The organism is Pseudoduganella sp. GW821-FHT12E03 (assembly GCF_058807115.1).
In genome coordinates this window covers 1-57671 of the sequence record NZ_JBXAQJ010000004.1, presented here as the reverse complement: position 1 = coordinate 57671, position 57671 = coordinate 1, and the positions used below count along the sequence as shown (strand labels likewise).

Annotated in this window: 46 protein-coding genes, 1 rRNA gene and 1 pseudogene (1 of these 48 running past the window's edge); 18 read left to right on the top strand and 30 right to left on the bottom strand. The window is 59.2% G+C overall.

Annotated features, from left to right (window positions below; all coding sequences use genetic code 11):
• From AC1RRC_RS11290 to AC1RRC_RS11280, 3 genes are all read left to right on the top strand, one after another.
• Positions 1-806, top strand: partial view of a phospholipase D-like domain-containing protein gene (locus tag AC1RRC_RS11290; protein ID WP_493055563.1) — the final stretch only. It extends 1135 nt beyond the left edge of the window; 806 of the gene's 1941 nt are visible here — the last part of the coding sequence; the start codon falls outside the window, past its left edge; it ends in the stop codon at positions 804-806.
• A gap of 179 nt (positions 807-985) precedes the next feature.
• Positions 986-1828, top strand: a complete 843-nt coding sequence (locus AC1RRC_RS11285; protein ID WP_493055562.1) for an SEL1-like repeat protein — start codon at positions 986-988, stop codon at positions 1826-1828.
• A gap of 32 nt (positions 1829-1860) precedes the next feature.
• On the top strand, positions 1861-2139 hold the full coding sequence (locus AC1RRC_RS11280; protein WP_493055561.1) for a PAAR domain-containing protein: 279 nt from the start codon (positions 1861-1863) through the stop codon (positions 2137-2139).
• A gap of 1 nt (position 2140) precedes the next feature.
• On the opposite strand, the gene AC1RRC_RS11275 is transcribed toward AC1RRC_RS11280, so the two are convergent.
• The gene (locus AC1RRC_RS11275; RefSeq protein ID WP_493055560.1) at positions 2141-4999 is read right to left on the bottom strand and encodes a UvrD-helicase domain-containing protein; all 2859 of its coding nucleotides are present in this window, start codon (positions 4997-4999) and stop codon (positions 2141-2143) included.
• A 94-nt stretch (positions 5000-5093) separates the two neighbouring features.
• On the opposite strand from AC1RRC_RS11275, the gene AC1RRC_RS11270 reads away from it, so the two are divergent.
• Positions 5094-6155, top strand: a complete 1062-nt coding sequence (locus AC1RRC_RS11270; protein WP_493055559.1) for a sensor histidine kinase — start codon at positions 5094-5096, stop codon at positions 6153-6155.
• Positions 6152-7033, top strand: coding sequence for a LytR/AlgR family response regulator transcription factor (locus AC1RRC_RS11265; protein ID WP_493055558.1), 882 nt, complete (start codon positions 6152-6154; stop codon positions 7031-7033). The genes AC1RRC_RS11270 and AC1RRC_RS11265 overlap by 4 nt, the downstream gene beginning before the upstream one ends.
• Before the next feature lie 192 nt (positions 7034-7225).
• Here the strand turns inward: AC1RRC_RS11265 and AC1RRC_RS11260 are convergent, their stop codons facing one another.
• From AC1RRC_RS11260 to AC1RRC_RS11235, 6 genes are all read right to left on the bottom strand, one after another.
• On the bottom strand, positions 7226-11071 hold the full coding sequence (locus AC1RRC_RS11260) for an ABC transporter permease/M1 family aminopeptidase (RefSeq protein WP_493055557.1): 3846 nt from the start codon (positions 11069-11071) through the stop codon (positions 7226-7228).
• Positions 11072-11081: 10 nt separating this feature from the next.
• Positions 11082-11951, bottom strand: a complete 870-nt coding sequence (locus AC1RRC_RS11255; protein WP_493055556.1) for an ABC transporter ATP-binding protein — start codon at positions 11949-11951, stop codon at positions 11082-11084.
• Positions 11952-12117: 166 nt separating this feature from the next.
• Positions 12118-12447, bottom strand: a complete 330-nt coding sequence (locus AC1RRC_RS11250; RefSeq protein WP_493055555.1) for a helix-turn-helix domain-containing protein — start codon at positions 12445-12447, stop codon at positions 12118-12120.
• A gap of 66 nt (positions 12448-12513) precedes the next feature.
• Positions 12514-13767: a type II toxin-antitoxin system HipA family toxin gene (locus AC1RRC_RS11245; protein WP_493055554.1), complete on the bottom strand. Its 1254-nt coding sequence runs from the start codon at positions 13765-13767 to the stop codon at positions 12514-12516.
• Positions 13754-14098, bottom strand: coding sequence for a helix-turn-helix transcriptional regulator (locus AC1RRC_RS11240; RefSeq protein WP_493055553.1), 345 nt, complete (start codon positions 14096-14098; stop codon positions 13754-13756). The genes AC1RRC_RS11245 and AC1RRC_RS11240 overlap by 14 nt, the downstream gene beginning before the upstream one ends.
• A gap of 156 nt (positions 14099-14254) precedes the next feature.
• Entirely contained in the window at positions 14255-15337 is a 1083-nt protein-coding gene (locus tag AC1RRC_RS11235; protein ID WP_493055552.1) for an SMP-30/gluconolactonase/LRE family protein, read from the bottom strand.
• 144 nt (positions 15338-15481) lie between these two features.
• Between AC1RRC_RS11235 and AC1RRC_RS11230 the strand changes: the two genes are divergently transcribed.
• Entirely contained in the window at positions 15482-16219 is a 738-nt protein-coding gene (locus AC1RRC_RS11230) for a GIY-YIG nuclease family protein (protein WP_493055551.1), read from the top strand.
• Positions 16220-16241: 22 nt separating this feature from the next.
• Here the strand turns inward: AC1RRC_RS11230 and AC1RRC_RS11225 are convergent, their stop codons facing one another.
• Positions 16242-17441 (bottom strand): DNA cytosine methyltransferase, encoded by a 1200-nt coding sequence (locus AC1RRC_RS11225; RefSeq protein ID WP_493055550.1) that lies wholly within the window; start codon positions 17439-17441, stop codon positions 16242-16244.
• 289 nt (positions 17442-17730) lie between these two features.
• On the opposite strand from AC1RRC_RS11225, the gene AC1RRC_RS11220 reads away from it, so the two are divergent.
• The 3 genes from AC1RRC_RS11220 (at position 17731) to AC1RRC_RS11210 (ending at position 22798) form a co-directional block, all read left to right on the top strand.
• On the top strand, positions 17731-18174 hold the full coding sequence (locus AC1RRC_RS11220; protein ID WP_493055549.1) for a very short patch repair endonuclease: 444 nt from the start codon (positions 17731-17733) through the stop codon (positions 18172-18174).
• Positions 18175-18255: 81 nt separating this feature from the next.
• On the top strand, positions 18256-22122 hold the full coding sequence (locus tag AC1RRC_RS11215) for a DUF3427 domain-containing protein (RefSeq protein ID WP_493055548.1): 3867 nt from the start codon (positions 18256-18258) through the stop codon (positions 22120-22122).
• A gap of 244 nt (positions 22123-22366) precedes the next feature.
• Positions 22367-22798 carry a very short patch repair endonuclease gene (locus AC1RRC_RS11210; RefSeq protein WP_493055547.1) on the top strand — a complete coding sequence of 144 codons (432 nt, stop codon included), beginning with the start codon at positions 22367-22369 and terminating at the stop codon, positions 22796-22798.
• A 19-nt stretch (positions 22799-22817) separates the two neighbouring features.
• On the opposite strand, the gene AC1RRC_RS11205 is transcribed toward AC1RRC_RS11210, so the two are convergent.
• The 7 genes from AC1RRC_RS11205 to dnaA all read right to left on the bottom strand — a co-directional run bounded on the left by AC1RRC_RS11205 (position 22818) and on the right by dnaA (position 33949).
• Positions 22818-23795 (bottom strand): O-methyltransferase, encoded by a 978-nt coding sequence (locus tag AC1RRC_RS11205; protein ID WP_493055546.1) that lies wholly within the window; start codon positions 23793-23795, stop codon positions 22818-22820.
• Positions 23792-25183 carry an ATP-binding protein gene (locus AC1RRC_RS11200; protein ID WP_493055545.1) on the bottom strand — a complete coding sequence of 464 codons (1392 nt, stop codon included), beginning with the start codon at positions 25181-25183 and terminating at the stop codon, positions 23792-23794. Before AC1RRC_RS11200 ends, AC1RRC_RS11205 begins: the two co-directional genes overlap by 4 nt.
• A gap of 128 nt (positions 25184-25311) precedes the next feature.
• A complete protein-coding gene (locus AC1RRC_RS11195) occupies positions 25312-26430 on the bottom strand; it encodes a DNA cytosine methyltransferase (RefSeq protein WP_493055544.1) in 1119 nt (372 codons plus the stop codon).
• Positions 26431-26793: 363 nt separating this feature from the next.
• Complete coding sequence (locus AC1RRC_RS11190; RefSeq protein ID WP_493055543.1) at positions 26794-28410, bottom strand: TonB C-terminal domain-containing protein; 1617 nt, start codon at positions 28408-28410, stop codon at positions 26794-26796.
• Positions 28411-28618: 208 nt separating this feature from the next.
• Positions 28619-31123: a DNA topoisomerase (ATP-hydrolyzing) subunit B gene (gene gyrB, locus AC1RRC_RS11185; RefSeq protein ID WP_493055542.1), complete on the bottom strand. Its 2505-nt coding sequence runs from the start codon at positions 31121-31123 to the stop codon at positions 28619-28621.
• 150 nt (positions 31124-31273) lie between these two features.
• Positions 31274-32380 carry a DNA polymerase III subunit beta gene (gene dnaN, locus AC1RRC_RS11180; RefSeq protein WP_493055541.1) on the bottom strand — a complete coding sequence of 369 codons (1107 nt, stop codon included), beginning with the start codon at positions 32378-32380 and terminating at the stop codon, positions 31274-31276.
• A 159-nt stretch (positions 32381-32539) separates the two neighbouring features.
• Positions 32540-33949, bottom strand: coding sequence for a chromosomal replication initiator protein DnaA (gene dnaA, locus AC1RRC_RS11175; protein WP_493055540.1), 1410 nt, complete (start codon positions 33947-33949; stop codon positions 32540-32542).
• 419 nt (positions 33950-34368) lie between these two features.
• On the opposite strand from dnaA, the gene rpmH reads away from it, so the two are divergent.
• The 5 genes and pseudogenes from rpmH to mnmE all read left to right on the top strand — a co-directional run bounded on the left by rpmH (position 34369) and on the right by mnmE (position 38461).
• Complete coding sequence (gene rpmH, locus AC1RRC_RS11170; RefSeq protein ID WP_078035393.1) at positions 34369-34506, top strand: 50S ribosomal protein L34; 138 nt, start codon at positions 34369-34371, stop codon at positions 34504-34506.
• A 24-nt stretch (positions 34507-34530) separates the two neighbouring features.
• A pseudogene (gene rnpA / locus AC1RRC_RS11165) lies at positions 34531-34860 on the top strand (ribonuclease P protein component); the annotation flags it as partial.
• Positions 34861-35024: 164 nt separating this feature from the next.
• Positions 35025-35273, top strand: coding sequence for a membrane protein insertion efficiency factor YidD (yidD, locus tag AC1RRC_RS11160; protein ID WP_493055539.1), 249 nt, complete (start codon positions 35025-35027; stop codon positions 35271-35273).
• A gap of 11 nt (positions 35274-35284) precedes the next feature.
• Positions 35285-36967 carry a membrane protein insertase YidC gene (yidC, locus tag AC1RRC_RS11155; protein WP_493055538.1) on the top strand — a complete coding sequence of 561 codons (1683 nt, stop codon included), beginning with the start codon at positions 35285-35287 and terminating at the stop codon, positions 36965-36967.
• Positions 36968-37081: 114 nt separating this feature from the next.
• A complete protein-coding gene (gene mnmE / locus AC1RRC_RS11150) occupies positions 37082-38461 on the top strand; it encodes a tRNA uridine-5-carboxymethylaminomethyl(34) synthesis GTPase MnmE (protein ID WP_493055537.1) in 1380 nt (459 codons plus the stop codon).
• Between the two features lie 53 nt (positions 38462-38514).
• On the opposite strand, the gene AC1RRC_RS11145 is transcribed toward mnmE, so the two are convergent.
• From AC1RRC_RS11145 to AC1RRC_RS11135, 3 genes are read right to left on the bottom strand one after another with little or no spacing between them, the layout of a single operon-like run.
• Complete coding sequence (locus AC1RRC_RS11145) at positions 38515-38646, bottom strand: DUF2474 domain-containing protein (protein ID WP_493055989.1); 132 nt, start codon at positions 38644-38646, stop codon at positions 38515-38517.
• A 5-nt stretch (positions 38647-38651) separates the two neighbouring features.
• Positions 38652-39767, bottom strand: a complete 1116-nt coding sequence (locus AC1RRC_RS11140) for a cytochrome d ubiquinol oxidase subunit II (protein ID WP_493055536.1) — start codon at positions 39765-39767, stop codon at positions 38652-38654.
• A gap of 1 nt (position 39768) precedes the next feature.
• Positions 39769-41214, bottom strand: a complete 1446-nt coding sequence (locus AC1RRC_RS11135; RefSeq protein WP_493055535.1) for a cytochrome ubiquinol oxidase subunit I — start codon at positions 41212-41214, stop codon at positions 39769-39771.
• A gap of 295 nt (positions 41215-41509) precedes the next feature.
• Here AC1RRC_RS11135 and AC1RRC_RS11130 point away from each other — a divergent pair, with 295 nt between their 5' ends.
• Positions 41510-41740: a hypothetical protein gene (locus tag AC1RRC_RS11130; RefSeq protein ID WP_493055534.1), complete on the top strand. Its 231-nt coding sequence runs from the start codon at positions 41510-41512 to the stop codon at positions 41738-41740.
• A 14-nt stretch (positions 41741-41754) separates the two neighbouring features.
• Here AC1RRC_RS11130 and AC1RRC_RS11125 read toward each other — a convergent pair whose 3' ends face one another.
• Positions 41755-42375 (bottom strand): Hpt domain-containing protein, encoded by a 621-nt coding sequence (locus AC1RRC_RS11125; RefSeq protein ID WP_493055533.1) that lies wholly within the window; start codon positions 42373-42375, stop codon positions 41755-41757.
• Positions 42376-42448: 73 nt separating this feature from the next.
• On the bottom strand, positions 42449-43396 hold the full coding sequence (locus tag AC1RRC_RS11120) for a CAP domain-containing protein (RefSeq protein ID WP_493055532.1): 948 nt from the start codon (positions 43394-43396) through the stop codon (positions 42449-42451).
• A gap of 140 nt (positions 43397-43536) precedes the next feature.
• On the opposite strand from AC1RRC_RS11120, the gene pssA reads away from it, so the two are divergent.
• Positions 43537-44322, top strand: coding sequence for a CDP-diacylglycerol--serine O-phosphatidyltransferase (pssA, locus tag AC1RRC_RS11115; RefSeq protein ID WP_493055531.1), 786 nt, complete (start codon positions 43537-43539; stop codon positions 44320-44322).
• A 5-nt stretch (positions 44323-44327) separates the two neighbouring features.
• Here the strand turns inward: pssA and AC1RRC_RS11110 are convergent, their stop codons facing one another.
• Positions 44328-45254 (bottom strand): aldo/keto reductase, encoded by a 927-nt coding sequence (locus AC1RRC_RS11110; protein WP_493055530.1) that lies wholly within the window; start codon positions 45252-45254, stop codon positions 44328-44330.
• A 195-nt stretch (positions 45255-45449) separates the two neighbouring features.
• Here AC1RRC_RS11110 and AC1RRC_RS11105 point away from each other — a divergent pair, with 195 nt between their 5' ends.
• Complete coding sequence (locus AC1RRC_RS11105) at positions 45450-46808, top strand: EAL and HDOD domain-containing protein (protein ID WP_493055529.1); 1359 nt, start codon at positions 45450-45452, stop codon at positions 46806-46808.
• 1 nt (position 46809) lies between these two features.
• On the opposite strand, the gene AC1RRC_RS11100 is transcribed toward AC1RRC_RS11105, so the two are convergent.
• The 9 genes from AC1RRC_RS11100 to AC1RRC_RS11060 all read right to left on the bottom strand — a co-directional run bounded on the left by AC1RRC_RS11100 (position 46810) and on the right by AC1RRC_RS11060 (position 55736).
• Positions 46810-47958 carry a D-alanyl-D-alanine carboxypeptidase family protein gene (locus AC1RRC_RS11100; protein ID WP_493055528.1) on the bottom strand — a complete coding sequence of 383 codons (1149 nt, stop codon included), beginning with the start codon at positions 47956-47958 and terminating at the stop codon, positions 46810-46812.
• 50 nt (positions 47959-48008) lie between these two features.
• Positions 48009-48677: an alpha/beta hydrolase gene (locus tag AC1RRC_RS11095; protein WP_493055988.1), complete on the bottom strand. Its 669-nt coding sequence runs from the start codon at positions 48675-48677 to the stop codon at positions 48009-48011.
• A 16-nt stretch (positions 48678-48693) separates the two neighbouring features.
• Complete coding sequence (locus AC1RRC_RS11090; RefSeq protein ID WP_493055527.1) at positions 48694-49017, bottom strand: (2Fe-2S) ferredoxin domain-containing protein; 324 nt, start codon at positions 49015-49017, stop codon at positions 48694-48696.
• Positions 49018-49074: 57 nt separating this feature from the next.
• Positions 49075-50220, bottom strand: coding sequence for a VanZ family protein (locus AC1RRC_RS11085; protein WP_493055526.1), 1146 nt, complete (start codon positions 50218-50220; stop codon positions 49075-49077).
• Between the two features lie 12 nt (positions 50221-50232).
• The gene (locus tag AC1RRC_RS11080; RefSeq protein ID WP_493055525.1) at positions 50233-50835 is read right to left on the bottom strand and encodes an ABC-type transport auxiliary lipoprotein family protein; all 603 of its coding nucleotides are present in this window, start codon (positions 50833-50835) and stop codon (positions 50233-50235) included.
• A gap of 184 nt (positions 50836-51019) precedes the next feature.
• Positions 51020-51964 (bottom strand): MlaD family protein, encoded by a 945-nt coding sequence (locus AC1RRC_RS11075; protein WP_493055524.1) that lies wholly within the window; start codon positions 51962-51964, stop codon positions 51020-51022.
• 2 nt (positions 51965-51966) lie between these two features.
• Positions 51967-52836, bottom strand: coding sequence for an ABC transporter ATP-binding protein (locus tag AC1RRC_RS11070; RefSeq protein WP_493055523.1), 870 nt, complete (start codon positions 52834-52836; stop codon positions 51967-51969).
• Positions 52837-52844: 8 nt separating this feature from the next.
• Complete coding sequence (locus AC1RRC_RS11065; protein ID WP_493055522.1) at positions 52845-53957, bottom strand: MlaE family ABC transporter permease; 1113 nt, start codon at positions 53955-53957, stop codon at positions 52845-52847.
• A 297-nt stretch (positions 53958-54254) separates the two neighbouring features.
• Entirely contained in the window at positions 54255-55736 is a 1482-nt protein-coding gene (locus tag AC1RRC_RS11060; RefSeq protein ID WP_493055521.1) for a B12-binding domain-containing radical SAM protein, read from the bottom strand.
• 395 nt (positions 55737-56131) lie between these two features.
• On the opposite strand from AC1RRC_RS11060, the gene AC1RRC_RS11055 reads away from it, so the two are divergent.
• Positions 56132-57660 (top strand): 16S ribosomal RNA (locus AC1RRC_RS11055).
• The last annotated feature ends 11 nt before the right edge of the window (positions 57661-57671 follow it).

Genomic DNA, 57671 nt, shown 5'->3' with positions numbered 1-57671 from the left:
CGAAAGCGTTCGCGAGTGGGAATTTCCAGCATAGTATGCAATTGCTCAGGACGCAGCCACTGCATAAGGAAAAGACGATCAAGGAATGCTATGCGAACTTGACGCGATTAACGCACCACTACATGTTTATTCAGAATCAGTACGTTCAATATAAAGACTGGTCCGAGTATTTGATGGAGTGCATCAGGGAGAAGCGGCTTGTGGGATATAAGGCGCCGCTTTATTTCTTCATGCTGACCTCTACACCTGAGCGTGCTGGCATGGATTTGCCCACGTATGACGTGATTTACCGCATGGGATACAGCCAGGCGATGCCTGTCATTCATGTCTTGAACCAGAAGCGTTTTCAACAGGGGGTGATGGAGAAGCCGCTGACGCCGGAGGAGTTGTCGCGTAGTGGAATTAATGTGGTAGTGGGCTCCCTGTGGACATGTGCGCGTTCGGACAGGGCCAAGTTGCTGCCGTCGGAATATGAGGAGATCTACATCCATTCGAAGGTGGCGATTGTTGATGACTCTGCATTCACCGTCGGGTCGGCCAACCTCAACTTGCGCAGTCTGGCCATCGATAGCGAACTCAATGTCCTAAGCCAGGCCAAGGATGTTGCATACCAGCTGAGGTGTGAATTGTTCGCTCAGTGCACCGGCGATCCTGGACCATCGCAATTTGGTGATATGGACGATGCTTATATAACATGGACTGAGATGGCCAAACGTAATTTGGCGCGTAAAAATAATGGTGTCCCACTGGATGGTCAGCTGGTTGCGTTCTATGTGGACCGTAAACCAGGAGGACCGTTGGTATGACGTCTTCGGCCCCCTCCAAGCGACGGATAGTATGGGGAGTTTTTCTGTGCGCTTGTTTCATCGCAGTGGTTAGTCTTTTCAAATTGATCGAGTCCCACGCCATGCACAAAATGCCAAGCTACCTGACGCCATTTAATATAGCCGACCCGGCCCCGGTCTGTGCCCGGTGGCGCGACCAAATGCCCAAAACACGGGATCGCGAGGCTTATCGGACCTATATCGCTGCTCGTAAGCTATGGCGCGATAAAGGGGAGTGGGAGCTAAGCCGCGACGCATTGGTTGGGATTTTGACGGATGTGCAGGAGGCCGCGAAGAAAGGCGATTGGGGCGCCAAAGCATTGCTGGCGCATTTTTACCTCGAAGGTCTTGGCGGTACGCGTGCGAATAATGTCTTACCGATGAACAAAGAAAAAGCTGTCGAAATTGAGCGCGAGGCAGTGGCACATGGGCAGGCATGGGGATTTTATGACCTGGGTGTGGCTCACGAGTATGGCTATGGTGGCGTGGCGCAGGATAAGGAAATTGCCTGGGCTTATTATTTAAAAGCAGCAAAGCTGGGAAGCCCGGAGGCCCAACTGGCTTTAGCTGAGGCATACCAGCAGGCCGAGCGTTTGGAGAAAAGGAAATTAATGCTGGAGTGCGCTTATGCTCAAGGGAATGGTACCGCCGCCTATGAACTAGGTTTCTTGGCGGGAATTGAGAAGCGTCCGAAGGACGCATTACGGCACTATCAGGATGGCGTTAAATTTGGCAATAAAGATTGCGCAAGGGTGCTGTTTGTTGTGTTTCACGAAAAGTATTGGACGGAGTACCGCGAGGAGTTGTTGGAGCCCTTGGGACTGACAGCGGATCCTGCTCGCAGCGACCGTTATCGGGATATCAGCAAAGCGCTGGAGATTAATCCCGACCTCAGGTTCGGCCAATTGGATGCAGCGTTACCGCTGCCGCCGGCGCAACTACCCGAGTGGCACGGTATCGAAGCAGCGTTAACACCGGAACCGGAAGGCGCGCCTACGTATTGACTCGTTACAGCCTGGATCGAAGGAACCATCACATGTCCCTGAAAATTATCGTGGTCGGTGACGCCACCGATCATGGCGGCAAAGTCATCTCAGGCTCGCCCACGCGTGACATTGACGGCAAAGCCATCGCGCGCCTGGGTGATCAAGTCAGCTGTCCCCAGCTCTACCCCGGCGGCAAGCCCCACGGCGTCAACAAAATCACCACGGGTCACCATGCCGTGACGGTGGATGGCATCCCGGTGGCAGTACATGGCAGCACCACCGAATGCGGCTGCAAGTTGATCGGTCGTAGCCGCGCGGATGTGGGGTAACTCACTCCGCCTCCCCCCACTTCTCCTTATGATGCACAAACATCATCGCCTCCCCCGCCCCCGGCAACTCCGCCTCATTCAACAGCACATCAATATGCCCCTCCCAACTCGGCTCCGCCAGCTCCTTGACCAGCGCCAGGTTCAACACCGCGAACACGGAAACCCAGGCCTCGCCGTCCGGCCCGTGCCGCCGCACTGACAAGGAAGGATTGAACTGGTACAGCCCCGTGGTCACGCGCAGGAACAGGTGGCGGTTGTAGGCATAGTCGCGGTCGCGCTCATTGCGTGACAACACGCCGGAAACGTATGCGCGCTTCTTGCGCTCGGGCGCGGCCACCGCGTCCGGCAGTTTATCGAGTGCCGCCGCCAGCAGGCCGGCGTCGAAGGCGCCGTGGTCGTTGCCTTCCAGGTTGCCGAAGCACGCTTTGAACAGTACCCACATCAGCTGGAACAGCAGGTATTCGGACTGGTGGCGCTCGATGCGCACCAGGCGGCCGTCGGCCTGCACGTCGATGCAACTGGGCGCCACCAGCTGCCAGATGGCCGGCAGCGATTTCTCGGCATACGCGGGATCGCGCAGCGCCGTCATGAGGGCCCAGTGCAGCGCGTTGCGGCCCAGGTGGTCGATGGCTTCGACATCGGCGCCGCGCGCCAGCAGCGCTTCCACCAGCGGTACGTTGCCGGCGGCGGCGGCCGCCATCAGCGGCGTCAGGTTCATCGGCGTGCGGTGTTCGACGCCGTGCTTGTCGCACTGGCGCAGGATGTCTTTAAAGCTGAGCGCAAAGTATGGCAGGAAGTGGCGGCGCGCGGGGGCGATGCCGGCCTGCGCGAAATTGCCGGCCTGCGCGTAACCGGTGTCCTCATCCAGCGCGATGGCCAGCATCGGTTCGTCGTAGGCCAGCGCGTAGTCGTACAGCTGGCTTTTGAATTTGCTGCCGGGCGCCTTGTCGATGAAGACTTTCTGCAGCGTGTCGCGCAGGCGTGGCTCGTCGAACACGGGCCACGGCACCGGCGCGGTTTTCAGGATCATGCGTTCGATCGCGTCGGCCTGTTCCTGCTTGCCCTGCAAGGCCAGCTTGCGCGCTTCCTTTTGCCAATCCTCCAGGCTGGACGCCTGCGCTTCCACCCGCCCGCCGGCGCCGGTATCGGCTATCTCCAGCAACCGCAGCAACGGGTGCAGCACGTCCGATTCAATCAGGTAGACATTGCGGATCGCGCGCGTGAGCGCGACGTACAGCGCGTTCACATAAAACTTGTAGATCTCCAGCGATTTATCGGCCTTGTCTTTCGCGCGGCCATATTGCAGCTCGTCCGCCGCGAGGTCGGCGATGGTCACGCCATCGGCGATGTCGGCAAACGGGGCCCGGTTGTCGGAGACGAAGCGGAACAGCACGATGCTGTCGTATTCCAACCCCTTGGCTTCGTGCACCGAGAAAATCAGCGGCGTGTCGAACTGTTTTCTCGCCTCCTGCTTGTCCTCGTCGCGCAACACCAGCACCGCGAAGTGCGTGGAGCGGCGCGATTGCGTATTCAAATCGCGACGCACCTTGGCGCTGTCGGCCAGTAGCGCAACGGCGCCGTTGTCGCCGCCCACGGCGTCGACCAGAAAATTGCTTTCGCGGTCGATCGAGCCGAAGCGGCTGTGTTTAATCTTCAGCAGCGTGTTGGCGACGCGCGTGACTTGCGTGCCGTTCCTGAAATTCGCGCGCAGCACTTGCAACTGCTGCTTGTCCGCCAGCGCGGCATCGCGCCAGAACAGGGTTTTCACGCGGCTCCACGCAAAGAAATTCGGGTGCACGATCTGGTTCGAATCGCCGCACATCAGGAACTGGCCCGGCTTTTTCAACGTCTTTAACACCAGCGACAGCTGCACCATGGTGAAGTCCTGCACTTCATCGATGACGACGAAGTCGTAGCGGCCCGCCGCCTGCGGCAGGCGCTCGTGGGCGGCCAGGTTCAGGTCGAACAGGTCCGCCTCCTTCAGCCAGGCGCGATAGCGTTCGAACAAGTCGTACAGGGCGGTGCGTTCGCGCTCGGCGAAGATCGACTGGCGCTGGCCCAGTTGCAAATACTGTTCGCGCGACAGCACGCCTTCGGCATCGGCGGCGATGACGCCGCGGATTTCCTCGAAGGCCTGGTGCGCATCGATATCCTTGAACTGCTGCCGCACGCGCGCGAACCAGGCCGAGAAATCGCGCCAGGTGGCTTCGCGCCCTGTGGGCACGTGGATCGACTCGACGAATTCACGGTACGACAGGAACGTGCAAGCCTGGCCGTCCTTGTTAAAACCATCCGCGTAATACAGGTCGCGCGCCGATTGCGCGAGGTAGGCCGAGTGGGTCACGTACAGCACGTCGCCCTGCGCGTGCTTCATTTTTTCAAGGGTCAGCGCGGTCTTGCCGCTGCCGGCGCTGCCGACAATGATCAACGGCGCGGGCAACTGGTAAACCGCCTGCTGGGCGTCGTCAAACGAGATGGCCTTGTCGAGCCAGTGCACGCGGCGGTGCTGCGGGTGCAGGTAGCGCACCGCTTCCGCGCCGGCTTGCGCCTCGGCGGCCTCGATGTCCGGGATGCGGTCTTCATCGACCGCCACGCCGCGCAGGAAGCGCGATTTGTCATACGCGTGGTTTTCGATCACTTCCAGCAGCAATGCATAGACCTCGCCCTGGTAGCGCACGGTGGAAAACAGCAGCCGGTCCGCGTAATCGAGCTTGGCCCGGTAAAACTTGCCGTGCGAGAGATTGACGAGCTTTTTCACCTGCGCCGCGCGGAAGTCGTCGCGCCCGATGGCTTGCAGGACTTTGTCGTATTGCGGGTTGTTGCGGGGCGGGGTGAATTCGGCGTATTCCAGGATTTTCATGGTGCAGCTGCTGGGGGGCGACGTTAGCATCTTATGATAATCCAGCCTTGGGTGCTGTTACCATTCGGTTTTCCTCTCATTTGGAATCGACTGCGTGAACAATTTCAGGACTTCCGCCAACCGCGATTACTGGTTTTGCCAGCTGGTGGGCTGGGGCACGCTGGCGGTGTTCAGTGTCTTGTCGTCGTCGTTCGGCGACTGGCAAAGCGCCCTGCGCTTCGCCGTCGCCAAGCTGTTTTGCACCGCCACCGGCCTGGGACTGTCGCATCTGTGGCGCGGCCAGTTACGGCGGCGCGGCTGGCTGGTGCGACAGCGGGGCTTTCCGTTTGGCCGCATTGCCGCGGGATTGCTGCTGCTGGCCATGGTGCAGACCGGGTTCCTGCTGTTATCGGACTTGCTGTTCCGTGGCGGCGCCTTCTTTGAGGGCAGCACCGCCGAGCTGGCGTTCAATATCTTTTTACTGTTCCTGATCTGGTTCGCCGTGTTCGTGATCTGGACGCTGTGCTATGCCGTGGCATTGTCTCGGCGGCGCGCGACGCAAGCCGAACTGGAAAAGCTGCAGCTCGAAGTCAGCGTCAAGGAGGCGGAATTGCGCGCGCTGCAATCGCAGGTCAACCCGCATTTCTTCTTCAACAGCTTGAACAGCATCCGCGCCCTGGTGTACCAGGACGCCGATGCCGCCGCGCGCGCCATCAACCGGCTGGCCGGCATGATGCGCCACAGCCTGCAGGCCGGTCATGCCGACACCGTGCGGCTGGCTGATGAAATGGCCGCCGTGCGCGCCTATCTCGACATGGAGCAGTTGCGGTTCAGGGAGCGGCTGCAGTTTTCCGAGGAAGTCGGACCCGCGCTGGGCGATACGCTGTTGCCGCCGATGGTGCTGCAAACGCTGGTGGAAAATGCGGTGCGCTACGGCGTGGAGCGCGCCACCGGGCCGTGCCAGGTCAGGATTGCCGCTGAACGCACGGCACACGCCGTGCTGGTGCGCGTCGCCAACCAGGGCAAACTGGCCTTTGATAGCGACTCGACCCGGGTGGGCCTGGCCAATGCGCGCCAGCGTCTGGTGCTGCAATTTGGTCCCGCCGCCGCCTGCACACTGGAAGAATCCCCAGGCTGGGTCACCGCCACCATCACCTTGCCACAGGAACCCGCATGAAGGTTGCCATCATTGACGACGAACCCCTGGCGCGCGACGAATTGCGCCGCATGCTGCGCGTGCATGCCGATGTCCAGATCGTGGCGGAAGCCGCCAACGTGGCCGAGGGGCTGCAGGCGGTTGCAGGCGCGGCGCCCGACCTGATTTTCCTCGATATCCAGATGCCGGACGGCAGCGGCTTTGATTTATTGGCGGCGCTGGACGTGGCGCCTGCCGTGATTTTTACGACGGCCTATGACCGGTATGCGATCCGCGCGTTCGATGTCAATGCGCTGGACTATTTGTTGAAGCCGATCGAGGATGACCGGCTGGCGCAGGCGCTGCAGAAGGCGCTGCGTGGTATGGCGGGAGCGGCGGCTGTGCAGGCGGCGCCGGTGCCGGGGCGGGATCAGGCGCCGAAGCTGGTTCAGATCCATGGCGAGAAGTCGGCGCCGAGTCAGGACCAGGGCCAGGCATCGATCCGGGCGCCCGCGTCGGATTCGGCGCATGACCCGAAACCGGAGCCGAAGCAGACCCGGGACCAGGAACCGCTGCCGTCGCCGCCAGCCGTCGACGGCAAGGTGTTTATCCAGGACGGTGAGCGCTGCTGGTTCGTGGAACTGGAACGCATCATGCTGTTCGAATCGGAAGGCAATTACACCCGCGTCTATTTCGACCAGCACCGGCCGCTGATGCTGCGCTCCCTGGTGCAGCTGGAAGCGCGCCTCGATCCAGCCCGCTTCGTGCGCACCAGCCGCAGCCAGATCGTCAACATGCGTTTCGTGGAGGAGATGACGCCGTCACCGGCCGGCGGACTGGTATTGGTGCTGCAAAACGGCATGCGGGTGGCAATGTCGCGCCGGCGCAGCACGGCCTTTAAGCAAGGCTATAAGCTGTAAAGCAGCCAGGCCCCGCCAGATGCCAATTCACGTTGCGGCAATTCCGTAGGGCGGTTTTCGCGCAGCGAAAGCCGCCATGCATGCAGACCAGTGCTGCCGCCGCCAGTGGCCGCGCAAGCATGGCGGCTCGCAAGCGAACCACCCTACATTGAAGGGCCAACATGGCATGAACACCGCAGTGCCGGTCAAACGTCAACGAGCCATTGCCCCCAACTCCACCTTGCGCCGGTTATCCGCCACATTCCGGTCAATCAGCAACCCGTCAGGATCAAGCCCCGCCGCGCCAGGTTGTGCCTCCACCGTGACAGCCACGCTGGACACCCCACCCGCCAGCACATGCCGCCCCCGGTACAGCAAGCGGCCCTTGTCCGCGGCACCCTCGGCATACACGGCCACCTCCACCGGCTCGTCATAAGCCTGCGCCCGCTCCGTCCCCTTGCCATCGGCCGCCAGCTTGGCCAGGCTGACCTGCATGGTTACATCCCACTTGCCATCCTTGCGCTGCACCGCCCCCGCCGCCAGCACCCGGTTGTCATACACCACGATCCGTTCAAACAAATCCGTCACCAGTTGCTGCTTGTCGCGCGGGGTCTCCGCGCGGAGGTAGCCAAGCAAGTCGCGGCTGGTGACGTAAGGCGAGGTCTGGTAACGCTTGTCGTCGAGGAAGCGCTTGAGCGCCCGGTTGACCGCCGCTTCGCCGATTTCCTCTTTTAAGCGGTAAAACGCCAGGCTGCCTTTGCGGTACTGGACATAGACCTGTCCTTCAACGCGCATCAGCGGCTGTTCTTCCACCTGTTCCGCGCCGCGTCCGCGCAGGTATTCGTCGAGGTCCCAGCGCAGGATGCGGCGCACCTTGTCCGCGCCGAAGCGGTGTTCGGTCGCCATCAACGCGGCATATTCGGCCAGCGACTCCGTCACCATGGCGCTGCCCTGCACATTGGCGGCAATCGCCTGGTCGCCCCACCACTGGTGCGCCACTTCGTGCGCCGTGACGTAAAACACGTGGTCGACGTTGTCAGGATCGCGCAGGTCGTTGATAAAGCCCAGCGATTCCGAGAACGGGATCGTCATCGGGAAGCTGCGCGCATAGCTCTGGTACAGCGGCGTTTCCAGGATGCGCACTTCCTTGTGCGGATACGGCCCGAAGTGGGTGGTGTAGTACGCCAGCGCGGCCTGGGCGCCAGCAATCATGCTGTCGACGTTGTACGGGTGCTTGCGGTCGTAATACACGCGGATCGGCACGCCGTTCCACTCGGCCTGCTTGACTTCCCAGCGCGCCGACTGGAACGAGAAGAACGGCAGCGCGGGCTGTTCCAGCTTGTAGTGGAAGTAGCGGCGGCCGTCTGCTTCCCAGCTGCGCTGCAGCGTGCCGGGCGCCACTGCGGTCTGGCCGGCGCTGGTGGACACCGTCGCTTCGAAGTCCACCAGGTCGGCATGGATGCCGTACAGCTTCCAGAAGTTTTCCTGCTGTGCCGCGCGATCGTCCAGTTGCGGGCTGCGGTGCGGCTCACCGAGGCCGCGTGCGCGGCGCTCGTTGCGGTCTTCGATCTCCACCGACTGGTTGTAGCCGAACTGGGGGAAATATTCGTCGAACGCGAACAGCGTGCCGTTTTCATTGATGGGCGAGGGCTTGCCGTGATTGGTGAAACCGGGATGGCTGACTTGTACCGTAAAGTCGAGCGCCAGTTTGGCACCGGGCGCCAGCGGTTCGGCCAGTTTGATCAACTGCACGCCGAAGCGCGGGTCGTCGCGGGTGACCGCATGGCGCGGCAACCCGCTGATGACGGTTTCCACGTGCGACTGGGTGCCGCCTTCAGGACCCAGACTGCGCTGGATGTGCAGCGTATCGAGTGGCTGCGCGCTCTTGTTTTGCAGGATGTAGCGGCCCTGGATGGCGACGCGGCGCTGTTCCGGGAAAATGTCGACCTGGGCGCGCACGCTGGTCATGCGCGGATGCGGCCGCGCCAGGGTGCCGCGCCAGGCTTTTTCATAGTCCGCGCGCAGGTCGAGCATGGCGGTGGCGGAGAGGTGCGTGTTGAGCACATTGGTGTTGTAGACAATCCAGCCGCCGCACGCGGCCCAGGCGCCCAGGCACAGCGCCAGCGCCACCCCGGCCTTGCCGCGCAGCGCCGTCATGGCGCGGACAAAGCGCTGGCGCCAGGCCGGCTGCAGGCCGCGCGACCAGAACCCTTGCGCCACCAGCAGCAGTGCGCAGGCAAACAGGCTCCAATACAGCGCAAACCAGCTCCAGCCCGCGACATAGTGGCCATAGCCGTTCATGTCGGAGTACACCAGGGTTGGCATCGACGCGTAGCTGGCCAGGTGATGGTCGATGTCCAGTCCCTGCAGCACGCGGCCTGACCCCAGCAGCGCGATGCCGAGCGCATAGCCCGCATATTTGTTGGCGGCCACAGTGTGCAACGCCAGCAGCGCCACTGCGACCAGCACATACCAGACCGAGGCAATCAGCGTGCCTTGCAGGTATAGCAGCGGCTCGAACGGCACGCCGCCCTTGATGGCCTGGATCGCCACCGCCACCGGAATGCCGACGCACAGGAACGCCAGCACCACCGCCACCAGCGCGCCGGCCTTGGCCAGCAGCGGCACCCAGCCGGCCACCGGCAGCGCGTCCGCCACCGCATCGATACGCGCTTGCCGGTCCTTGAACACCAGTTCACCGCTGTAAAACAGCAGCACCAGCGCCAGGACGAAATTCAGGCCGCCGTCGAGTTCCAGCAGCATCACGCGCGTCAGCGGATATGGCGTGCTGTCGAAGCGCATGCCGCCGACCAGGTAGTTGACGATAAAGTTCGCCACGCCCAGCAACAGCATCACCAGGAACGGCATGCTGCGCAGGATGCCCCGGGTGTCCAGGCACAGCATGCTCCAGCACTGGGCCCAGGCGGTGGCGCTGGTGAAGCGGGGGGCGATGCGGTGCGCCGGGTGTGCGGCGATACTGGCCGTCCTGGCTGCGCCGCCGTGCGATGGGACGCTTGGCCGCGCGGGCAGGGCGGCCTGCGTCCATGGCTGCGCCGGGGGCGTCGCCAGTGATTCTGGTGGTGCCGCCAGAGGCGACAACGCACCGGCCAGCGAAGGCGGCATTGACGGCGCCAATGACGATGCCTGGGACGGCTGCAATGGCTTGCCCAGCGCCCGTGCCAATGCTTGCGGCAGCGTCGTTGCCAGTGCGCGGCGCACGCTTGCGGCATGGCGCGCCAATGCGCTTTGCGACCCGGTGCCGGCCCGCTGCGGCTTGAACAGCGCCACCGTGGCCGCCAGCATGCCCAGTGCGACGACCGTCCACAGCGCGCGGTTGGCCAGCAGGGCGCCGGTCAGTTCGGGCAGGCGGGTGTTGGTGTCGGCGCTGGTGAAATAGCGCGTGGCCAGCGCCAGGGCGCGCAGCGCGAACGGGTCGAGCAGGGCGGCAACCAGCGCGCTGTCCTGGCGCTGCGCCAGGAAGCCCGCGGCGGACCACAGCACCATGAAGGCCAGCACCCCGACGTACACCATGATCATCGAGCGGGTGACGGCCGCCAGCAGCAGCAACAGCGCGGCCACGAACAGCAAATTGGGCAGCACCAGCACGAAGAAGCTCCAGGTGTACGGCGCCAGCTCGAATGGGCCCATGCGGCTGGCGTCGGCCCCGGACAGGCCGGCGCCGGCCATCATCGCCACGGTGACCAGGCCGAAGACCAGCAGGCACGCGCACAGGCCGGCCAAAAAACGGCCTAGCAGGTAATCGAGCTTGCGCATCGGGGTGGCGAACAGCAGGTCGGCGATGCCGGCGTCGCTGTCGCGCAGCACGGCGCCGGCAATGAACACCGTGACCAGGAACATGGCCGCCACGCTCAGGATGCCGAGCTGGCGGGCGATCACCACCGGCGCGTTGAAATACGCGTTGCCGATGGCGCCGCCGATGCGCGCCGCGTCGCTGCCGGCCGAGAGCCCGGCAATCAGCATCAGCGCCAGCGCGACGATCCACAGCAAGGGCTGGCGCAGCTGGTAGCGCAGGTCAAAACGGAAGAATTCAGTCCACATGCCGTGCTCCTTACGCCGCCGCGCGCAGTTTGAGGAAGTACACGTCTTCCAGGTCCGGCTCGACGCGCGCAAAGCCGTCGCCCGGCTGCGTGGTGGAATACACCTTGATCTGCGGCTTGCCACCCACCAGGCGCGATGACAGCACCGTGTAGCGCTGCTGGTAGTCGGCCAGCGCGGCGTCGCTGACGCTGCGGCGCCACACGCTGTCCTTCAGGGTGTCGATGGCGGTTTGCGGTTCGCCCGCCACCAGCACCCGTCCCGCCGCGATCATCGCCATGCGCGGGCACAAATCCGTCACGTCTTCGACGATGTGGGTCGACAGGATGACGACCACCTGTTCGCCGATGCGCGCCAGCAGGTTGAGGAAGCGGTTGCGTTCATCCGGGTCCAGGCCCGCCGTGGGTTCATCGACAATCACCAGCCGCGGCGCTCCCAGCAGCGCCTGCGCGATCCCGAAGCGCTGGCGCATGCCGCCGGAATACGCGTGCACCGCGCGGTGGCGGGCTTCCCACAGGTTGGTCTGTTGCAGCAGGCCTTCCACCATCTCCTTGCGTTCCCCTCGCTGCGTAATGCCCTTCAAGACCGCGAAGTGGTTCAGCAACTCCAGCGCGGACACCTTGGGGTAGACGCCGAAGTCTTGCGGCAGATACCCCAGCTGGCGGCGCAGCGCCTGCGGGTCTTTGAGCACATCGACGCCGTCGAAGTGGATGCTGCCGCTGTCGGGCGTTTGCAGGGTGGCGATGGTGCGCATCAGCGACGACTTGCCGGCCCCGTTCGGGCCCAGCAAGCCGAATAACCCGGTCGGGATATCGAGCGAAATGTCGTTGGTGGCGTGCACGCCGTTGGCGTAGGTTTTGTGCAGGTTGCGCAGGGTCAGCATGGCAAGTCCTCGGTTCCGGTTGATGGTGGCTAGCCGGGAGGGTAGGACTTGCGGGCGGGTGGGGCGAGTGGAGTGGGATGAACGGTGGAGGGGCGTGGCGAACGGTCGGGATGGCGGATGAGTGGCGGGTTTTATACGGGGCCCGCGCCCGCCCCCTGGTCGCTGGCTACTTGCCGTAGGTGTCAAACACTTTGTCGCGCGGCAGCCGCTTCACGTAATCGTGGTCCTTGGGGGCGATGATCATCACCAGTCCCAGGTTATCGAGCACCGTCAGCAGCTTGTCGGTGCGGATGCCGCCCGCGCCGTTTTCCAGCCGCGAGAACAGGTCGACGGACACGCCGATCAATGCCGCCGCGTCGTCGATGCGCAGCTTTTGCTGCTTGCGGTGGGCACGCACCTGCATGCCGACATCGGCCATATCCTTCATCACCTGCACGGCGGGCACTTGCGCCAGGGCGTTGGCCAGTTCGAGCGCGCTCAGTTTGGACGTGTCCATGCTTATTCCCATTAATTTCTGAAATTCCGATATTTGTCTTGTGGATACACTATCTATAGTGATGACTTAGGCTTGAATCACTGCTTCCATGCGTTTGATTTCAATAGATGGCAAGCCGATCCGATCCCCTTCGTCACGCCATTGCGTCAACGCGGAACGTACTTCTGACAAGATTGCATTGGCCTGACTCGTCGTCAGTCGATACAGCTCTGCGGTTGACATGGCATTGTCCAGGGACGGTGTGGTGCTCGCTCCGTCCAGGGTGAGTGCATGTTCGGCCTTGGCCAGGCTGGGATTCATGTCAAACGCCGGGGAGAGTCGCCAGCCGCTCGGTTCACGAATGAATCCGTGGTTGCGCAGGTGGTCGTCGCGATTGCCAACCATCACATTGAACAGCATCCTGCGAAATAACTGAGTCAGGTCTTCTGCGATGTGGTTTCTTGCCCCGTGATCGGCGATGAATTCCGCCAGGTCCAGATAGCTGGCGCCGGCTTCTCCATCCTGCCGTTCAAGCAGCGTCATTGCGGATGCATACATGCGGCGCTTGTCGCCCATTCGGTCGAAGCGTGCTGCGCAAAACGTGCCATAGCGGTCCGTGAGCTTTTCCAGCCTGGACTTCGGCGTTACGATGCCTGCCTTGGTGGCCAGCATGTGCACGGTGTACTCCCAGCCTCCAACGTCATAGCGGTCATCATGCGCGGGGAACTTGGCAATCCACAGGCGCTTATCGTCGTCCGTGAAGTTGGCTTTTGGGCGTGCGCCACCAAGCGACGATCCGGGGGCGACCAGCATGGCCAGCCAACGCTCATACTCAGGCAGTTTTTCAATTCCCGGTTCTTCCACCCGGCGGCTGATGTAAGCCAGTTCTTTCAGATCGCTGGCAGGTGGGGCGGCATAAGGGCTGGCGTCGAGAAACGGCCCGTCTGCCAAGCGAAAACGCAGGCCGCCCATCCGTGTGTGATCAAATACACCGAACAGGAAATCAGTCGCTTGCAGAAGCCGCATCCGCCTGCCTTCCCGTTCAGCGGCGGCCGCTTCACGGCGCTCCATCAGGACGCGCCCCCAGCGGTCCGGCGCCGAATCCATGAAAATGCCGAACGCAGGTGCGCTGCTGGGGGGATGCTGTTCACCGGTCCAGAGTTCCAGGCGTGGGTCCAGCATGAAAACTTGGCCGCTCTTCAGCCAGGTTTTGTCATATTCGAATGAAGCGGGAAAATCGGTGCGCGTGTCATGGCGATACAAAGTGCCGACACGCTGGCATACGCCCAAGTCGCTGGCGTCCAGATGGACTTCGTACGCTGTGCGGTTAGTCTTGCTCATGGATGTCACTTTCCCGCGCTGCGCTTTTGCCGCGCGGTTTCGGGCGAGCCAGCGCAAGGTCTTGCAGTTTCCGGCCGAACACATCATCGCTTGCAAGTGCATCTATATCGCGGTCCAGGCCCAGCACGCGCAGTGCCCGCAAATACGTCCCGATGGCGACAGACGGGTCGCCTTTTTCAATGCGGCGTAAGGTTTCCCTCGAAACACCCACACGCTCCGCAAACAGTTCAGTCTGCAATTGACGCCGCATGCGGGCAAGACGTAGCCGTTCACCGAGCGCGGCAAGCTGCTTCAGTGTGGATGGGAAGGCTGAGAGAGTGGATTTTGGCATGCTATATATCGTAGCCAAATTCCATTAATTTGCAAATTTTATGTGGCATTTTGAGTAATTGGAATAACGGATGCCACATAAAGTAGGCAAAACTTATGGATATGAAAGCTATCGATGGCATTTTCCTGAATGAGAGATTGATGTCTGAAATGTATGTTACTTCTCCAGCCAGCCCAATTCCTGTCCGGTAACGTTGTGGATGTAAAGGCGGTTGGTTGTCTCGGTGACGCCTGTCGTGACGGGTGAATTGCCGGTCGGGTCCTGCAAATCCGCTACGATGGCGCCGTCTTCCGTGAATGCGATCACGTGGCCATAGTTTTTGGGCCGGACCCACAGCGCTTGCGGCACGCGCCACACGACCTTGCGCAGGGCAGGGTAGGGCGCCATGGCGTCCAGGCCGTCGCGCATGCCGGCCAGGCCGAGCCAGATCTTGCCATCGAGTCCGCGCGTCAGGTTGTCCGGGTAGCCGGGCAGGTTATCCAGCAGGACCTGGGCTTGCGGCGACGGCTGCTGCACGTCGATGGCTTCGGCGCTGGCCGCGATCTTCCAGACGCGGTAACGCGCGCTTTCGTTGACGAACAGGGTGTGTTCGTCGCTGCTCAAGGCGATGCCGTTGGCGAAGCTGAGGCCGTTGGCCACCACGCGCACTTGTCTCGTGGCGGGAAAATAAGCCAGGACTCTTCCTGTCGCCGACTGTTCCAGCACGTCGAGGATGGCGGCGTTGTTGGTGCCGCCGTGGTCTCCTGGGGCAAAGCGCCGGGAGGCGTCGGTGAAATAAATGGTGCCGTCGCGGGCGATGGTGACGGCGTCGGCGAAGCGGATCGGGTCTTCTGGTGTGACGGTGTTGGCCAGGACGGTGACGGTGCCATCGGGCGTAATCGACAGCAGGCCTTTATAGGCGTCGGCGACGATCAGGTTGCCGCTGGCGTCGAAGGCGGTGCCCAAGGGGCGGCCACCGGTGTCGGCGTAGCCGTGTTGTTGGCTGCCGTCCGGGGACAGGCGCAGGATGCGGCCGCTGAGGACGGAGATGTACAGGTGGCGGTCAGGGCCGAGGGTGATGTGTTCTGGGCCGGATTCGCCTTGGAGGGGGATTTTTTGTGGGGTGGTGAGTTTGTGGTTTTCGGCGTGGGGGCCGGTGTAGCCGGGGGCGGTGGGGGATTGCCAGGCGGCTGGTTCAATGGGAACTGGCCAGAGGCCGAGGTAGCCGGCTAGCAGGAAGGCGAGGGCGCCGCTGATCATGGTTTATTTCCTGTGGATATGAGTAAGCTGGGTTTTATCGAGCATCGTGGATGTGGCGATCCTGCTGTCGCGCCATCGGGCCTTCTCGATCGTGGTGTACTGCGGTAGCATGCAAGATGATCTAAATTGTCTCAAGGAAACCCTTTGCACGCACTGTACACGTTTGATTTTTTGAGCACTGTTTCCAAGCAGCTCAAAGAGATGCTCGAAGCGCTTCCCGAGTCGGAGCTGAATACTGGCACATTGCTCGACCTGCAGCAGTATCAGCAAAGCTGCGGGACCCATCAAGGTGTTTACGTCATTCACCACAATGGCGTGCCGGTGTATGTCGGCAAGGCCAACAACGTCAGCGATCGGCTATCCCAGCATTTGACGAAGTTGAGCGGGCGACGTGGCATCGCTCCCGATGCCATCGGTTACAAGGCGCTGCTGCTGGATAAAAGCATGGGGACCGCCGCCAACGAGGATCTGCTGATCACCATGTTCAAGGCCGAGCACGCCGAGATGTGGAATGGCGCCGGATTCGGCCCCAAAGACCCCGGCAAAGAGCGGGACACAACGAAACCAGGGAAATTCGACCGGAACCATCCGATCATCGATGACTTCCCGGTCGAACTGGTGGAAGGGATCGGGACCGTTACGCTCGGGACTTTGCTGAGCACCATGAAGGCGCAATTGCCGTATGTGTTCCGCTACGACGTGCCGGAGGAGGCGTTAGCCCAGGAAGTCGCGGTCGGCAGCGAGAGCCGCGCCGCCCGCCAATTGCTGCAAGCGGCGGTGAGCGCGCTGGGAGAGGGATGGAAAGGGGCGATTATCAGCTACGGCATGGTGCTATACAAAACCACCAAGCACTATCCTCACGGAGAGGAACTGCTTCCCTGAGCCGCGCGGCGGCTTGAATGACCTATGCCGTGGCGCGCAAGGGTTGCGCCTCTTCCGCGGCGCGCAGGTGCGCGCAAACAGCGCCGGCCACCACCGACGCCAACCGCACCGGCACGGCGTTGCCGAGCTGGCGCATGGTTTCCGACCATGAACCCTCGAAAATGAAGGTGTCCGGGAAGGTTTGAATCCGTGCCGATTCGCGCACGGTGAAATACCGGATCGAACCGTCCGGGCGGCGCAGCATGTTTTCACCACCCGGCACGCCATGGTCACCGGCCTTCAAGGCCTTGGCGGGTTCATCGAGTGGGCTGCCGGTGTGGCCCGGATAGCTGCGTGCCCCGGGTTGGAAGCGATGCGCCTGCACCAGTTCCACGTCGGGCCTGGCTTCCGGGTCCGGTAAATCCGCGATCGCGTCCCTGACGGTTTCCCAAGGCAGCAGCAGTTGCGCGGGATCTTTGGCCAGCAGGCTGCGCACCTTTTTCTCGATCCCTTCCGGCGCCGCCGGACGATGGCGCTGGGCGACGCGATGACGATCCCAGTATTCGCCGGTGCCCCATTGCGACAGCAGCAGGGCATCCTGGCTGTGCGTGGGGGCTGGGAAAGTGAATGGCGCGTCGATATCCGCGCGGAAGCCGGTGATAAAAATCCGCATGCGTTTTTGTGGCACGCCGTAATTCGCGGCATTCACCAAGCGCCAAGTGACCTGGTATTCGCTGGGTGCACCCTTGGCCTTGTGCTGTTCCAGGCGGGCCAAGTGACGCAGCCATTCTTCTCCCGGCTTGGCCAGTGCGGACGGGAATTCGAGTTGCAGCAGGATATAACGCAGGTAATCCGCGAAGGCTTCCCGTTTCAACCCTTGCACGTTCTCGAACACGAAGGCACGTGGCCGCGTTTCGCGCACCGCGCGGATTGCTTGCGGAAACATGTCGCGCACGTCGAGGAAGCCGCCGTGCTTGCCGCCCATGGAAAACGGCTGGCATGGTGGGCCGCCGGTAACCAGGTCGAGATCACGATAGGGGTTGTAGCTGAAATCACGGACGTCGCCTTCGGTGACATCCGGCCAGTGCGCGATGGGCGCGACTTTCTTGCGCTTGTTGTTACGCAGGGTTTGGCACGCGTGCGGATTCCATTCCACCACCGCCCGATGGCCGACCCCATGCTCCGAAAAGCCCAGAGCCAGGCCACCAGCGCCGGCGAACAGTTCGATTGAATGGAGTGACATGGTTATCTTCCGCAAAGCTTGTGATACGAGTGTGACGAGACATGTTGCCGACCCGACATTGTCGTGAACCGGCGCGAGCGAACCGAGCAGTATAAAGCAAGCGTTGCGCGCGATGTAAGGCTGTTGATGGGTATTTTACTGGTTATTTGTACAGTATTCAATTGCCGGGCAATGCGGAGTTTTGACATTTTTACTACTTTCCGCACGAGCCTTTTGCCGCACCATTGAGCGAGATCAACTCGTATGGCGTTTGCTATGCTTGGGAAGAAGCGCTTATTGGAGGCGGCTCATGGTCGATTCGATTACGCCAGCCCTGCGCAGCGAAATCATGTCGCGCGTGCGGGGCAAGGATACCCGGCCCGAAATGCTGGTTCGCCGCCTGATCCACCAGGCTGGCTTTCGCTATCGATTGCATGTGGCCAGCTTGCCCGGGAAGCCGGATCTGGTGTTTGCGGGGCGGAAGAAAGTGATCTTTGTGCACGGCTGTTTTTGGCACATGCACGAGGGGTGTGCGGCGGCGCGGATGCCGAAATCGCGGGTGGACTTTTGGCAAACGAAACTGCTTGGGAACCGGGAGCGGGATCGGCGGAATGTGGTGGCGCTGCGGGAGGCGGGGTGGGAGGTGTTTACGTTGTGGGAGTGTGAGTTGGCGGAGCCGGACTTGATGGCGCGCGTCACGCTGTTCTTGGCAGGGAGGACGGGTGAAATTGCCAGTCGTCAGTGCCCAGGCTAATCCCATGGCAACTCGGCAATATGCACGGTAGTCGCGCGTTTAACTTCCGGTAGTTCTCCATGGCAATGTCGGGTAAGATGTTTGATAAATATCAACACCTTTGCCGCTATGCCCAGTTCACTCAGCTACTACAACGACAACGCCGCCAGCTTCTTTTCCAGCACCGTCGGGGTGGACATGTCGCCGTTATGGGATCGCTTCCTGGCATTGGTACCGGCTGGCGGTCATATATTGGACGCAGGGTGTGGTTCGGGGCGCGATGCGCATTGTTTTCTGGGCCGGGGATATCAGGTATCGGCATTCGACGGATGTGAAGCGCTGGCCAAGCTGGCGGCGGACCACACCGGCATCGACGTGCAGGTATCTACCTTTGACGCCATATCCGAACTCGAACGCTATGACGGCATTTGGGCATGCGCCAGTCTTCTACATGTGCAACGTGTGGAGATGGCCGATGTGCTTGCGCGCTGCTGGAATGCTTTGAAGCCCGGCGGCGTGTTCTACATGAGTTTTAAGCTGGGCACTGGTGACCGCCATGACAATGGCCGCGACTTCACCGATGCCACAGAAGCCGAAGTGCGTACTTGGTGTACTGGCTTCCCGGAACTTCGGGAAATTACGTGCTGGATTACTGCGGACCAGCGGCCCGGCCGCGCCGAGCAATGGCTCAACGTATTGGCGACACGGGTGACACGTCCCGACAAGCGCCTTATTACAGGTGGGACCGACCCATTTCTTCCCCATCTGTGTGCTGGCTTGAACAAGGCCGGCGAGATCGACTTGGCCGTCGCTTTTGTAATGGCGACCGGCTTGCGCCTGCTCATGCCGGATTTGCAGGGCGCGCTAGCAGAAAGTGAACGTGAAAACGGCCCGGCCAAGATTCGAATCCTCACCAGCGACTATTTGGGCGTTACCGATCCGGAGGCGCTGCGGCTGTTGATGCTTGCGCAGGAGCAGGGCGCGCAAGTGAAAGTGTACGAATCGGCTGGATCGAGCTTCCATTTGAAGGCTTATATTTTTTCCGGCTTAGCTGGCGGAAATCCAGAAGGTATGGCCTTCATCGGTTCCAGCAACATTAGTCGGCAAGCGTTGCAAAGTGGTCTGGAGTGGAATTTGCGCTCGGATCATCCCGAAGCAGGTTATCTCGAGGCAAAAGCGAAGTTCGATGCGCTGTTTTCCGACCGGCGTAGCATTCCATTGACCGATGCGTGGATTGAACAGTACGAACGACGACGTGTGCAACTGCTGAAGTCAGTCGCACCTGGCACCAGCGAGGTCGAACCGCCACCGGAGCCATCGTCCATTCAGGTCGAGGCATTGGAAGCATTGGCCGCCTCTCGCGAGCAAGGCTATCGACGCGGCGTTGTCGTACTTGCGACGGGATTAGGGAAAACATGGCTGGCAGCGTTCGACGTCGCCAGAATAGGCGCCCGGCGCGTGTTGTTCGTCGCTCACCGTGAAGAGATACTGAACCAAGCTGCTGAAACCTTCCTGCGGATTCGCCCTGATATGCGTGTCGGCTACTACATGGGTAAAACGCGCGACGTGGAAGTGGACGTGCTGTGCGCCTCTGTGCAAACGCTGGGGAAAAACGCCCACCTGGAGCGGTTCGCCCCGCAGCATTTTGATTACATCGTTGTCGACGAATTTCACCACGCTTCTGCCACGACATATCGGCGCGTGCTCAATTACTTCGCGCCGCGCTTTTTACTGGGATTGACGGCGACACCAGACCGTACGGATCAGTCGGACATCCTCTCGCTTTGCGACGACAATTTGGTCTATTCGCGCGGACTTTTCGATGGCGTACAGCAGCAGCTCCTGGTGCCATTCCATTATTACGGTATTTTCGACGCCGAGGTGAACTACGCGGAAATCCCTTGGCGTAACGGCAAATTCGATCCGGACCAGTTATCGAACAAATTGGCTACGCTGGCGCGTGCTCGTCATGCGTTAAAGGAGTGGCGGCAGCACAAGCAAACACGGACCTTGGCATTCTGTGTGTCAAAGGCACACGCTGACTTTATGGCCGCGCAATTCAAGGCTGCCGGCGCACAGTGCGCCGCAGTCTATTCTGGCTCTGACCTTAGCCGTGCCGATGCGCTTGAGCGGCTGACCGATGGTCGGCTTGAAGTTGTCTTCTCCGTGGACTTGTTCAACGAGGGGATGGATTTGCCGGCGCTCGATACGGTGATGATGCTACGACCAACCGAGTCCAAGATCCTGTTTTTGCAACAGCTTGGCCGTGGTCTTAGAAAGCATCCGTCGAAGAAACACCTGGTGGTGCTGGATTTCATTGGTAATCACAGCAGTTTCTTGCACAAGCCGCAGGCGCTTTTTCAAGCTGGTGCTACCTATAAGGAGCTGGCGAGCTTCGCGCGCAAGGCGGAAGCCGGCAGATTGCAGTTACCGGAGGGGTGCTATGTGAACTTCGACCTTCGCTTGCTGGACTTCCTGAAGTCACTCGACAGTGAAGGCGTCTCAAGCGAATATGACGCGCTGAAGCAGTGTCTTGGTCGGCGTCCAACGGCCGTCGAGTTCTATCGTGCCGGTGCGAGTATCCAAGCCGTGCGTCAGCAATACGGCGGCTGGTTCCAGTTGGTGGCGGCGATGGGTGATCTAAGCGAGCATGAGTCGGCCGTCACGCAAAGTCATGCCGACCTTCTCCGTGAAGTGGAAGTAACCGCGATGACGCGGGCTTTTAAAATGATCTTGCTTGAAGCGCTGGTTGAGCTGGATGGGTTTAGTACACCACCATCGGTGAAGGCGCTGTGTGAACGATCCTGGGAAGTCTATCAGCGACGGCCGAATTTACAGCATGAGCTGCCGGATGATATGCGCAGGTTGCCAAGTGGCGCGGAGCAGTCTTGGACGACCTACTGGAAAGGCAATCCAATCAATGCGTGGATCGGCGGGAACCGAAAGAGCAAATCGGAGCGCATCTATTTCGAAGTCGCCAACAAAGTGTTCCAGCCTAAGTTTGGTGTTGCCGAGGAGTCGCGGTCGTCGCTTGAATCCATGATCAAGGAACTAATCGATCTGCGATTGGCCCAGTATGACGCTCGGATTGCGAGCTCGGCAACCGTGTTGCCGTTTGTGCCGAAATCACCCGTAGTCAACGGCATACAAATTCCGTATTTCTCGTCGCTGAAGATCGCATGCGGACATTTCAGAGAGAGTTCTGCCGAGGAGGCTGAACATCGAACGCTGGGGCCAAGCTATGGCCATCTAGATCCGGCGCGACACTTTATCGCACGGGCGAGTGGCAGCTCGATGGATGGCGGAAAGTCACCGATCAAAGATGGCGACTTTCTGCTGTTGGAGCGGATTTCTCCAACCAATGCGGGATCGTTGACCGGTAGCACTGTGGCTATTGAACGGGATAGTGGCGATGGGGAAGGGAACGAGTATTTGCTGCGGACGGTGCTGAAGACAGCTGAAGGGTATGTGCTGCATGCGCAGAATCCGAGTTATGGTGATATGCCTGCCAGTGAGAATATGCGGACTTTGGCGCGGCTGAAGGCCGTGGTCGAGCCGTTAGAGATGGCTGTGGGAAACAGTTTTAAGCGGGAGGATATTCCTACATTGTTCGGTGAGGTATTCAATGCGGGCTTGTGGAACGTCGGTCACGTGGTGCTAAATACAAAGAAGACGCATGTTCTATTAGTGACATTCAACAAACAGGGCAAGGAGGCGCAGCATAGATATGTTGACCATTGGATTGATGAGTCGACGTTTTATTGGCAGAGTCAGAATTCAACCACCCCGAACAGTTCAAAGGGGCGGCAGCTAATAGGGCATAAGGCGCATGAATTTTCAATTCATTTATTCGTTCGAGAGCACAAGCTACAGAGTGGGAAAGCGGCGCCGTTCGTTTATTTTGGTCAGGTAAACTATCTTGAACATTCTGGAACGGCGCCGATGAATGTAGTTTTGGAAATAGCATGATTCCTAGGAAACTTTATATATTTAATTTCTATATATCAAATTTCCCTAACTGTTCATTCGCGCAATGACATGCCTTTCCTAAGAAAGTTTCGCGCAAGAAAATGCAAAGATAAGTCGATGCCGTATTAAGAAATGGCGGGAGTGGCTTAATTATCTCATGATGCGAAATTTAAAAACTGATAGCTAGAAAAATATTTTTTAAATGAGATCATACGATTTCCAATGGTTTTTATTTCGGGGAAATATGACTGATCACGTGACGAAAGAAAAGCGCAGTTGGCTAATGTCAAGGGTAAAAAGTGCGAACACAAAGCCTGAATTGCTGGTGAGAAAGGCATTGCATGCTCTGGGTTATCGCTTTAAAGTTCATGAAAAATCTCTCCTTGGAAAGCCTGATTTAGTATTCACAAAAAGAAGAAAAATATTGTTTATCCACGGCTGTTTTTGGCACGAGCATTTCGGATGTAAGTATGCTGGTTTGCCAAAGACAAAAATTGATTTTTGGAAAGATAAGATTGATGCAAATAGACGCCGCGACGAGAATATAATATTTTCACTGGAAGCGCAAGGGTGGGAAGTTTTCGTAATCTGGCAATGCACGCTAAGGAATTTTGATGTAACACTAGAATTCATAAAAAAATTTCTGGGTCCGCCAAAGCTGCCCCCAGAAATTTAGGCTGAAATACAATTTTTTCTTAGAATGAAATTTTTGAAAACTGAGGGGATAATCTATAATAAATTAAGAAATTATTCAGCAGTTCGTTTGCCTCTTTTTCATCGTTTCCGACGAAATAGCCTAACGATTTTCGAATATCTTCTGGTTCCCCGTCTGGTAGCAGTGATTCTATATATAGGCGTTCTTTAGCTGAAAGATCAGGGATGCTTATTGAGAGAGGAGAATTCCACTCAAAATTTTTATAAGGCCAATGTTCGATTCGTGTAGATGATAGAAAAGGTTGCTTCTCTGCATGATTTAATATCATTCCAGTAGCAGTAATCATTTGCTGACCATCTTTATAAATAAATGAGCTTAGCGGTTGAACATAAAGCCTTCTATCGCTTTCAACGCCACGTTTGCACGCACTATAGATAGCCTCAAGAAGTACTGATGGATATTTTGCTGTCGTGACGCGATCCGGGTCAATTACTGATGGGCCATAGCCGGCAAGTCTACGAGCGGCCTCCTCCGCTCTAAATGCTTTTAGGTCCGCTCCATTCTTTGGCTTTCCTAATGGTTCTGGGCTCGCATTAAGCGTAATTTTGAATATATCACCTGCTGTAAGTTTTGATATTAATGATTGAGTTTCAGCGAGTTGATCCGCCATCATGCTTGGAATTGCATAATCTAACCAAACAATGCTAGGATTTGTAAATGTATAGTTTGTTAAAAAATCACCGCTGTTCTCATTTCTTATTTCGATGCATGAAAGCGGGCGGTTAAAAGCCTGACGACGTGCGACATTCTTGTCAGACTCAATCGATATCATTGATTTTATTCTTAGAATGCTATGAATGAGTTTAAAATCTTCTAGGAACGGTCCACCGAAACCAATATATGTGTAATCCGAAATGTTGCGATATCTAGCCAACCTGGAGAGTAAATCTATAAAAAGCGATCTCTCAATAGCTTTATTTTGCCGAAGATGGTACGGGATGCTGCTTCCTGCGCTCATTTTCTAGCCTTTTCTAAAGTGTCATCAAAGCACTTTGCACCGATATCGCTGGCAGATACACTAGGGTCATCAAACAGGTATGCGGCCACCTCACTTATTTCACTTTGGAGTCGTGAGAATTTTATCTGGCGAAGCGGATCTTCTTCCTTTGGAAGTGGGAGGTTGGGCTTAAATTTTTTTCCACCGAGCCCACGTGTAACAGTAGACCATTTTTCTGCCGCTAATGCAGAGTGAGCCTTTTCTGGGCTAATTGTTGCGAGGTGTGGTTGAATCGAAGAAAGTTCCTTTAAGGATCTCTTCCATTTGTTGGTAAAATCTGTAAAAACTTTCAATCCTTCCCGGATGAATTCTTTAACAAAAAGATAAACTTCGGAATTTCCGTCGATTCCTCTCTTTGTGGTTGTCACAGGAAGCTTTCTCGCATCATTGCAATTGAATACTACGGTGCCAGCTATAGAAATGAATTGAGTATGATAACTGGGAACAGTTGCTTCACCCCATCCTGTTACTCTGGTTTTGTCCGCATAGAGCACTACACGATCATTGCAGACTACAGTGATCCCCGCTTTTTCTGAAGAGGGTCGTCCTTGAAGAGCTGCATCCTCCTCTTCCTCCTTTGGGAGTGGGCGGTAGAGACCAATGGTTACCGCAACCTTTACGCCATCAAATTCACCTGTAAAAAGATAAGGTTGAATACTATCTTTATCTGAAACTTCCGAATAAAGAAATACTTTGATGGGAACTATTTTCTCTCCATTAACATAGACAGAAAAACCTTTCTCGATTATATGTCCATAATAAGAAGAAATGGCTGATTTGAGAGTTTTTTCAAAGTCAGTTTCGTTAGAAAATATCCTTGGGATACCGTCGCGGAGTTCGCTTACCGAAATTTTAGTGCCAATTCTTATATCGGGGTCGGGTTTTTCTTCTAAAGGTAGCTTCCAGTCATCATCATCTTCAAGCCATTCAGGAGTAATTGTCAGCGTAAACCCACTATCTTTGGTGTAGCTTTGTACTTCAGTGCGTTTCCCAAGCTTAAATACAGCTCGTTTCATGCCTATTCCATATACTCCAACAGTCGGTAAGTCTACATCCCTATCTATATCAGCTCGCCCAAGTCGGAATGCGTAAGTCTTTGCTAAATCTGTTGGAATGCCGCCACAGTTATCTTCAATAGTGAACTGATCTTGGTCAAAATTTATATGTGCTTCAAATCCCTTGTAGGGTTTGTCACTACCCACGGGGACAGAATTAGTGCGCATTGCCCCATCAACACAGTTGTCCAAGAGGTCAAGAATTGCATCTTGCAATTCGATATCACGTACCAGCATATCGACAAAAAAACGCTTTGCCGGAAACGCATCAGCTTCGTTGGGTGCAGTTTTCATTTAACACTTCCAAGTTAATAATTTCTTGCCGGCATCCATTTTATCAAATGCAAAATTCTAAAATCTAACCAAATGTAACAAAAAAAGCCCCTGCTGGGGCTTTTTCTTTGTTTATTATCATGCTCCAGTCAAGCTAGCTGGCTGGCGATTATCCTAAATATCTCTTCAGAAACAATAGGACTAACGCTATTGCCGATTTGCCGGAAGCTATGCCATTTCGTTTCGTGAAATGTGAACCAGTCCGGAAATCCCTGTAATCTAGCTGCTTCCCTCGGAGTGATGACTCTGGGGCTGGTAAAATGAATAGGGCGCACAGCTTGAAAGCTACCTTTATCTTTTGCAGTTCCCGCTCGTAAGGTAGGGCAAAAACCGTCCGGATCAAGTCTTTGAGCTCTGGATATTCTATCGACTTCACCTTGCTTGAGTCGTCTAAATCTCTCTTCTACCTCTGCTGTATGGCGAGTTCCCATGCACCCTGAAACTTCACCATAACCAAAGTAGCGCTCAAGCGAAGCTTGATCACCAACCCCATCGGGAACTAGATTTGTAATACGGTCAAAAAATATTCCATCGCCAATGTCCTCAATTGGTCTCCAACCTAATTGGTCAGTGATCCATAGCGGATCGATTTCGCTCGGTAATCCATGCAATGCTGTTTTTACTACAATTGGTTGAGTTGCAGGGGGAGGAGAAAAAGTCTCTAAAGAAAACTCGCCGCGAAACTTATTCCTTGCGTACCCAAAAAAGAAAATTCTAGTACGGATTGTTGGAGCTCCATATAAACTAGCTTTTACTTCTATTGGAGGGAGGAGATGGTAAACGTTTGAATCAATTCGGGAAAATGCGGCATTTCGTATTTCATCATATTGCGCATCAAGGATGCCTGGTACATTTTCTGCCAAAAAAAACGAAGGCTGAGTTTCAGACACCAACCTGAAAAAATGATCAAACAAGTTATTTCTAATGTCTGATACATCGCGTTTTCCTATTGCGCTGAATCCCTGGCAAGGTGGCCCGCCGACTAACCCAGAAAGTTCTCCTGGCTTTACATTTGATAATTTAAAAAGATCTTGCCCACTTAGAGATGAAACGTCCTGAGCTAAATGGATTGAGTTAGGAAAGTTTTTTACATGAGTTTGAACTGCAAAGGGATCTAGCTCAACTGCAGCGGCAACATGAAAACCTGCTCTTGCGGCACCTAAACTTATTCCGCCAGCTCCAGCGAATAGGTCAATAATTTTTTGCATTGTTTCTTAAGTGCTAAACTAGCGAGTGGAAGGTGGGCTCTGCCAATTTAAAAAAGCGACGTGCTGGTCGCTTTTTATATGGGGAATTAATATATCTCGCTAGATACGCATTGATAACCTTGCAAAAATTCTGTGCGGCCACATATAGCTGTTCCTTCAGATTTGATCAGCATTTGCCGTATTTTGACGTGGACTTTCGGTGATGGTAATTACAGGTTCCAGGTAATCTTCCAAACTGGGTTGGAGTCATAATTCCTAGATATTTATACGCAATGTAAGGGGCGCGCCGCACAAACTTGTCGTGTAGCTTTTGCATCGCAGAGTGCGAAGTCTACCACAGCCGACTGGGCTATTCCATGTAGGTTACTGCAACTTCACCCCCGAATCCATCACCCAAGTCCTCCGAATCTCAATCACATCAAACTGCCGCGCCAACCCCGGCGGAAACACCCCATACGGCGCCTGCCCAGCCACAATCTTCCGGACAGCCTCATCAATCGCCGGCACCCCACTAGACGTCACAAACGTCACCTTCTCCACCGACCCATCAGCGCGGACTGCCACGGTGACCACCGGCCACACATGCCGCTGTTTCACCACCTCACGCACTGCATTGAACGCCATGCTCATCTCAATTTTCTTGGCCATGGCCTCCGCGTAGAGCACCAAATCGGCATTCTGGTCGGCGCGCCCTAACAGCCAGCCACGGCGCTGGTTGCTGGCCGATGGCAGCGCGGAGCGCGACGGGTTGTTCAGTGCCGCATCGCGCTGCGCGGCTTCTTCATTGAGTTGCCGGCCAATCGCGCGCAACCGTTCTTCGCGTTCGGCCTCCCGCTCGGCCTTTTCACGCTGCGCCAGCTCAAGCTTTTGTCGCGCCGCATCCTGCTTTGCGCTCTCTTGCCTTGCGGCTTCCTGCCGCACAGCCTCCTGCCGCGCGGCTTCCTGCTTGGCTACCTCTTGCCGTGTAGCTTCAGCCAGCGCCTGCTTCGCCTGTTCCTGCCGCAAAGCCTCCTTACGGTCTGTGTCCTTACGCGCCAGTTCCGCCCGTTCCAGTTCTTGCCGGGCCGCGTCCTGGCGGGCTTGCTCCGCCTGTTTGGCCTGCTCCTGCCGCAGCACCTCCCGGCGCAACTCGTCCTGCCGCGCAAGCTTCTGGCGGTCGGCTTCCTGCCGTGCCGCTTCGGCCCGTTCCCGCTCCTGCCGTGCGGCAAGCTGCTGTGCCTGCTCGGCTTGTCTTGCCTGTTCCTGCCGCAGCGCTTCCCTGCGCAACTCCTCTTGCCGGGCCAGCTTCTGGCGTTCAGCTTCCTGGCGGGCAGCTTGCGCGCGGTCCAGTTCCTGTTGCGCCATCTGGGCCCGTTCCAGCTCCATCCTGGCGGCTTCCTGCCGCGCCTGCTCGGCTTGCCTTGCCTGTTCCACCCGCAGCGCTTCCCGCCGCACATCTTCCTGCCGCGCCGCTTCGCGCATGGAGGTAATCAATTCCGCCTGCCGCTGTTTTTCCTTTTCCGCTTCCTGTTTTTCACGCTCGACCCTGGCCAGTTCGACCGTCTTGTCCCGTGCTTCCTGCTCGGCAGCTTTGTCAGCGGCCGGTGCTTCCACCTTCGGCACGGCGGGCATGCTGGGTGTCACCGCAAACGCAGGGGACGCCGGTGGCGGGGTGGCGGGCGTGACGGGCAAAGCAACTTCCGGCCGCGTTATGGCCGGGGCGGGAAGCGGTGCGGCGGCAATTGGTGGTGATGGGGGCGGAACTGCGGCCGGAGGCGGGGATGTGAGCTCGGACGCGGCATGGCTTTCCATGGCAGGCGGTTCGACCGGTGCTGGCGCCGGGCGCACGGTGGGGGCCAGCACGATCCGCAAATCATCGGCGCCCAGCCGCCGCTCTTTCCATGGCAAGTGCAGGCCGGGCAATCCGAAAGTCGAGCCGCCGAACGTCACGCTTAACAGCATCGCATGGAACACCAGCGACAGCGCCAGCGCGGCGCTCATTCGCCTGGGATCGCGGTGCGTGGGAAGCGCAGTGTTCAAGTCGAAAGCCTTTTCCGAATGATGTGGTTGCTGTTTGTGTATTGGGTTGCTGGCATGGCGGCTATGCTGCGCATAACCGCCCTACGAGTCGATGTCGCGATTTATTCCATAAAAAAAGCCAACCTTCAGCAACGAGGGTTGGCTTTTTGACTTCCTGTGTCAAGAAGTTTTAAACGTCGATGTTGCCAGCACGCAGTGCGTTGGCCTCGATGAAGTTACGGCGTGGTTCCACGTCGTCACCCATCAACGTCGTGAAGATCTGGTCGGCGGCAATCGCGTCTTCGATCTGCACCTTCAGCAGGCGGCGCACGGTCGGGTCCATCGTGGTTTCCCACAGCTGCGAAGGATTCATCTCGCCCAGACCTTTATAGCGCTGCTTGGACACCACGCGTTCCGCTTCGTCGCGCAGCCACTGCATCGCGTGGTGGAAGTCCACCACGGCCGAATCCTTGGTGCGCTCGCCTTCGCCGCGGCGGATCACGGCGCCTTCGCCGATCAAGCCTTCAAAGGTGGCGGCGGCGGCGGCCAGCACGCGATAGTCCGCGCTTTGCACGAAGTCCGCGTCGATCGCCGACACTTTCACGTTACCGTGATGCATGCGCTCGATCCACAGCATATGTTTCTCGGACAATTCATCCGAACGCACCGACACCTTCACGGCCGTATCACCGATACGCTCTTCCATCGCGCGCGCCGAGGCGTTGGCATTGTCAATGGTGTCCAGGTTCAAGGTCACACCGGTCATGATGGCGGTCAGCGCGGCGCGGTCGATCACGCGGGTCAGGCGCGTCATGATGGCGTTGGCCAGGTTGTACTGGCGCGCCAGTTCGCCCAACTGCTCGCCCTGGATGATGTCCGCGCCTTCGCGCGGCGTCAGCGCGGCGGTGTTCAGCGCCACCGTCATCATGTAGCTCGCTTCTTCCGTGTCATCTTTCAGGTAGCGCTCATCGCGGCCGGCCTTGACCTTGTACAGCGGCGGCTGTGCAATGTAGATGTGGCCACGTTCCACCAGCTGCGGCATCTGGCGGTAGAACAACGTCAGCAGCAGGGTGCGGATGTGGGCGCCGTCGACGTCCGCGTCGGTCATGATGATGATGCGGTGGTAACGCAGCTTATCGGGGTTGAATTCGTCCGGCCCGATCGAGGTGCCGAGCGTCGCGATCAGGGTCGTGATCTGTTCGGACGACAGCATCTTTTCAAAGCGCGCCTTTTCCACGTTCAAAACCTTGCCTCGGAGAGGCAAGATCGCCTGGAACTTACGGTCGCGGCCTTGCTTGGCGGAGCCGCCCGCGGAGTCACCCTCGACGATGTACAGTTCGGACAGGGCGGGATCCTTCTCTTGGCAATCGGCCAGCTTGGCCGACAGGCCCAGGCCGTCCATCACGCCTTTGCGGCGGGTCAGGTCGCGCGCCTTGCGGGCCGCTTCACGGGCACGCGCGGCTTCCACGATCTTGCCGCAAATGATCTTGGCGTCGTTCGGCTTTTCCTGCAGGAAGTCCGTCAGCGTTTTCGCGACGATTTCTTCCACCGGGCCGCGCACTTCGGACGACACCAGCTTGTCCTTGGTCTGCGACGAGAATTTTGGTTCCGGCACTTTCACGGACAGCACGCAGGTCAGGCCTTCGCGCATGTCGTCGCCCGAGATTTCCACTTTCGCCTTCTTGGCGAAGTCGTTCTCGTCGATGTATTTGTTGATCACGCGCGTCATCGCGGCGCGCAGGCCGGTCAGGTGGGTGCCGCCGTCGCGCTGCGGGATGTTATTGGTGAAGCACAGCACCTGCTCGTTGTAGGCGTCGTTCCATTGCATCGACACGTCCACCGAGATGGTCGTGTTCTGGTCCGACTGGCGTTCGCCGGTGGCCTGGAACACGGTCGGGTGCAGCACGGTCTTGGCCTTGTTGATGTATTCAACGAAGCCGCGCGTGCCGCCTTCAAAGGCGAAGACTTCTTCCTTGCCGGTGCGCTGGTCGGTCAGCTTGATGTTGACGCCATTGTTCAGGAACGACAGTTCGCGGATCCGCTTGGCCAGGATTTCGTAGTGGAATTCCACGTGCGTGAAGATTTCCTCGTCGGCCCAGAAGTGCACGTCGGTGCCGCGCTTGTCGCTCTCGCCGATCACCTTGATCGGGGACACGGCAATGCCGTCGCGCATTTCCAGTTCGCGGTTTTGCGGCACGCCGCGCGCGAATTCCATGAAGTGCACTTTGCCGTCGCGGCGAATGGTCAGTTTGAGGCATTTCGACAGCGCGTTCACGCAAGAGACACCCACGCCGTGCAGGCCGCCGGAGACTTTGTACGAGTTCTGGTCGAACTTGCCGCCGGCGTGCAGTTCGGTCATGACGATTTCCGCAGCCGAGCGCTTCGGCTCGTGCTTGTCGTCCATTTTCAGGCCGGTCGGCACGCCGCGGCCGTTGTCGGTGATGGAAATCGAGTTGTCCGAGTGGATCGTGACGTGGATTTCCGTGCAGTGGCCGGCCAGCGATTCGTCGATCGAGTTGTCCAGCACTTCGAACACCAGGTGGTGCAGGCCGGTGCCGTCCGAAGTGTCACCGATGTACATGCCTGGACGTTTGCGGACTGCTTCCAGTCCTTCCAGGATCTGGATCGATGCGGCGCCGTATTCTTCCGCCTTTGGTGCTGCTGGAACGGGATTCTCGTTAGGGCTTTCGGACATGGACTGCTTTCTCTATAGCGAAACTGTTTAATTCTTGGGTGCTGCTGGCATGGCGGCTTTGTAAAAGCCGCCCTACGGGAATTCGGCGTCTCGTAGGGCGGTTTCCACGAAGCCGCCGTCCGCCGTTATTTCCCGCGGCACGCGGGCATATTAAATCCGCATCGGCATCACAACGTACTTGAAGTCCTGGTTTTCAGGAATCGAAATCAGCGCCGACGAATTCGAGTCGCCCAGCGAGATGTTGATCTGGTCGCACTTCAGGTTGTTCAGCACGTCCAGCAGGTACGTCACGTTGAAACCGATGTCGATGGCGTCGCCGCCGTAATCGATTTCCAGTTCTTCCACGGCTTCTTCCTGGTCCGCGTTGGTCGAGCTGATTTTCAGGCTGCCCGGCGCCAGGATGCAGCGCACGCCTTTGAATTTATCGCTGGTCATGATGGCGGCGCGCTGCAGGGAACGCAGCAGCTCATCGCGCGAAATCGTGAAGTCGTTCTTGTAACCCTTCGGGATTACGCGCGTGTAGTCAGGGAACTTGCCTTCTACCAGTTTCGAAATCAGTTCGATGTCGGAGAAGGTCAGTTTCACTTGGTTGGCGGCGATGTCCAGTTGCACCGGTTCGTCGTTTTCTTCCAGCAGGCGTTGCAGTTCGATGATGGTCTTGCGCGGGATGATGACTTCCTGGCGCTCGAAGGTCTGCTCGGTCGCGACCTGGCAGAACGCCAGGCGGTGGCCGTCGGTGGCCACGGCGATCACGTTCTGGCCGTCCAGCACCAGCAGCAGGCCGTTCAGGTAGTAACGGATGTCCTGTTGCGCCATCGAGAAGTGCACCATGTTGAACAGGTGCTTCAGGGTTTTTTGCGGCAGCGAGAACGAGGCGTTGTAGCTGTCGGCTTGCTGCACGGTCGGGAATTCCTCGGCCGCCAGGGTTTGCAGCGCGAAGCGCGATTTGCCGGTTTGCACCGTCAGGCGCTTGTTCAGCAGGGTCATCGTCACGTCGCCGGATTCCGGCAGCGCGCGCAGGATGTCGAGCAGCTTGCGCGCGGCCACGGTGGTGCCGGTAACGTCAGCGCCGGAACCGATTTCCGCGTGCGTGGTGATCTGCACTTCGGTGTCGGTCGACAGGAACGATACGCTTTCGCCGTCCTTGCGGATGAGGATATTGGCCAGAATCGGCATAGTGTGCCGACGCTCGACAATACCGCTCACGATCTGCAGTGGCCGGAGAAGCGTATCTCGGGTGGTTTTGACCAATTGCATGGATGTATCCTCAATGAAAAATTAACGATATTTTTATCACAACTAATTCTGCGGCGGCGGTGTCGGCTTCCGCCAAGGCGGAAACCGACCTACGGATTCCAGGCCATGTATTCCGTAGGGCGGTTTCGCCGAAGGCGAAGCCGCCATGCCCGCACCCCATCACCCCTTCAGCGTCTGCTCCAGCACGTGCAGCTCGTGATTGCATTCCGGGTTCTTGGTGCGGTCCTGGGCGATCTTGCGCACGGCGTGCAGCACGGTCGTGTGATCGCGGCCGCCGAACAATTCGCCGATTTCCGGCAAACTCTTTTGCGTCAGTTCCTTGGCCAGGTACATCGCGATCTGGCGTGGGCGCGCAATGTTGGCGGGGCGGCGCTTCGAATACATGTCGGCGACCTTGATGTTGAAGAAGTCCGCCACCGTCTTCTGGATGTTTTCCACGGAAATCTGGCGGTTTTGCACCGACAGCAAATCCTTCAGCGCTTCCTTGACGATGTCGATGGAAATGTCTTTGCCGTGGAAGCGCGAGTAGGCCAGGATCTTGCGCAGCGCGCCTTCCAGTTCACGCACGTTCGAACGCAGGTGCTTGGCCACGAAGAAGGCCACGTCGTCGTTCAGGGTCACGCCTTCCGATTTCGCTTTTTTCAGCAGAATCGCCACGCGCATTTCCAGTTCCGGCGGTTCGATCGCCACCGTCAGGCCCGAATCGAAACGCGAGATCAGGCGGTCGTCCATGCCCGTGATCTCTTTCGGATAGGTGTCCGACGTGATGATGATTTGTTTTTTCGCCGCGATCAGCGCTTCAAACGCATAGAAGAATTCTTCCTGCGTGCGGCTTTTGCCACCGAAGAATTGAATATCATCGATCAGCAGCATGTCCAGCGAGTGGTAGTAATGCTTGAAGTCGTCGAAACCCTTGCGCTGGTACGCCGTCACCACGTCGCGCACGTACTGTTCCGCGTGGATGTAGCGGATACGCGCGTTCGGCTGGTCCGCCATCACTTGGTTGCCGATCGCATGGATCAAGTGGGTTTTACCGAGGCCCACGCCGCCGTAGAAGAACAGCGGGTTATACGACACGCCCGGGTTGTTCGCGACCTGGATCGCGGCGGCGCGCGCCAGCTGGTTGGCCTTACCGGTCACGAAACTGTCGAACGTCAGGTCGGTGTTGATGCGGCTTTGTTCACGGCGCGGCGAATTGGCCAGGTTTTCCTGGACCGCGTTCGAGATGCCGGTAATCGCCGGTGCGCTTGGCGCGCCAACCGTCCCCTGCGCATCGGACGCGGCGGGGGCAGCGGCAGTTGCCACTGGCGGTTTTTTATTGGCGGACAGGCGCGGGTCGAGCACGAACTGCACTTCAGTCGGCGCTTCCCAGTACTGGCAAGCCAGCGCGGTGATGCGGCTGGCGAACTGGGATTTCACCCAGTCCAGCTTGAAGCGATTAGGCGCGGCAATGCGCAGCTTTCCCTCGTCGAAATCGAGAGGGACCAGCGGTTTTATCCACGCATTGAATTGTTGCGGGGTCAGTTCCAGTTCCAGTTGCGCGGAACAGGTCTGCCAGAAATTTTCCATTGAATCTTCTATCTGTAAGGGTGCGGCAAGGCGGTCCGATCGCCAAGCGTAACGCGCTATTCTACTCCCTATGCACAAGGTTATCCACAGGCGCGCGGGGATTTTTTTTGTGTTTGGAGGGTATACTCTGTGGGCGTTTTATGGCTGAAAATGCACTGTGGCGCAGGATGCATCTTCTTGCCGAATCGCCTTGATGGTTGACAAGGACTCCCAAACTATTGATAATTCAGGGTTCCCCGCCCGTATGCCGTGTTTATTCACATGAACATATATGGATAAGCGTGGATTTACAGTAGCGGGCGATGAGATGGACCCAGCTGTGCCGGATGGCATAGGTGCGCGAAGTGTCATTGGCACCATATTAAAGACGGGGTACTGACCCCGGTTTTGTATTTTTTTGCTTTTTCAGCGAGACCAACATGAAACGTACTTACCAACCTTCCGTAGTGCGCCGCAAGCGTACCCACGGCTTCCGTGCACGTATGGCTACCCGTGGTGGCCGTCAGGTTCTGAACGCGCGTCGCGCCAAGGGCCGCAAGCGTCTGGCAGTGGTATAAGCCATCCGCTTGTTAGCTGATCGCGTGGACAGCCTTCAGACGAACGGCTCGACAGGCGAAGGTTCACACGACTTCGCACGCGCTCGGCGCATCATAAAAACGGATGAATTTTCATCCGTTTTTCGTTTGCGCCCTGCGCAAAAAAGCGCGCATTTCGTGATCTACACCCGCCCCAACCAGCTTGCGCACGCGCGGCTGGGGGTGGTGGTGGCGAAACGATTTGCGCCGCGCGCCGTTACGCGCAATACCATCAAACGTGTCACCCGCGAACTGTTCCGCGTGACCGCTCTGCCTCCTATCGACTGCGTGGTGCGCTTGTCGCGCCCTGTCAACAGCAAAGCCCAGCCGGCCACGACCACCCAACTCAAGGTGGAACTGCGCCAGGAACTCACACGCCTGTTTGCCTCCCAAAAGAAGGCCAGGCCACCTGCGGGGCCCGCTAAAGCGAGTCCCGCTGACGCGAGTCCAGCCAAAGTGAGTCCTGCTCAAGTGAGTCCTGCGAAAGTGGGTCCCGCTGAATGAGCAAGCTGCTGACTTTGCTGCTGCGCTTTTACCAGGTAGCCATCAGCCCCATGCTGGGGCCGCGCTGCCGTTTCTATCCCAGCTGTTCCAACTATGCGATTGAAGCGCTCCGTGTTCACGGCGCTGCGCGTGGCGGCTGGTTGGCAGTGTGCCGTGTGTGCCGCTGCCACCCCTGGAACGCGGGCGGGGTTGATCCCGTCCCGGCCAAGCATTCTTCGACCGCTTGCGGTTGCAACCACTCCTGATAAGTGTCGTAATGGAACTCAATAAACGTACCATACTGTGGATCGTGTTCGGCGCCTCGCTGTTCCTGCTCTGGAACAACTGGATGATCTCGACCGGCCGTCCTTCCATGTTCGCACCGCCGGCGCCTGTGTCGGCGACGGCCGCCGCCAAGAAGTCGGACCTGCCTGCCGCCGCGGCGCTTGCCGCCAGCGCGGTCGCTGTCGCCACGCCTGGCGCAACGGACGCCGCGCCATTCAAGCGTGAAACCATCACCATCACCACCGACGTGGTGAAGGTCGATATCGACACCCTGGGTGGCGTGGTCACGCGCCTGGAGCTGTTGAAGCATCACGACAAGATCGACACCAAGAAAAACCAGCTGCTGTTCCAGCAGGACGGTACCCGCAAATTCCTGGCGCAAACCGGCCTGGTTGGCGCTGCCGGCCTGCCGAACCACACCAGCGGCTTCACCGCCAAACCGGGCGCCCGCGTGCTGGGCGACGGCAACCAGGTGCAACTGGTGCTGGAAGCGGAGCAGGGCGGCGTGAAACTGGTGAAGACCTTCACCTTCAAGCGCGGCGAGTACGCGATCGACGTACGCCACGACATCACCAACCTGACCGCCGCGCCACTGACGCCGCAGCTGTACATGCGTTTGGTCCACGATGGCAACAAACCGGAAGGCGATACCTGGTTCAATTCCAGCTACACCGGCCCGACCCTGTACACGGCGGACAAGAAGTACGAAAAGCTGACCTTCGAGAAAATCGAAAAAGCTGCTGAAGCGCATGTGAAAAACCCGTCCACGAAAATGGCGCAGGATCACGCGACCAATGCCGACAATGGCTGGATCGCGATTTCGCAGCACTTCTTCGTGTCGGCCTTTGTGCCGCAGGATAAGCAGCAGCGTGAAATCTTCACGGAAAAACTCGACACCAACCTGTATGGCATCGGCGTGCGCGAGCAACTGGGCACGGTCGCCCCTGGCGCCACCTTGTCGAACACGGCCAAGTTGTACTCCGGCCCGCAGGATGAAAAAGCACTGGAAAAAACCGCCGTTGGCCTGGATCTGGTGAAAGACTACGGCACCCTGACCATGATCGCCAAGCCGATGCAATGGCTGCTGAACCAGATCCACAACGTACTGGCCAACTGGGGCTGGACCATCATCGCCTTCACCATCCTGATCAAGCTGGCCCTGTTCCCGCTGTCGGCCGCCGGCTACCGCAGCATGGCGCGCATGAAAGTCGTGACGCCGAAGATGACCGCGCTGCGCGACCGCTTCAAGAACGATCCGCAAAAGCTGAACCAGGCCATGATGGAGCTGTACAAAACCGAGAAAATCAATCCGTTCGGCGGCTGCCTGCCGATCCTGATCCAGATGCCGATCTTCCTGGCGCTGTACTGGGTGCTGAACGCGTCGGTGGAAATGCGCGGCGCGCCATGGGTGGGCTGGATTACCGACCTGACCCAGCCTGACCCGTTCTTCGTGCTGCCGGTGCTGTACGCGATCTCGATGTACGTGACCTTCAAGCTGAACCCGCAGCCAGCCGATCCGGTGCAAGCGAAGATGATGCTGTTCATGCCGCTGGCGTTCTCGGTGATGTTCTTCTTCTTCCCGTCCGGCCTGGTGCTGTACTGGGTGGTCAACAACGTGCTGTCCATCGGCCAGCAATACGTGATCACCAAGAAGTTCGCGCCTGACGCGAAATAAATCAGCGCCGCTGAATCCGTAGGGCGGGTTTTACAAACCCGCCGTGCGTGAACACCACAAGCTGCACCAAAGGCCCGTGTCTCCACGGGCTTTTTTCATTAGAATCGATCCACCATGAAACTCGACACTTCCCCCATCGCCGCCATCGCCACCGCCCCCGGCCGCGGTGGCATCGGCGTGGTGCGCGCCTCGGGCAAGAATTTGCAGCCGCTGGCGCAAGCCCTGTTTGGCGACACCGCATTAAAACCGCGCCATGCCACGTATATCCCGTTCAAGCAGGCCGACGGCGCCGTCATTGACCAGGGCATCGCGATTTACTTCAAGGCGCCCCATTCCTATACCGGCGAAGACGTGCTGGAACTGCAAGGCCACGGCGGCCCGATCGTGCTGCAAATGCTGTTGCAGCGTGTACTGGAGGCGGGGAGCGAGTCCGGCCTGCGGCTGGCCGAACCGGGCGAATTCACGCGCCGCGCTTACCTGAACGACAAGCTTGACCTGGCGCAGGCCGAGGCGGTGGCGGACTTGATTGACGCGTCGACCGAAGCCGCGGCGAAATCCGCATCGCAATCGCTGTCGGGCGCGTTCTCGAAAACCATCCACGCGCTGGTGGAGCGCGTAACGAACTTGCGCATGCTGGTGGAAGCGACCCTGGACTTCCCGGAAGAGGAAATCGACTTCCTGGAAAAATCCAACGCGCGCGGCCAGTTGACCGGCATCGTGGAAGCGCTCGACACAGTGTTCCGCCAGGCGGCGCAAGGCGCGCTGCTGCGCGAGGGACTGAATGTCGTGCTGGTGGGACAGCCGAACGTTGGCAAGTCATCGCTGCTTAACGCCCTGGCCGGCGCCGATGTCGCCATCGTGACGCCGATCGCCGGCACCACGCGCGACAAGGTGTCCGAGACGATCCAGATCGAAGGCATCCCGCTGAACATCATCGACACGGCCGGTATCCGCCACCATGACGAGGCGACCGACCTGGTGGAACGGATCGGCATCGAGCGCACCTGGGGCGAGGTGGAAAAGGCCGACGTCATCCTGCACCTCCTCGACGCGGACCAGGGACCGATGCGGCAGGACGAAGCGATTGTCGCCAACTTCCCGGAAGGCGTGCCGGTGGTGCGGGTCTGGAACAAGATCGACCTGTCCGGCCACAAGCCCGGTGTCGACGCGGCGGAAGACGCCACCCACATTTACCTGTCGGCGCACGAACACGAAGGCATCGATTTGCTGCGCGGGGAATTGCTGCGCATCGCGGGCTGGCAGCAGACCGGCGAATCGCTGTACCTGGCGCGCGAGCGGCACTTGATCGCGCTGAAGTCGGCCGCCAAACACCTGGCGCTGGCGGGCGAACATGCGGCCGTGTCGGATCAGTCGCTGGATTTGTTCGCCGAAGAATTGCGGCTGGCGCAAAACCAGCTGTCCAGCATTACCGGGGAATTCACGCCGGATGATTTGCTGGGGGTGATTTTTAGCCGGTTCTGTATTGGCAAGTAAGGCGTGAGGCGTATTCACATGCAATACGCCTCATTCTGTGAGCCGCATTTTGATCAGCGGTTCAATCCCGCGGCATTCATCACCCACCGCATAATGAGCGCCGCCAGCCCCAGTGCCGCCACACTGGCGCACCAGATCAACACCATCCATCCCAGCCGTTTCAGCCACAAGGTTCGCCGTTGCATACGCATCAGTGATACCCCTCCCCAAGCCGCACCTTGCCCCGGAACACGTAATACGACCACACGGTATAAGTCAGGATGACCGGAATGATCAGCAGCGCTCCGACCAGGGCAAAGCCCTGGCTTTGCGGCGGTGCGGCGGCTTGCCAGATCGAGATCCCCGGCGGCACGATGTGGGGCCACACGCTGATGCCCAGGCCCGTATAGCCGAGGAAAATCAGCCCAAGGGTGTACAGGAACGGTTGCCGGTTCTTGCGGCTGGCCAGCGCCCGCAACAGCCGCCATGCGCAGGCCGCCACCAGCAGCGGGACCGGGGCAAACCACAGCAGGTTGGGAAAGGTGAACCAGCGGGCGGCAATGCGGTCATCGATCAGCGGCGTCCACAGGCTGATGACGGCGATTGCGGCCAGCAGCGCCCACACCAGCTTGCGCGTGATGCGGTAAGCGTGCGCCTGCAGCGCGCCTTCGGTTTTCATGATCAGCCACGTGCTGCCCAGCAGCGCATAGGCGGCCAGCAAGCCGAGGCCGCAGAACAGGGAAAAGGGGGAAATCCAGTCCAGCGGCCCGCCCGCAAAGGTGAGGCCATCGATGGCGACGCCCTGGATGTGACCCGCCGGGGCGCCGGCAGCGGTGAGACCGCCGGTCGAGGGACTCTGAACATAAACCTGCCGCATGCCAATCGCGGCGCGGCTTGCGACCTGAAAACCCTGGATATACGCGCCCAGTGCCACGCCCTGGAAAAACGTCGCGGCCACCGACCCGCCGATAAACGCCTTGTCCCAGAAATGCCGTTCATGGTCCAGCGCCTTGAAGCGGAATTCAAAGGCCACACCCCGGAACACCAGCCCCACCAGCATGAACATCAGCGGCAGGTACAGCGCGCTGAGGATCACGGAGTACGCCAGCGGGAAGGCGGCCAGCAAGCCCGCGCCACCCAGCACCAGCCAGGTTTCATTGCCATCCCATACCGGCGCCACGGTGTTCATGATGACGTCGCGCTCCTGTTTGTCGGGGAAGCACGGATACAAAATGCCGATACCGAGGTCGAAGCCATCCATGACGATGTACATCATGATGCCGAACAGGATGATGACGGCCCAGATAATGGAAAGATCGATACCCATGTCAGTTGCCCTCCGCTGCCGGTACGTCGGCCGCATCGTCGCGGTCGGATTTGCGGGCGGCCGACAGCGGCCGCGCCGGGGTGCGCTGGTGTCCGGGACCACCGGTTTCCGGTGCGGCGCCTTCATCGATGACAGGCCCCTTGCGGATCAGCCGCAGCAGGTAGGCAATGCCGGTGCCGAACACGGCGCAGTACACGACGATGAAGATGCCCAAGGTGGTGGCCAGTTCCGCCACGCCATGGCGCGAGACCGCGTCGGCGGTGCGCATCACGCCGTACACCACCCACGGCTGGCGGCCCACTTCCGTGGTGAACCAGCCCGCCAGGATGGCAATGATGCCGGCCGGTCCCATGCAGACCGCAAAGCGCAGGAAGGCCTTGCTGGTCCATACGCTGCCGCGCCGCTGCAGCCACAGGCCGGTAATACCCAGCAGTATCATCAGCATCCCCAGCCCCACCATGATGCGGAACGACCAGAACACGATGGTGGCATTGGGCCGGTCGCGCGGGGCGAAGTCGGTCAGGGCGGGGACCTGGCCATCGAGGCTGTGGGTCAGGATCAGGCTGCCCAGGCGGGGGATTGCGATCTTGTAGCGGGTCTCTTCGCGTTCCATGTCCGGCCAGCCAAACACAATCAGCGGCACACCCTCACCGGGGGCGCCATGCCGCCAGTGGCCTTCCATCGCGGCGATCTTGGCTGGCTGGTGCCGCAGTGTATTCAAACCATGGAAGTCGCCGATCACCGCCTGCAGCGGCGCGACGATGGCCACCATCCACAGCGCCATGGTGAACATCTTGCGGATCGCCTGGTTGTCCGTCCCGCGCAGCAAATGCCATGCGGCGGACGCGCCCACCAGCAGCGCCGTGGCGAGAAAGGCCGCGACGCTCATGTGCACCAGCCGGTAGGGAAAGGACGGGTTGAAGATGATGGCCAGCCAGTCGGTCGGCACCACGCGGCCATCGACAATGGCGTAGCCTTGCGGCGTTTGCATCCAGCTGTTGGACGCCAGGATCCAGGTGGCGGACACCAGGGTGCCCAGCGCCACCATCGCGGTGGACAGGAAATGCAGCGCGGGGCCGACGCGGTGCCAGCCAAACAGCATCACGCCGAGGAAGCCCGCTTCCAGGAAAAACGCCGTCAGCACTTCATATGCCAGCAGCGGCCCCGTGACGGAGCCGGCGAAATCGGAAAAGAAACTCCAGTTGGTGCCGAACTGGTACGCCATGACGAGGCCGGACACCACGCCCATGCCGAAATTCACGGCAAAGATCTTCGACCAGAAGTGGTACAGGTCGCGGTACAGCGTGCGGCCGGTGCGCAGCCAGCACGCTTCCAGCACCACGAGGTAACTGGCCAGGCCGATCGTGATGGCGGGGAAAATGATGTGAAATGAAATCGTGAAAGCGAACTGGATACGCGCCAGTTCGAGCGCGGTGAAGCCCCACATATACGCTCCGATCCTTGGTCTATGCAGCGATTCTCGTGTAAGTGCCGCAGAGGGAACAGACTCAGGATGGGGATTATGCGACCGTATCAGATCCGCGTCGCCACGTTGCCTGATGCGACGTTCAAGGATGTAATTTCGCTATCTGTACTATCATTTTTTTCATTTCAATTTAAAGATTTTTTCTCCCTCTGTAGACCACAAAATTTGTGTGGAAGTGTGAGGCAGCACACACAAGACGCCCTGTAGCCGCGCGGCAATCCTGCTATTATGGGTTCAGGCAATGCCGACATTTGCCATGCAGAATCTGTGTCTGGAAAAGGGGAAATCCGTGGAGCCGCTACAGAATAATCCGTCCGACGATGCAAGCGCGTTGCCGCCGCCGATGGCGCACCGGGTGGACACTCGGCAATCGCTGCCACCGAAAGGTTTTTGCTGGTATTGCGACAAGCCTGTGGACAGTGTGAAGCGTTTTTGCGGCAAGGATTGCCACGACGCCTTCGACGAAGAAGACGAATTTACCAAGTAACCCGATGGGCCTGGTCAGCCGGCCAGCGCCGGCTGCAGCGCCGCCAGCGCCCCCTCAAAATCGAACTGGTGCGCGGCGGACGCCACTTCCTGGAATTTCGCCACGCCGAGGCAGGACGCCAGCACCGTGGCGGACTGTTCCAGCAACTCGATTGCATCGCCATTTCCCTCGTCCAGCAGCATCGCCAGCCGCGCCAGCAAGGTGCGGGTTTCCGGCGAGGCCGGTTCGCGCGCGTTGCTGACCAATCCGGGGCCGTCGACCGTATCCTGCAGGTAGACGTCCAGCACGCGCAGCAAACCTGCCAGCGCCGCGTCCACCAAGTCCAGCGCGGCCGGCAATTCCAGTCCCGCCGACAGGAAACCGTGTTCCGCCACCACGGCCAACTGGTGTAATTCCTGCGCGCCGATCATGCCGGCCGCGCCTTTCAGGCTGTGGATGCGGCGCTGGGCGCCGTCGGTATCGCCCTGCGCCAGCGCTTGCCGCACCTGGCCGGCCACGTGCTGGTAATCCTGCCGGAAGCGGCGCAGCAATTGCATGTACAGCTGCTGGTCGCCCATCAGGCGGTCCAGGCCTTCTTCGATATCGAGGATATGCTGCACGGCGGGCGGTTCGCCGGGATCGGCGTATGAAGTCATGACCATCTCGCGTAGAAATGTCTGAGACAACACCATAGCATTCCCGCCGCCCGTTGGTGTATCGCAACGGTAATTATCTTGTTGTAAAAGACCAATGGCGGCTGACGGTCATGCCGTCCACCGTGCCGGTGAAGCTGACGTCATGGACAGTATTGGACTTCAATACCGCCAGCGGGATGATGGCGGCGGCGGATTTGGGCGTGTGGCTGTCCGTCGCGTTTGACAGCAGGCGCACCGGCAAGTCGGCGCCGCCACGGGGGCGCACGGTGAAGGTTTGCACCGTGACGGTGGAGGTCACGTCGCCTTGCACGCTGATCGGGTAGCCGACTTCATTGCGGTCCGGCACCGGGTCCGGGGCTTCGCTGTCGCTGGAAAAACTGGGATCCACCATGGTCTGGCTGGTGGCCGGGTAGTGCGCCACATTGCCGCGCCCGACGCCGGGTCCGAAACCGCCGCTGGCGGCGAAGTCGGCCGTGAAATACGTGTAATTGCTGCTGGTGGCGGCGCCGGTGCCCATCTCGCGGAATACGGGTTCGAAAATCACGAAACGGTGGTAAATCGCGGCAATCAATTCTTCCGCGTGATAAAAGCCGGACGCTTGGCTGGCGGCGGAAATCACTTCGCCATAGATATTCGCCCCCGACAGCCGGTAGCCGGCCGCGGTCAGCCGCTGTTGCAGGGTGACGCCGGTATAACCGGGCTTGCCGGCAGTTTGTTCGTGCGTGATGGTGTTGTTGAGCCGCTGGTAATCCGAATGCCCTTGCGCGGCCGCGTCGATCAGCGCGCTGCGCGACAGGATCGACAGGCCGGCTTGCTGGCGGCGGTAATTGAACCAGTTAAAACCATCGGTGGCGGCATTGCCGGTTTGCGTGGGGGCGCCCGGTTGTGGCGGGACCACCGGGATGACGGGTGTGGCTGGCGTGGCGGTATCGCTGCCGCCACCGCCACCACCGCAGGCGGTCAGTATGGCCGCCAGCAGGGCAGCCAGCAGCAATGGTGTGCGTTGGCGTGGGGCGTCCATGGCAATCTCCTTGTTTTGATTTTATGCCACCGCTCTTGAAGGACGACGCAGCTTACATTTGTTACAAGTCAAGACGGGTTTATCCAGCACGGTAAAATAGGCGGAATAATCACCTTAGCAACCTTAGCCATAAGTTACTGATGACTCTACCCAAGCAGCGTTTGCAACGCGCCAAGTTCGCCTTGCCCAGCTTTGTCACCTTGCTGTCGATTGCATGCGGCTTCGGCAGCATTGTCATTTCCGTCGACAACGCGTATATCGGCAACGCCCGCGATTACCAGATGGCGGCCGTCTTGCTGGTGCTGGCCGGCGTGTTCGATGCGCTGGACGGCTTTGTCGCCCGCGCCACCGGCACCAGTTCGGAATTTGGCGTGCAACTCGATTCGATTGCCGACGTCATGAATTTCGGCTGCGCGCCCGCCGTGCTGCTGTATTGCTACGGTTTTGTGTTGCTGGGACAGGATCACGCGCAATTGCTGCGCATCGGTGGCATCGCCAGCTTTATCTTTGTCACGTGCGGTGCGCTGCGGCTGGCCCGCTTCAATGTGATGGTGGGGCGCACCGATCCGAAATACTTTGTCGGCATGCCGATTACCGCCGGCGCGGCGTGCGTGGCGTCGGCGGTGGTGGCGTGGCCGGAACCGGCCACCACGGCGCTGCATGGCTACCTGATCGTGCTGCTGTTGCTGGTGGTGGGTTTCCTGATGGTGTCAACCATCCGCTTCCCCAGCTCCAAGCAAAAGAAAAGCAAGGCCGCGCTGGTGTTGCTGGCGGCCTGCCTGGGATTGTTCGCCTGGCTGACCACGTCGTTCTTTGCCCTGTTCTTCGTGGTGTACGTGATTGGCACGCTGGCGCTGAACATGGCGTGGAAATCGGGATGGCAGGGCATTGCGCCCCCCATCGTGTACGGCAACGAAGATTTGTAAATCAGTTACGCCACTTCGTGCCCGCGCGCCGCGCGCAGGATTTCAAACCACTGCGCACTGCTCAACGTGAATGCGGTGGCTTCCACGGCTTCCGCAATCGCGGCGATGCGGCCGGAACCGGTCAACGGCGCCGGGCGGCATGGCAACTGCATAATCCACGCAAATACCACCGAGGCAAACGGGCGCTGCACATCGTCCGCCACGCGCTGGACCACGGCGCGCAGGCGCTCGCCGGCGGCATCCCCGCCCGAGAACAGGCGGCCACCGCCCAGTGGCGACCAGATCATCGGCGCCACGCCCTGATCCTGCAAACCGTCAAAGGTTTCATCGAACAGCGGCGCCAGGTGCAGCGGCGAGAATTCCACCTGGTTGGTGGCCAGTGCGATGCGGCGGTTCAGCGCTTCGAACTGGTGGCGGCTGAAGTTCGACACGCCGAAGTGCTTGACCTTGCCCTGTTCGCGCAGGCGCGTAAAGGCGCCGGCGATCTCGTCGAAATCCATCAGCGGATCGGGACGGTGGATCAGCAGCAAATCCAGGTGGTCCGTGTGCAGCGCACGCAAGGACGTTTCGACCGAGGCGGTGATGTGGGCCGCGCTGGTGTCGTAGTGCTGGATCGTGTGGTCCGGGTGCTTGCCGGACAACAGCTTGATGCCGCATTTGCTGATGATTTGCATGCTGTCGCGCAGCGATGGTTTCAACGCCAGCGCTGCGCCAAACAGCGCTTCCACGCCATAGTCGCCGTAGATGTCGGCGTGGTCGAAACTGGTCACGCCCAGCGCCATGCACTGTTCAATGAATGCCAGCCGCTGCGCCGGCGCCATGCCCCATTCCGTCATCCGCCACATGCCCGCGACGATGCGCGACAGTTGCAGGCCTCCCGCATAGGTGGTGAGGGCGGGGCTGGATAAGCTGGTGCGGTGGGCGGTGGTCATGTGTCTTCCGTATCTTCTGTGTGAATGTCATTATGGTAGCGCTACAGCCCGCCGATTATACGGTGGGTGGCAGAGTGTTGCAGCAGTCGCCGCATTGCCGGTTTTTTCAGCACCGGGCATTTTCCGGACGGCATTCCCCTGTATCATTTTTAAACCGGCTTCCATCAGGAGGCAGCGCAGCGGGGAGGGTTGGCCGTGGGGTTGTTATCGTTCTTGAACCGCAAGCCGGAAGAGCCAGACGCGGGGTCGGCGCCCCAGGCGCGCGCTCCCGTGCCCACAGTGGCGCCAGCCACCGCCCCGTCCGCCGGGCAGCCTGACGACACTTCGCTGACCTTTGCCGACGCGGACGCCATGCTGTGCCGCGAAGAAATCGTCGATAAAAAACACCGGCTGTGCGGCTACCGCTTCACGTTCCGGCCGGGCGGCAAGCGTCCGAAGCCGACTGAATATGCGTTTTTTGAAGCGCTCGAGGCGATTGACCTGAAGGAGTTCAGTACGCGCCGCCTGGCCGTGTTGCCGGTGACAGTGGAAGGCATCGATGGCCGCCACCATGGCCAGGTGGCGACCCCGAACACCATGCTCGTCATCGAGCGCCGTCATCCTGCGTTTGGACCGAAGGAGCTGGCGGCCCGGCTGGCGTCGCTGAAAAAGGATGGTTGCCGCACGGCGCTGGCGGGCGCCAGCCTGGCGTCGGAGGAGACGCCGCTGCTGGAGCAGGCCGATGCGGTATTTTTGAACTTGTCCGATTGTTCGCTGCCGCAATTCCAGGCGCTGCTGAAGCAATTGCGGGCCGCGTATCCGGCGCTGCAGATCGTGGTGGAAAACGTCGACAGCTGGGAAGAACAGCGCATGTGCCTGGCGTGGGGCTGCGACTTTTGCATGGGTTATTTCCTGACCACGCCGGACAAGGTCGACCCGGATGCGAAAATCGATCAAAGCCGCCTGACGTCGATCGAGCTGCTGAACTTGTTGCGCACGGATGCCGAAGTCAGTGAACTGGCCGACGTCGCCAAGCAGGATCCGGGGCTGGCGTTCCATGTGCTGAAGTGGGCCAATGCCCCCACCACCGGGCACCACGCGAAAATCACCAGCCTGAAGGAAGCCATCATCGTGCTGGGCCGCTCGCACCTGTACCGCTGGCTGACGGTCTCGATGTTCCGCCTCGGCAGCACCCATGCGCGCGACGAGGCCCTGCTGGAAGTGGCGCTGCAGCGGGCGCGCTTCCTGGAAACCGTGGCGTATCTGCCGCAGGCGCGGCGCGATGAATTATTCCTGGTGGGCTTGCTGTCGCTGTTCGACATCCTGCTGGGCATGCCGATGCCGGCGATCCTGGACAAGATGCATTTGTCGGACGAAGTGCGGGATGTGCTGTTGCGCAGTGAGGGATTGTATGGACCGTACCTGATGCTGGCGCTGCAAGTCGAGAAAGGGCAGGTGGGGCGCGCGGCGGAAATTGCGCTGGGAGTGGGGATCGATCCCGATACCCTGGGAGAAACCAGTGATGCAGCGTTCCAGTGGGCACAGGAAGCGCTGCATCACTCGATGGGTGACTAAATTATTTCATCCACAACCGCACGGAGTCATACGCGCGGCCAAAGATCGAGGCCTGGCCGACCGGCTCCAGGGTCACCACCGGCAATTCCAGCAGCGGTTTGCCATCGACCATCATCTTGACGGAACCCACGCGGGTGTTTTCCGCCAGTGGGGCGACCAGCGGGTCCTTGCGTTCCAGCTGCGGTTTCATTTTTTGCGCCACGCCTTTCGGCACGGTCACCAGCACGTCTTGCGTGAAGCCGACCTTGACCTTGTTCAGCGAACCTTTCCAGATTTCCGGATTGTCGATCACCTGGCCTTTGCTATATAGCTTGACCGTGTCGAAGTTCTGGAAACCCCAGTTCAGCAGCTTCTGGCTTTCCGCCGTACGCGCGCCATCCGATGCGGTGCCCAGCACCACGGAAATCAGGCGGCGGTCGCCGTTGGCGCCATTCGGGCGTTTGGCCGACGCGATCATGCAATAGCCGGCGGCTTCCGTATGGCCGGTTTTCATGCCATCGACGGTTGGGTCCAGCCACAGCAGGCGGTTGCGGTTCGGTTGTGTGATCTTGTTGTAGGTGAAGCTCTTCACCGAATCGATCTTGTAAAACTCCGGAAAGTCCCGGATCACGTACTTGGCCAGTACCGACAAATCCTGTGCGGTCGAATAGTTTTCCGGGCTTGGCAAACCGTGCGGGTTGGCGAAACGGGTATTGGTCAGGCCCATGCGCTGTGCTTCGCGGTTCATCAAGGTCACGAACGTGCCTTCGTCGCCGGCCACGGCTTCCGCCAGCGCCACGGCGGCGTCATTACCGGATTGCACCATCAAGCCGTGCAGCAAGTCGTTGATCGACACCGGCGTGGCCGGATCGATGAACATTTTCGAGCTGCTGGCATCGACTTTCCAGGCTTTGACGGAGACGTTGACTTTCTGGTTGATGTCCAGCTTCTTGTCACGGAGAGCCTGGAACGTCACGTAGGCTGTCATGATCTTGGTCAGCGATGCCGGTTCGATGCGCGCGTTCGGGTCTTGCGACGCGATGATCTGGCCGCTCGTCATGTCCATCAACAGCCAGGATTTGGCGGCGATGGTCGGAGCGGGAATCGTCTGGGCGACGGCGGAAGTGATCAACAGCACACTGGTAGCCAGCGCTGCGAGGTATTTTTTCATGTTGCGGAATACGGGTTGGTCTATCGAAGAATGGCGGACATTATAGAGGTTCAATCCTCGTCGGAGTCGCGCAGTTGCCCGCTTGCGGGGGTATTTCGCCACAGCGCCTGCACCCACGATTTAATGTGGCCCAGTTTGCGGTGGAAGAAATGGTCGGCGCCGGGAATCACGATCACGGGCACGTCTTGCGGGCGCACCCAGTCCAATACCGCCTGTAAAGGGATGGTGTCGTCGAGTTCACCGTGGATCAGGATCGAGTCGGCCGGAATATCGGCCATCTGCCACTTGCCGGCCGCTGCGCCGACCAGCACCAGGCGCTGGGCCGGGGTGCCGGCGTCGGCCAGGCGCCTGGCCAGTTGCGACTGGACGTAGGTGCCGAACGAAAAACCGGACAGCGTCACCGGCAAGCCGGGGAATTTTTCCGTCATGTGCTGGTACAGCAGGCCCATGTCATCGGTTTCGCCATGGCCGTGGTCATGCACGCCTTCGGAGGCGCCGACACCGCGGAAATTGATGCGGGCCACCACGTAACCGAGGCCGACAAAGGTGCGCATCAGGGTGACGGCGACCTTGTTGTCCATGGTGCCGCCATACAGCGGGTGCGGGTGCGCCACCAGCGCGATGCCGCGCGGCGCGGCGGCGTCAGGCGGCAGGTCGATCATCCCTTCCATCAAGCCGGCGCCGCCGGCAAGGGTGAAGCGTTCAGAGGTTTTGTTCAGCATAGGGATTCGGGGATCAGATCTTCAGTCGTTCCACGGGCTTGCCGCCCACCAGGTGGGAATCGATGATTTCATCGATATCGGTGGTATCCACATAGGTGTACCACGTGCCTTCCGGGTACACCACCATGACCGGGCCTTCGTCGCAGCGGTCCAGGCAACCGGCCTGGTTGATGCGGACTTTGCCCTGGCCATTGATGCCCAGTTCCTTGCAGCGCTTTTTCGCGTGTTTTTGCGCGGTTTCCGCGCCATGGTCGCCGCAGCTGTTGCGGCCGTCGTCGCGTTTGTTCATGCAAAAGAACACGTGACGCTCGAAATAGGGTTTGTTGCTGTCGCTCATGATGGGGCCTCGCTTGTCATCCAGGCCGCTATGATACCCGTCCCCGGGGGCGGGTGCTTATTGGCGGTTCAGCTTATGGGACGGCAACAGCAGGAACCACAGCGCGAAGAACGGCCACATGACGGCCAGGAATTGGGCCGCGCCATTGAAATTCAGGAATTTCCCCTGTACCCAGCCTTGCAAAGTTGACAGGAAATACGGATTCAGTGGCGTCGTGTTGACAATCAATAAACTCAACACAATGGTGATGGCGGCCAGCCGCCGCTGCGCCACATGCGGTGCGAACACAAGTCCGGACAACATGATGGCGCCAATCAGGAAGCCGCCCTGCGCACCGGGGGTGACCCAGACAAACGCGTTTTCCGGTGAAAACAGGAGCGCCGTGGCCAGCGATTTCATGACAACGGCGGAGGCGACCAGTGTGATCAACAGCCCGGCCCGGGGCGACGGGCGCCGGGTCAGGCACAGCAACGTCAGGCCCGCGCCCACCATGCCGCAGGCCGTGACGATGGTTTCCGACAGCCAGTACTGTTCCACCGTTAATTCCACGCCGGGGCGCAACAATTCCACCAGGTCGATACTCATATCGAGCCATTCCGACATCCAGTCCGACAGGATCGGCAAAATTTGTCCGTGCCCGAACAAAAAGCTTTGCGGATAAATCTGCGCCAGCGGCCACAGCGCCATCAGTACCAGGCCCTGGCTGGTGTGCTGCACGAACCAGCGCTGCCGGACCCGGTACAGCGGGCTGCCATCGAGCAGGCGGCTGGCCGTCAAGACGCCCAGCAGCGCGCCAAACGCGGCGCCGCCGGCATTGGTATAAAAGTCCAGGTTGGAAGAAACACGGCTGGGCAGGTAGGTCTGCACCGCTTCCATCAAGCCAGAGACAAAGGCGCCCAGCAGCGCCGCGGCGAGGAAGGCCAGCACGCCCCGCACCCGTGGATACAGCGCATACGCGATCAGCGTGCCGAGCGGGATATAGCCGACGATATTGATGATGGCGTCAAACCGTGTCCAGTAGCGCGGCATTTCCGTGTGCTGCAGGAAGATGAACGGTGACAGGCCCTGGTTATGCCAGCCTGAGAATGGATACCAGCTGGCGTAGAGGATCAGCGCCGCATACGCAACCAGGGTGGCGCGCGCCACCGGCGACGGGGCGCGCTGGCGCACGGTCGGTTGCGTGAGTACGGGCTGCTCCTTCATGCCGGTCCGGTCTTACTGCTGCTGTTGCTGCGGCGGCAGCGCGTTCAGCCACGCGACGATGTCGGCGGCAATCGCATCGGTCGATGCCGCCAGGGCCCGGGCGCCGCCAGCCGCATCGGCACTGGGGGCGTCCGTGCTGCGGGTAAACGTGCGCTGATCGACCAGCTTGTGGTTGCGGAACAGCGATGCGCGCAGCGACACTTGTCCGGTGCTGTGCGTGGCGCTGTCGAAATGCTGGCTGAAGTCATCCGCTTCGAGGCGCAGCAGCGGCAGGCCGACTGCCGCATCGGTGGTGGCCAGCACCTTGACGCCAGACTGCGCGATGCGGCCCTTGAGGCGCTGCGACATCAGCTGCAGCGGCGTCACGCTCCAGTTATTGTGCGCATAGGGACGGGCTTGCTGCGCATCGGCATACAGCAGCCGATACACCATGCGGTTGCTGTCGAGCGAAGCGGGGCCGCTGACGTCGGATACCACCAGCGCCGGCGTACCCGACGCCTGTGCCGGCGCCTGGATGGCAGGCAGCGGGCCGAAGTCATACACGGCAGGAGCGGGCGCTTTCGAGGCGCAGGCGCTCAGCATCAGCAGTGCGGTGAGTGCAGCGTATGTCTTCATGATTCGTCCCCATAATGTAGGGTGGTTTCCGCAGGAAGCCGCCATGCCCGCTCAGCCACCAGCGCGGGCAATACCGGTGTGCCGGCATGGCGGCTCGACAAACCCGATCCGCCCTGCGGATACACTCGCGGCCGGGGCGGCAAGGTTAGCGCAATCAGCGCAGGCAGGCAACATGCCATTCACCTCAGCGTTTGCCGTCCGGCGCCGCAAAACCCGGCTCACCCGGTCCCGGCGGCGTTTCCGCATTGCCGAACAAAATGCTTTGCGGCCGCTCGTTCAGGTTATTCATGGCGCGTCGCACCGAGCGCATCGAGGAGCGGGTTTCATCGGTCAGTGCATTAATATTGGGCAGCGTTTCCAGTTCGACGCCGCCGGCCACGGTTTCCAGCGACAAGCCGACCCGGTCCACCGTGTTGTTCAGGCGCGCAATGGCGCCGTTCGGTCCCTGCAGGCTGGTGGTGATGTTCTTTGCATCGTCCGTCAGGCGGTTGACGGAAGCCAGCGTGCCATTGGCTTGCTGCACCAGCGATGGCAGCTTGTCCAGTGTCGGCTGCAGCTTTGCCGGCAATTCGCGGTAAGCGCGCGCAGTTTCGCTGACATCGGTAAACGCTTGCACGATGGCTTCCCGGTTGTGCCCATCGAGCAGGTCATTCATGCGGTCCGCCACTTGCTCGGCCTTCGACAGGATGGCTTTGCCGCGTTTTTCCAGCTGGTCGAACAAGCCCGGTTGCAGCGGGATCAGGGATGGCTCCTTCTTGCTGGTGCCCAGCAGGGGCGAGCCGGTTTTTTCATCATCGAGCTGCACATAGGCGATGCCGGTGACGCCCTGGTAGCCCAGCGTGGCATAGGTGGTTTTCGTGATCGGCGTTTCCGGGTCGATCGACAGGTGGATCAGGATCTGGCCCGCCACCTTCTGGTTGAAATCGATGTCGTCCACCTTGCCCACTTCCAGGCCCCGGTAACGCACGGCTGCCTGCGGATTGAGGCCGGGGATCGACAGCGTGGTGGCGATCAGGTACGGGTTGCGTTCAACCCGGTCGCGGTTGAACCAGATGCCCAGCAGGATGGCCGCCGCCAGCAAGGTCAGCGTAAAGAAACCGGTCATCAGGGCGTGCGATCTGTTTTCCATGCTTACTCCTTGTTCTTTTCATCGAGCCGCTTTTCATCGAGCGCTGCCAACGCACGCTTGCCGCGGTCGCCGAGGAAAAACTCTTTGATGAAGGGATGGTCGACCTTGATCACTTCGCGCGTGGGGCCGATGGCAATCACGTGCTTTTCCGCCAGCACGGCAATGCGGGTGGACAGCGCAAACAAGGTGTCGAGGTCGTGCGTGACCATCACCACGGTCAGGTTCAATTCGCGGTGCAGCGATTTGATGAGGGCAACGAAACTTTCCGATAAATCGGGGTCGAGACCGGCAGTCGGTTCATCGAGGAACAGCAATTGCGGTTCCAGCGCCAGGGCGCGCGCCAGCGCCACGCGCTTGATCATGCCGCCGGACAGGTCCGCGGGCATCTTGTTCACATGTTCCGGTCCCAGTCCCACCATGTTCATTTTCAGCAGCACGGCGTCGCGCACCACGTCGGCGGGCAGGGTGCGCAATTCGCGCATCGGTTGCGCGATATTGTCGAACACCGTCAGCGCCGAATACAGCGCGCCCTGCTGGAACAGCATGCCCCAGTGGTTGCGCAATTGTTGCAAGTGTTCGGCATTGGCTTCGCTGATGTCTTCCCCAAAGATGCGGACGCACCCGCGCGAGGGACGTTCCAGGCCCAGCATCTGGCGCAGCAGCACGGTCTTGCCGGTGCCGGAACCGCCGACGATGGACATGATTTCACCCTGCTCGATATCGAGGTTCACATCCTGGTGCACGACGGTGCGGCCGAAGCGCGTTTGCAGGTTGGTGATCTGCACCACCGGCACGCTGCCATCGAGGGTCAGTTCGCCATTGCCATCGGGGCAGGCGCGCTGGTCTTCCGAGGGTTTGTGATCGTCGTCCATCTTGTCCATCAATAGCCCACCCCATTGAATACGATGGCAAACACCGCGTCGGCCAGGATCACGACGGTAATGGCGGTCACCACGGACGTGGTGGTGCCGTGGCCCAGGCTTTCCGTATTGGGCTTGATGCGCAAGCCGAAGTGGCACGAGACCAGCGCGATCAGCGTGCCGAACACCACGCCTTTACCGAGGCCGATCAGGTAATTGGCCAGCGGTACGGCATCCGGCAATTTCTGGATGAAGTAGCGCGACGATAAATTCAGTTCGATCTTGGCTGAAACCATGCCGCCAATCAGCGCCATGGCGTCGGTCCAGATCACCAGTAACGGCAGGGAGATGGCCAGCGCGATGACTTTGGGCAGGATCAGGCGGAAACCGTGTGAAATACCCATCACCAGCATGGCGTCGAGTTCCTCCGTCACGCGCATGACGCCCAGTTGCGCCGTGATGGCGGAACCGGAGCGGCCGGCCACGAGGATGGCGGCCAGCAGCGGCCCCAGTTCGCGGATGATGCTCATGCCCAGCAGGTTGACGAGGTAAATGTCGCCGCCAAAGGTGCGTAATTGTTGGGCAGACAGGAACGACAACACCACGCCGATCAAAAAGCCCACCAGCGCCGTGATGCCCAGCGCTTCAAAGCCGGCATGATAAACATTGGCGGAAATTTCGCGCCATGGCCCGCGCATGGGATTGCGGGCAAAACGGAAGATGTCTTGCGTGACCTGGCCAATCAGTTTTACGAAGCCCCGCAGGTGCTCAAAGAAGCCCATCACGGCAAAGCCCAGCTTCATGACGGAGGTCAGCCGGTGGGTGCGCTGGCGCGGTAATTCGAGCTTGCTGGCGTCTTCCAGCCGCTTGAAGAATTCGTCGTGGCCGTCGGCCAGTTTCAGGTCGGCGGGGCGTTGTTTATTCCACGCATTCCACAGCATCTGCGCGCCGATGTGGTCGAGCGCCTGGATGCCAGACAGGTCCCAGTGCACTTTTTTGCCCTGCAATTGCTGGAGCGACGCTTGCACGGCCTTGACCGTGTGGCGGTTTGCCAGTGCGTGTACCTGCCACGTCCCGCTGGCAGTAACCACCTCGGGACTGACGTTGAGAGAGGGCGCGGGAGGGCTGGGCATAAGCTCAAGTGTAAGGGACTTTGTGCCCTGACGCTACTTTGGAGCAATTGCGTGCGGTTATGGCTGTGTTAGGCCCCGAACAGACTGCCGGGCCACGTCATACCGGCACTCCGTACGTTGGCTCCGTAGGGCGGTTTTGCGCAGCAAAGCCGCCATGCTGGCAGCCCCGGGACGTCATTGCCAACATGACGCACGCCTGGCGGAAGCCGCCATGCATGCGGCCCGGTTGCGTTTGACGATGTCGCAACGCACGCATGGCGGCTTCGCTGGCGCGAAACCGCCCTACGGAGTTGCGTTTCAGGCCGCAAGGTGGCGCACTTGCCTTTGTGGCGCCACAGCCTTGGGGGCCTCGTGACCATGTTTTTTACCGGTGCTGACATCGCTGCCCACCAGCGCCGCCGCCTCTTGCGCCTCCATGCCCCGCTGCACCAGCCACTTTTGCACCATGGCGGCCAGGCGGTCCAGCGCAATGCGGTGGGTGGCATCGGTGTTGGCATACAGCCAGTCGGCAAACGCCATGAAGTGTTCAAACGGCGCATCCGCCAGCAACACCGGCAAGGTATTTGTAAAGCGCCCGGAGTTGGCCACCAGGTCCCAGTAGCGGGCGAAGCGCACCAGCCGCTGCATGGTCGGGAAGTCGATGTGCTTATTCGCCAGGATGGTGTAGGGCGGATGCGGATCGAACACCAGATTGAACGGTTCCGTATGGCGGATGATCGGTGTGCCGCGCAAGCGTTTCAGGATGCCGAACTGGATTTCATGCGGTCCCAGCGCCCACAGTTTATTAAAGCCGGCCGCGAAGCTTTCCACGGTTTCACCGGGCAAGCCCGCAATCAAGTCCACGTGCATGTGGGCCGTGGAGTGGTCGCACAGCCAGCGGATGTTGTCGACCGCTTTCTGGTTGTCCTGCTTGCGGCTGACCAGCGTTTGCACGTCGGGATTGAAGCTTTGGATGCCGATTTCGAACTGCAGCGCGCCGGGCGGGAATTTGCTGATGCCTTCTTTCAACGCATCGGGCAGGTGGTCGGGCACCAGTTCGAAGTGCGCGTAGACGGGATCGTCCGGATTGGCTTCCAGCTTGTCGAGGAAGAATTGCATGATCTTCAGGCTGGTCTTGATATTCAGGTTGAACGTGCGGTCGACGAACTTGAACAGGCGCGCGCCCCGCTGGTGCAGCGATTCCATCTCCGCCAGGAAGGCGTCGATATTGAATGGCCATGCGGTCTTGTCCAGCGCCGACAGACAGAATTCGCACTTGAACGGGCAGCCGCGCGAGGCTTCCACATAGAGCGTGCGGTTCTTGATGTCGTCGTCCGAATATAGCGAGTAGGGCAGCTGGATGTCGGCCAGCGGCGGTTGATGGCCCGCGTGCACTTTCATGATCGGCTTTGGGCCATTGAGGATTTCGCCGCACAGTTTCGGGAAGGTGACGTCGCCCCAGCCCGTGATCACGTAATCGGCCTGTTTGACGATCTCCTGTTCATTGGTCTCGTACGACACTTCCGGCCCACCCAATACCACCGTCACATGGGGCGCCACGCGCTTGAGCATGCCGACGACTTTATTGGTTTCTTCGACATTCCATATATAGATACCGAATCCGACGATCTTTGGATTGTGCTGCAGGATGCGCTCGACGATTTCCGTGGTCTTGGCGCCAATGACGAATTCCTGGATTTTTGTCTGCTCTTGCCATTCCCCCATGTTGGCCAGCAGGTAGCGCAATCCCAGCGAGGCGTGGGTATAGCGGGCATTGAGGGTGGTAAGCAGGATGGTCATGATAAAAACATTAACGGCAAAAGGGATATTTTACTCTTGCCAGATCATCTTGGCTTCGGCTATAGTTCTGTCCCCGCGCTGCTGAGCACTGCTCGCAGCGAAGGAAGAGAAAAAAGAGGGTGTTGACGATTCAAACGAAACACTGCATAATCTCGCTTCTCTGCTGCTGACGAACAAAACGCTTCGTCGAAATCGAAAAGATAGCAGCCTTCTTTAAAAAATTACAGTCGATAAGTGTGGGTGTTAGATGAGATAAGCCCGGTGCCTTTTAGGTACTGAAGCTCAAATTATTGAACTAACACTCGCACAAATATATTAAACGTAAGTCTCGAAAGAGATTTCGTCAGTATTTTGAGTGAGTGACCTCCAGCAGCAATGCTGGAAAAACAGAGATTGAACTGAAGAGTTTGATCCTGGCTCAGATTGAACGCTGGCGGCATGCTTTACACATGCAAGTCGAACGGCAGCGCGGGGCAACCTGGCGGCGAGTGGCGAACGGGTGAGTAATATATCGGAACGTACCCAGGAGTGGGGGATAACGTAGCGAAAGTTACGCTAATACCGCATACGACCCAAGGGTGAAAGTGGGGGATCGCAAGACCTCATGCTCATGGAGCGGCCGATATCTGATTAGCTAGTTGGTGGGGTAAAGGCTCACCAAGGCAACGATCAGTAGCTGGTCTGAGAGGACGACCAGCCACACTGGAACTGAGACACGGTCCAGACTCCTACGGGAGGCAGCAGTGGGGAATTTTGGACAATGGGGGCAACCCTGATCCAGCAATGCCGCGTGAGTGAAGAAGGCCTTCGGGTTGTAAAGCTCTTTTGTCAGGGAAGAAACGACTCCTTCTAATACAGGGGGTTAATGACGGTACCTGAAGAATAAGCACCGGCTAACTACGTGCCAGCAGCCGCGGTAATACGTAGGGTGCAAGCGTTAATCGGAATTACTGGGCGTAAAGCGTGCGCAGGCGGTTTTGTAAGACTGTCGTGAAATCCCCGGGCTTAACCTGGGAATGGCGATGGTGACTGCAAGGCTAGAGTTTGGCAGAGGGGGGTAGAATTCCACGTGTAGCAGTGAAATGCGTAGAGATGTGGAGGAACACCGATGGCGAAGGCAGCCCCCTGGGTCAAAACTGACGCTCATGCACGAAAGCGTGGGGAGCAAACAGGATTAGATACCCTGGTAGTCCACGCCCTAAACGATGTCTACTAGTTGTCGGGTCTTAATTGACTTGGTAACGCAGCTAACGCGTGAAGTAGACCGCCTGGGGAGTACGGTCGCAAGATTAAAACTCAAAGGAATTGACGGGGACCCGCACAAGCGGTGGATGATGTGGATTAATTCGATGCAACGCGAAAAACCTTACCTACCCTTGACATGGAAGGAATCCCTGAGAGATTGGGGAGTGCCCGAAAGGGAACCTTTACACAGGTGCTGCATGGCTGTCGTCAGCTCGTGTCGTGAGATGTTGGGTTAAGTCCCGCAACGAGCGCAACCCTTGTCATTAGTTGCTACGAAAGGGCACTCTAATGAGACTGCCGGTGACAAACCGGAGGAAGGTGGGGATGACGTCAAGTCCTCATGGCCCTTATGGGTAGGGCTTCACACGTCATACAATGGTACATACAGAGGGCCGCCAACCCGCGAGGGGGAGCTAATCCCAGAAAGTGTATCGTAGTCCGGATTGTAGTCTGCAACTCGACTACATGAAGTTGGAATCGCTAGTAATCGCGGATCAGCATGTCGCGGTGAATACGTTCCCGGGTCTTGTACACACCGCCCGTCACACCATGGGAGCGGGTTTTACCAGAAGTAGGTAGCTTAACCGCAAGGAGGGCGCTTACCACGGTAGGATTCGTGACTGGGGTGAAGTCGTAACAAGGTAGCCGTATCGGAAGGTGCGGCTGGATCACCTCCTTTCTAGAGTAGGC

Excerpts from the sequence above, each read along its gene's own strand:
- AC1RRC_RS11075 (WP_493055524.1), bottom strand. The coding sequence starts at position 51,964 with ATGGAAAACAGATCGCACGCCCTGATGACCGGTTTCTTTACGCTGACC.
- AC1RRC_RS11245 (WP_493055554.1), bottom strand. The coding sequence starts at position 13,767 with ATGAGCAAGACTAACCGCACAGCGTACGAAGTCCATCTGGACGCCAGC.
- AC1RRC_RS11240 (WP_493055553.1), bottom strand. The coding sequence starts at position 14,098 with ATGCCAAAATCCACTCTCTCAGCCTTCCCATCCACACTGAAGCAGCTT.
- AC1RRC_RS11235 (WP_493055552.1), bottom strand. The coding sequence starts at position 15,337 with ATGATCAGCGGCGCCCTCGCCTTCCTGCTAGCCGGCTACCTCGGCCTC.
- AC1RRC_RS11135 (WP_493055535.1), bottom strand. The coding sequence starts at position 41,214 with ATGTGGGGCTTCACCGCGCTCGAACTGGCGCGTATCCAGTTCGCTTTC.
- AC1RRC_RS11255 (WP_493055556.1), bottom strand. The coding sequence starts at position 11,951 with ATGCTGACCCTGCGCAACCTGCACAAAACCTACGCCAACGGCGTGCAC.
- AC1RRC_RS11070 (WP_493055523.1), bottom strand. The coding sequence starts at position 52,836 with ATGGACGACGATCACAAACCCTCGGAAGACCAGCGCGCCTGCCCCGAT.
- AC1RRC_RS11090 (WP_493055527.1), bottom strand. The coding sequence starts at position 49,017 with ATGAGCGACAGCAACAAACCCTATTTCGAGCGTCACGTGTTCTTTTGC.
- AC1RRC_RS11120 (WP_493055532.1), bottom strand. The coding sequence starts at position 43,396 with ATGGACGCCCCACGCCAACGCACACCATTGCTGCTGGCTGCCCTGCTG.
- AC1RRC_RS11110 (WP_493055530.1), bottom strand. The coding sequence starts at position 45,254 with ATGACCACCGCCCACCGCACCAGCTTATCCAGCCCCGCCCTCACCACC.
- AC1RRC_RS11125 (WP_493055533.1), bottom strand. The coding sequence starts at position 42,375 with ATGACTTCATACGCCGATCCCGGCGAACCGCCCGCCGTGCAGCATATC.
- AC1RRC_RS11100 (WP_493055528.1), bottom strand. The coding sequence starts at position 47,958 with ATGAAAAAATACCTCGCAGCGCTGGCTACCAGTGTGCTGTTGATCACT.
- AC1RRC_RS11140 (WP_493055536.1), bottom strand. The coding sequence starts at position 39,767 with ATGGGTATCGATCTTTCCATTATCTGGGCCGTCATCATCCTGTTCGGC.
- AC1RRC_RS11225 (WP_493055550.1), bottom strand. The coding sequence starts at position 17,441 with ATGTCACTCCATTCAATCGAACTGTTCGCCGGCGCTGGTGGCCTGGCT.
- AC1RRC_RS11190 (WP_493055543.1), bottom strand. The coding sequence starts at position 28,410 with ATGAGCGCCGCGCTGGCGCTGTCGCTGGTGTTCCATGCGATGCTGTTA.
- AC1RRC_RS11285 (WP_493055562.1), top strand. The coding sequence starts at position 986 with ATGCCCAAAACACGGGATCGCGAGGCTTATCGGACCTATATCGCTGCT.
- yidD (WP_493055539.1), top strand. The coding sequence starts at position 35,025 with ATGAGCAAGCTGCTGACTTTGCTGCTGCGCTTTTACCAGGTAGCCATC.
- AC1RRC_RS11085 (WP_493055526.1), bottom strand. The coding sequence starts at position 50,220 with ATGAAGGAGCAGCCCGTACTCACGCAACCGACCGTGCGCCAGCGCGCC.
- dnaA (WP_493055540.1), bottom strand. The coding sequence starts at position 33,949 with ATGGAAAATTTCTGGCAGACCTGTTCCGCGCAACTGGAACTGGAACTG.
- AC1RRC_RS11080 (WP_493055525.1), bottom strand. The coding sequence starts at position 50,835 with ATGAAGACATACGCTGCACTCACCGCACTGCTGATGCTGAGCGCCTGC.
- AC1RRC_RS11275 (WP_493055560.1), bottom strand. The coding sequence starts at position 4,999 with ATGAAAATCCTGGAATACGCCGAATTCACCCCGCCCCGCAACAACCCG.
- AC1RRC_RS11220 (WP_493055549.1), top strand. The coding sequence starts at position 17,731 with ATGGTCGATTCGATTACGCCAGCCCTGCGCAGCGAAATCATGTCGCGC.
- AC1RRC_RS11210 (WP_493055547.1), top strand. The coding sequence starts at position 22,367 with ATGACTGATCACGTGACGAAAGAAAAGCGCAGTTGGCTAATGTCAAGG.
- gyrB (WP_493055542.1), bottom strand. The coding sequence starts at position 31,123 with ATGTCCGAAAGCCCTAACGAGAATCCCGTTCCAGCAGCACCAAAGGCG.
- AC1RRC_RS11130 (WP_493055534.1), top strand. The coding sequence starts at position 41,510 with ATGCAGAATCTGTGTCTGGAAAAGGGGAAATCCGTGGAGCCGCTACAG.
- AC1RRC_RS11205 (WP_493055546.1), bottom strand. The coding sequence starts at position 23,795 with ATGAGCGCAGGAAGCAGCATCCCGTACCATCTTCGGCAAAATAAAGCT.
- AC1RRC_RS11250 (WP_493055555.1), bottom strand. The coding sequence starts at position 12,447 with ATGGACACGTCCAAACTGAGCGCGCTCGAACTGGCCAACGCCCTGGCG.
- yidC (WP_493055538.1), top strand. The coding sequence starts at position 35,285 with ATGGAACTCAATAAACGTACCATACTGTGGATCGTGTTCGGCGCCTCG.
- rpmH (WP_078035393.1), top strand. The coding sequence starts at position 34,369 with ATGAAACGTACTTACCAACCTTCCGTAGTGCGCCGCAAGCGTACCCAC.
- dnaN (WP_493055541.1), bottom strand. The coding sequence starts at position 32,380 with ATGCAATTGGTCAAAACCACCCGAGATACGCTTCTCCGGCCACTGCAG.
- AC1RRC_RS11200 (WP_493055545.1), bottom strand. The coding sequence starts at position 25,183 with ATGAAAACTGCACCCAACGAAGCTGATGCGTTTCCGGCAAAGCGTTTT.
- mnmE (WP_493055537.1), top strand. The coding sequence starts at position 37,082 with ATGAAACTCGACACTTCCCCCATCGCCGCCATCGCCACCGCCCCCGGC.
- AC1RRC_RS11195 (WP_493055544.1), bottom strand. The coding sequence starts at position 26,430 with ATGCAAAAAATTATTGACCTATTCGCTGGAGCTGGCGGAATAAGTTTA.
- AC1RRC_RS11065 (WP_493055522.1), bottom strand. The coding sequence starts at position 53,957 with ATGCCCAGCCCTCCCGCGCCCTCTCTCAACGTCAGTCCCGAGGTGGTT.
- AC1RRC_RS11265 (WP_493055558.1), top strand. The coding sequence starts at position 6,152 with ATGAAGGTTGCCATCATTGACGACGAACCCCTGGCGCGCGACGAATTG.
- AC1RRC_RS11260 (WP_493055557.1), bottom strand. The coding sequence starts at position 11,071 with ATGTGGACTGAATTCTTCCGTTTTGACCTGCGCTACCAGCTGCGCCAG.
- AC1RRC_RS11280 (WP_493055561.1), top strand. The coding sequence starts at position 1,861 with ATGTCCCTGAAAATTATCGTGGTCGGTGACGCCACCGATCATGGCGGC.
- pssA (WP_493055531.1), top strand. The coding sequence starts at position 43,537 with ATGACTCTACCCAAGCAGCGTTTGCAACGCGCCAAGTTCGCCTTGCCC.
- AC1RRC_RS11060 (WP_493055521.1), bottom strand. The coding sequence starts at position 55,736 with ATGACCATCCTGCTTACCACCCTCAATGCCCGCTATACCCACGCCTCG.
- AC1RRC_RS11145 (WP_493055989.1), bottom strand. The coding sequence starts at position 38,646 with ATGCAACGGCGAACCTTGTGGCTGAAACGGCTGGGATGGATGGTGTTG.